We start from the raw sequence: 56294 nt of genomic DNA on the forward strand, positions 1-56294 counted from the left end.
GTATATCCAGCTGCTGATCTGCTACACCGGCATCTACAGCATCGCCGCCGTGCGTGAACAGCCGCTGCTCAATGCGTTCTTCCGCGACGCCATGAACTGCACCATCCTGGCCTTTGCCCTGAACACCTGCGCCTACACCACGGAGATCTTCGCCGGGGCGATCCGCAGCATGAACCACGGCGAAGTCGAAGCGGCCAAGGCCTACGGCTTGCGCGGCTGGAAGCTGTACGCCTACGTGATCATGCCGTCGGCGCTGCGCCGTTCGCTGCCGTTCTACAGCAACGAAGTGATCCTGATGCTGCACTCCACCACCGTAGCCTTCACCGCCACCGTGCCGGACATCCTCAAGGTGGCGCGGGACGCCAACTCGGCGACCTTCCTGACCTTCCAGTCGTTCGGGATCGCCGCACTGATCTACCTGACCATCACCTTCACCCTGGTTGGCCTGTTCCGTCTGGCCGAACGCCGCTGGCTGGCGTTCCTCGGCCCGGCGCACTGAGGCAAGCATGGACCATCGCATTCATGATCTGCTGGCACCGGTGCCCGGCACCGCGCGGCAGATCCACAGCTTTCACTACGGCCCGCAGAACGCTGGCGGCAAGGTCTACATCCAGGCCTCGCTGCACGCCGACGAACTGCCGGGCATGCTGGTGGCCTACCACCTGCGCCAACGGCTCGGCGAGCTGGAAGCGGCCGGCAAGCTCAACAGCGAAATCGTCGTGGTCCCGATCGCCAATCCGGCAGGCCTCGAACAGGTGCTGATGGACACGCCACTGGGCCGCTACGAGCTGGAAAGCGGGCAGAACTTCAACCGTCTGTTCGTCGACCTGAGCGACGAGGTGGCCACCGAAGTCGAGCCACTGCTGGGCCAGGATGCCACTGCCAACGTGCAGATCATCCGCCAGAGCCTTGGCGCGGCGCTGGCCCGCCAGGTGCCGGCAACTCAGCTGCAATCCCAGCGCCTGGTCCTGCAGCGCCTGGCCTGCGATGCCGACATGGTGCTCGACCTGCACTGCGACTTCGAGGCCGTGGAGCACCTGTACACCACCCCCGAGGCCTGGCCCAAGGTCGAGCCGCTGTCGCGCTACCTGGGCTGCCAGGCCAGCCTGCTGGCGACCGACTCGGGCGGGCAGTCGTTCGACGAGTGCTTCACCCTGGTCTGGTGGCACCTGCAGCAGCGCCTGGGCGAGCGCTTCGCCATCCCCATGGGCAGTTTCTCGGTGACCCTCGAGCTGCGCGGCCAAGGCGATGTCAACCACGCGCTGGCCACTCGCGATTCGTTGGCAATTCTCAACTATCTGGTGCAGTACGGCGCCATTGCCGGCGATGCCGAGCCATTGCCGCAGGCGCTGTACCCGGCCACACCGCTGGCCGCCGTGGAACCGGTGGCCACCGCCGTGGGTGGGCTGCTGGTGTTCTGCGCGCTGCCGGGCGAATACCTGGAAGCCCATCAGCTGATCGCCGAAATCATCGACCCGGTGACCTGCCAGGTCACGCCGGTGTTCAACCAGTTCGCGGGCCTGCTTTACGCCCGCTCGTTGCGGCGCATGGCCACCGCCGGCATGGTCATCGCCCATGTGGCCGGCCGTGAAGCCTACCGCAGCGGTTACCTACTTTCGCCTTGAGGACCTTCGCCCCATGTACAAACTGACCATCGACGGCCTGCACAAGAGCTATGGCGACAACCAGGTGCTCAAAGGCGTCTCGCTCAAGGCGAAAACCGGCGACGTGATCAGCCTGATCGGCGCCAGCGGCTCGGGCAAGAGTACCTTCCTGCGCTGCATCAATTTCCTCGAACAACCCAACGACGGCGCCATGAGCCTGGACGGCAAGCAGGTCCGCATGGTGCAGGACGCCGGCGGCATGCGCGTGGCCGACGCCGACGAACTGCAGCGCATCCGCACCCGCCTGGCCATGGTGTTCCAGCATTTCAACCTGTGGAGCCACATGACCGTGCTGGAGAACATCACCATGGCCCCGCGCCGGGTGCTGGGCATCGGCAAGCAGGAAGCCGAGGACCGCGCGCGCCGCTACCTGGACAAGGTCGGGCTGCCGGCGCGGGTCGCCGAGCAGTACCCGGCTTTTCTTTCCGGCGGCCAGCAGCAGCGCGTGGCTATCGCCCGCGCGCTGGCCATGGAGCCTGAGGTGATGCTGTTCGACGAACCGACCTCGGCCCTGGACCCGGAGCTGGTGGGCGAAGTGCTGAAAGTGATCCAGGGCCTGGCCGAGGAAGGCCGCACCATGATCATGGTCACCCACGAAATGAGCTTCGCCCGCCAGGTCAGCAGCCAGGTGATCTTCCTGCACCAGGGCCTGGTGGAAGAAGAAGGCGCCCCGGCCGACGTGCTGGGCAACTGCAAGAGTGAGCGGCTGCGTCAGTTCCTCAGCGGCAACCTGAAGTGAGCGTTGCAGACGGCCTCCCTTAGGCCGTCTCGAACATTGAATTACTACCCGAGGCCCACGGTCTGTGAAAGACCACCTCGGGAAACCTTCCTCACGCATGCCCTCCCCGCCTGACATCGCCAAACCCTGGTTCGCCGCTCGCGGCTGGAAGCCCTTCGCCTTTCAGAAAGAAGTCTGGGCAGCGGTCAAGCGCGGCGAGTCGGGCATGCTCCATGCCAGCACCGGCGCTGGCAAGACTTACGCCGTCTGGTTCGCCGCCTTGCTGAAACTGGCCAAGCCGGGCGCCGCGCCACCGACCACGGGCAAGCGCAAACCGGCCAAGCCGCCGATCACCGTGTTGTGGATCACGCCGATGCGCGCCCTGGCCGCCGACACCCTGCGCGCTCTACAGGCGCCCATCGACGAGCTGCAGGTCGACTGGAGCCTGGGCCTGCGCACCGGCGACACCGGCTCTGCCGAACGCGCCCGGCAGAGCCGGCGCCTGCCCACCACCCTGGTGACCACCCCGGAAAGCCTGACCCTGCTGCTGGCCCGGGAAAACGCCGCGAGCGAGTTGGCCAGCCTGCGCATGGTCGTGGTGGACGAGTGGCACGAGCTGATCGGCAACAAGCGCGGCGTGCAGCTGCAACTGGCCCTGGCGCGGCTGCGCCGTTGGCAACCGCAACTCATGGTCTGGGGCATCTCAGCGACGCTGGGCAACCAGGCCCACGCCCAGGACGTGCTGCTGGGCCAGGGCCAGGGCGTCACGGTGCAAGGGGCCCAGGCCAAGACCATTGAGGTCGACACCCTGCTGCCCGAGTCCATCGACCGCTTTCCCTGGGCCGGGCACATGGGCCTGCGCATGCTCAAGCAAGTCATCGAGCAGATCGACACCAGCGCCAGCTGCCTGGTGTTCACCAATACCCGTTCGCAGGCGGAAATCTGGTACCAGGCGATTCTCGAGGCGCGCCACGACTGGGCCGGGATCATCGCCCTGCATCACAGCTCGCTGTCGCGGGAGGTGCGCGACTGGGTCGAACTGGCGCTCAAGCAAGGCCAGCTCAAGGCCGTGGTCTGCACCTCGAGCCTGGACCTGGGGGTGGATTTTCTACCCGTCGAGCGGGTGCTGCAGATCGGCTCAGCCAAAGGCGTCGCGCGCCTGATGCAGCGTGCGGGGCGCTCGGGCCATGCACCGGGTCGGGCCTCGCGGGTGACCTTGGTGCCCACCCACAGCCTGGAACTGGTAGAGGCCGCCGCCGCCCACGACGCCGTCGCGCAGCGCCGCATCGAACCGCGCGAGTCACCGCACAAGCCCCTCGACGTGCTGGTGCAGCATCTGGTCAGCATGGCCCTGGGGGGCGGGTTCGAGCCAAAGCAGCTGCTCGCCGAGGTGCGCAGCGCCTGGGCCTACCACGACCTCACCGAGGACGAGTGGCGCTGGGCCCTGGCCTTCGTCCGCTACGGCGGCGAATCGCTGACCGCCTACCCGGATTACAGACGGGTCGAGCCGGACGAACACGGCGTGTGGCGGGTGCCGGATGCGCGCATCGCCCGGCGCCACCGCATGAGCATTGGCACTATCGTCAGCGACGCCAGCCTGCAGCTCAAATTCTGGAGCAAGGGCGGCGGCGGTCGCACCCTGGGCAGCGTCGAGGAAGGCTTCATTGCGCGCCTGCGCCCCGGCGATGGCTTTCTGTTCGCCGGGCGCCAGCTGGAGTTGGTGCGCGTGGAAAACATGACCGCCTACGTCAAACGCAGCACCGCAAAAAAAGCTGCGGTGCCGCGCTGGAATGGTGGGCGCATGCCGCTGTCCAGCGAGCTGGCCGATGCTCTGGTCGAGCAACTCGGCGCTGCCGCCCGGGGTGTCTATGCGAGCGCGCCGATGCAGGCGGTCAAGCCGCTGCTGCTGGTGCAGCAGCAATGGTCAGCGCTGCCCACCGAAACCACCCTGCTGGCTGAAACCCTCAAGTCCCGCGAGGGCTGGCACCTGTTTCTCTACCCCTTCGGCGGTCGCCAGGTGCACCTGGGGCTGGCCAGCCTGCTGGCCTCACGAATGAGCCAGCGTGCACCGCTGACGTTTTCCATTGCGGTCAACGACTACGGCTTCGAGCTGCTCAGCGCTACCGCCGTGGATTGGCCGGCGGCGTTGGCGCAATCGCTGCTCAGCCCCGATAACCTGCTGGCCGATGTGCTCGCCTCCCTCAACGCCGGCGAGCTTGCCCTGCGGCGCTTTCGCGAGATTGCGCGCATCTCCGGGCTGGTGTTCGGCGGCTATCCCGGTGCGCAGAAGAGCACCCGCCAGGTGCAGGCCTCCAGTGGGCTGTTCTTCAATGTGTTCAAGCAGTACGACGCCGGCAATCTGCTGCTGACCCAGGCCCAGGAAGAGGTGCTGCGCCAGGAGCTCGACGTCGAGCGCCTGCAGCAGGTCCTGCAGCGCATGGGCGAGCGCCGCCTTGACCTGCATGCGCTCAAGCGCCCTTCGCCACTGGCTTTCCCGCTGTTGGTCGAACGCTTTCGGGAAAGCCTGAGTTCCGAGAAACTGGCTGATCGCATCGCCCGCATGGTGGGCGATCTGGAACAGGCCGCCGGGCCGGAGCCTGCGCCATGAACGCCTATCATGTGGTGTATGTGCAAGGTATCGAACTGTGGCTGCTGGCAGACAAGGCCATCTACTGGCCCGAGCACAAGGCCCTGCTGGTGGCCGACGCGCATTTCGGCAAGGCCGCAGCCTACCGCAAGCTCGGCCAGCCGGTGCCCCATGGCACCACCGCGAGCAACCTGCTGGCGCTAGACCGCATGCTCAGCGGCTACGAAACCGAGTGGCTGATCTTTCTTGGCGACTTCCTGCACGCCCCCGGCTCCCATGCGCCGACCACCCTGGCCGCCTTGCAGGCCTGGCGCGAGCGTTACCCGGCACTGCGCATCACGCTGATCCGCGGCAACCATGACCGCAATGCTGGCGATCCGCCCGAGCAATTGGCCTTCGAGGTGGTCGCCGAACCGCTGCTGCTCGGACCCTTGGCCCTGCAACACGAACCTGACCCTCACCCTACAGCCCATGTGCTGGCTGGCCACGTGCACCCGGTGTTCCACCTTTACGGGCGCGGCCGCCAGCGCCTGCGTCTACCCTGCTTTCACCTGGGCGAACGGGTCAGCCTGCTCCCGGCCTTTGGCGCCTTTACCGGCGGCTATCAGGTTGATGGCAGCCTTGGCGAGCGGATCTACGTGGTGGGCGACGAGCGCGTATGGCCGGTCACTGCCGCGCGGTCGGCCAAGGGTAGTCGAGCCAGCGCTGAAAACGCTGAGTGAAGAGACCGCTGGCAATGTCCTGATGCAACCATTGATCGACATACTGCTTGAGCACAATGTCGCGGGGCAGCAGTGCAGCCTTTTCGGAAAAATCAAAGGGCTGATCCGGGTGCACCGCACAGAGCTCAGGATGCAAGCGCTGCTGCAGCAGAGTCTCGACGGCATCGGTAAGCATCAGGTCGGCTCTGCCCTGGACGATCTGCTCGAAGATGGTGACGTTGTCCGGGTAGACCTCGATCTGCGCCTGCCTGAGGTGCGCACGGGCGAATTTTTCGTTGGTACCGCCGGGGTTGACGATAGCCCGCACGCCGGGTTGATCGATCTGATCCAGGGTTTGATACTTGCCGACGTTGATGCACAAGGCAATCGGCGTCTTGCCATCGCGTTGGTACGGCGCGGAGAAGAACGCACTGCGCTGGCGCTCCATGGTCACCGATATACCGCTCAAGGCGAGGTCGAATCTGTCGGCGTCCAGATCGCTCATCAGGTTTGACCAGGTTGTCGGCACCAGCTGGAGCTTGACGCCCAGGCTTTGGGCCAGGCCCTGCGCCAATTCGATATCCAGGCCGATGAAGCTGGCATCGGAACTTTGTCGATAGCTGAATGGTTTGTAGTCGCCCGTGGTGCCCACGCGCAACACGCCCTGGGTGACGATCCGATCCAGCTGGCTGACGGGTGCGGAGTCGGCAAACGCCGGCTGGGCAAGAGCGAAAGCGCAAAGGACCAGCAGCAGGCGGGCAATTGGCCCGGGTAGAAGATTGACGAGCATGACAGGCCTATGTCGGAGTGATCTGCGAAACGCAGAGATTACCGCCAAGGCCTGCCGCTGCAAATCGGCAAATGGGGAGGTCAGGCTACCGGCGCGGGTGGCGGCTGATCGGGCAGCGTCGGTTCACCGGGCTCGCTGGGCTGCTCGTTGGGGCTGTCGGGGCCGGGCTGTCCAGGGACGCCGCCCACCATGTTGGGGAACGGGTGGGCCATCAATGCCCAGGCGAGCATGCCCACCTGGTTGTGCTCGAACCTGGCCGCGTGCTGGGCCGTGATAGACGGATTGCTTTTCATGATCACTCCAGAGCTTTGTCCGAACCGCGTGACGCGATTCGGAACAGTTCACTCGGTAGAGTGCCAGAGGCCGGTTAAATTCCCGCCGTGTGCATGACGGCTTCGTCATTTGCCCGGCAAAGGGCGGTCAGGTACGGGGCAAAGTCACGCCGCGCTGGCCCTGGTACTTGCCGCCCCGGTCCTTGTACGACACCTCGCACTCTTCGTCGGATTCGAGGAACAGCATCTGTGCCACGCCTTCGTTGGCGTAGATTTTCGCCGGCAAGGTGGTGGTATTGGAGAACTCCAGGGTCACGTGACCTTCCCATTCCGGTTCCAGCGGCGTGACGTTGACGATGATGCCGCAGCGCGCATAGGTGCTCTTGCCCAGGCAGATGGTCAGCACGTTGCGCGGAATGCGGAAGTATTCGACGGTACGGGCCAGGGCAAACGAGTTGGGCGGGATGATGCAGACGTCACTCTTGATGTCGACGAAGCTCTTCTCATCGAAATTTTTCGGGTCGACGGTGGCCGAATTGATGTTGGTGAACACCTTGAATTCGTCGGCGCAACGCACGTCGTAGCCATAGCTGGACACACCGAAGGAGATGACCCGGTCGGCGCCCTCGCCACGCACCTGGCGCTCGACGAAAGGTTCGATCATGCCGTGCTCTTGCGCCATGCGGCGAATCCACTTGTCCGATTTGATGCTCATGGCGGGGTGTCCTGAATAACGAGGTGATTGAATCTGCCCGGCATCTTACCGGCCCGCAGCCTGCTGTTCAAAGGCTGGCGCAAAATGCCCGGCAGCGAGCGACGGACTGAGGCGCCTGATACCTTCGGTCAACAATTCTTGCAAAGCCGACAAAAGACCCATTGGCACCTCTATGAAAAAGGTTTAAGGTGGCGTCACTGTGTTGCTTGTGTCACTGAGAATCTCTACCCGATGTCCAACATCTTCATGAATTTTCCTGCTCTTTGCACTCAGTCTCGGCCAGGGCGTTTCCTGAACCGCAGTTAACTTTGTCCAAGGAGATACACCATGTCCAATCGCCAAACCGGTACCGTCAAGTGGTTCAACGATGAAAAAGGCTTCGGCTTCATCACCCCACAATCCGGTGACGACCTGTTCGTACACTTCAAAGCCATCCAGGCTGACGGCTTCAAAAGCCTGAAAGAAGGCCAGCAGGTCTCTTTCATCGCTACCCGCGGTCAGAAAGGCATGCAAGCTGAAGAAGTTCAAGTCGTTTGATTTGAGCTAACAGCTTCTGAAAAAACCCGCCTTTGCCGGCGGGTTTTTTTGTGCCTGAGACTTGTGAAGGGGGCCGCAATACCCAGGCCTCCAGGATTGATGGGAGGGGCAAAGCCCACTCCCACGGCCGCCTCGGCCCCTCAATCCTCGCTGACAGTAATGGTCGGCATCGCCACTGCCGCAGCTTCCTGCAACACAATCCGCGCGCCGACATGCCGCGCCAGCTCCTGATAGACCATGGCGATCTGGCTTTCCGGCTCGGCGATAGCCGTCGGCTTGCCGCTGTCGGCCTGCTCGCGAATCAGCATCGACAGTGGCAGGGAGGCCAGTAGCTCGACGTCATACTGTGCCGCCAGCTTCTCCCCTCCGCCCTCGCCGAACAAGTGTTCGGCATGCCCGCAGTTGGAACAGATGTGCACTGCCATGTTTTCCACGACGCCGAGCACCGGGATGTTGACCTTGCGGAACATCTCGACGCCCTTGCGCGCGTCCAGCAGGGCCAGATCCTGTGGCGTGGTGACGATCACCGCGCCCGCCACCGGCACCTTCTGCGCCAGGGTCAGCTGGATATCGCCAGTGCCGGGCGGCATGTCGATCACCAGGTAGTCCAGATCATTCCAGGCGGTCTGGGTGATCAACTGCAGCAAGGCCCCGGACACCATTGGCCCGCGCCAGACCATCGGCGTGTTGTCGTCGGTCAGGAAGGCCATGGACATGACCTCGACGCCGTGGGCCTCGATCGGCACGAACCATTTCTGCTCCTTGACCTTGGGCCGCGTGCCCTCGGCAATGCCGAACATCACGCCTTGGCTCGGGCCATAGATATCGGCGTCGAGAATACCGACCCGAGCCCCCTCGCGCGCCAGGGCCAGAGCCAGGTTGGCGGCAGTGGTCGACTTGCCGACACCGCCCTTGCCCGAGGCCACCGCGACGATGTTCTTGACGTTGGCCATGCCGGGGATCTGTGCCTGAGCCTTGTGCGCCGCGATCAGGCAATCGATCTCGACCCTGGCGCCCTCGACGCCTTCCATGCCCTCGATGGCCAGCTGCAGCATCTGCGCCCAGCCATTCTTGAACAGGCCGGCGGCATAACCGAGCTGCAGCTTGACGCGCACCTGGGCACCATCGATCTCGATGCTGCGCACGCAGCCGGCGCTGATCGGATCCTGATCGAGGTAGGGGTCGGTATATTGGCGAAGGACGGCTTCCACCGCTGCGCGATTGACGGCGCTCATGGCTACTCCCGGTTGCATGCTTGAGTGAAACAGGCGGCCATAGTAAGGGCTTTGGGTATGCTGGCGGTATACCCTTACACCCTTTATAGTGTTCGGTCTTCGATTGACTTCAAGTAGCCGAGCCCCAATGTCCGAGCCACGCCAGATCCTTGTTACCAGCGCCCTGCCCTACGCCAACGGTTCGATCCACCTCGGCCACATGGTCGAATACATTCAGACCGACATGTGGGTGCGCTTTCAGAAGCATCGTGGCAACCAGTGCATCTACGTGTGCGCCGACGACGCCCATGGCTCGGCCATCATGCTGCGCGCGGAAAAGGAAGGCATTACCCCGGAGCAGCTGATCGCCAAGGTTCAGGCCGAGCACAGCGGCGACTTCGCCGACTTCCTGGTGGACTTCGACAATTTCCACTCCACCCACGCCGAAGAAAACCGCGAGCTGTCCAGCGCCATTTACCTGAAGCTGCGCGAGGCCGGGCACATTGCCACGCGCTCGATCACCCAGTACTTCGACCCCGACAAGCAGATGTTCCTGGCCGATCGCTTCATCAAGGGCACCTGCCCCAAGTGCGGCACCGCCGACCAGTACGGCGACAACTGCGAGCACTGCGGCGCCACCTATGCGCCCACGGACCTCAAAGACCCGAAATCGGCGATCTCCGGCGCCACGCCAGTGCTCAAGGACTCCCAGCATTTCTTCTTCAAGCTGCCGGACTTCCAGCAGATGCTCGAGCGCTGGACCCGCAGCGGCACCCTGCAGGAGCCGGTGGCCAACAAGATCGCCGAATGGCTCGACGCCGGCCTGCAGGAGTGGGACATCTCGCGCGATGCGCCGTACTTCGGCTTCGAGATTCCCGGTGAGCCGGGCAAGTTTTTCTACGTGTGGCTGGACGCTCCCATCGGCTACATGGCCAGCTTCAAGAACCTCTGCGCGCGGCGCCCGGAACTCGACTTCGACGCCTTCTGGGGCAAGGACTCCACCGCCGAGCTGTATCACTTCATCGGCAAGGACATCGTCAACTTCCATGCGCTGTTCTGGCCCGCCATGCTCGAGGGGGCCGGCTACCGCAAGCCCACCGGCATCAACGTGCACGGCTACCTGACCGTCAACGGCCAGAAGATGTCGAAATCGCGCGGCACCTTCATCAAGGCACGGACCTACCTGGATCACCTGTCGCCGGAATACCTGCGCTACTACTATGCCGCCAAGCTGGGCAAGGGCGTCGACGACCTCGACCTGAACCTGGACGACTTCATCCAGAAGGTCAACTCCGACCTGGTCGGCAAGGTCGTCAATATCGCCAGCCGCTGCGCCGGGTTCATCCACAAGGGCAATGCCGGCGTGCTGGTGGCCGGCGATGCCGCGCCTGAGCTGACTGAAGCTTTCCTCGCCGCCGAGCCAAGCATTGCCGAAGCCTACGAAAACCGCGACTTCGCCCGGGCGATGCGCGAGATCATGGCCCTGGCCGACCGTGCCAATGCCTGGATCGCCGACAAGGCACCCTGGTCGCTGGCCAAGCAGGAAGGCCAGCAGGACCTCGTGCAGCAGGTGTGTGCCGCCGGCATCAACCTGTTCCGCCAGCTGGTGATTTTTCTCAAGCCGGTGCTGCCGCTGCTGGCCGCCGATGCCGAAGCCTTCCTCAACGTCGCACCGCTGCGCTGGGATGACCACCGCACGCTGCTGGCCAACCATCAGCTGAACGCGTTCAAGCCGCTGATGACCCGAATCGACCCGCTCAAGGTGCAGGCGATCACCGACGCCTCGCGTGAAGACCTCGCGGCCACCCAGGCTGCTCCGGCTGCCAGCGGCAACGGTGAACTGCTGAAAGATCCGCTGTCGGCTGAAATCGACTTCGACGCCTTCGCCGCCATCGACCTGCGCGTAGCGTTGATCGTCAAGGCCGAGCACGTGCAGGGTGCCGACAAGCTGTTGCGCCTGACCCTGGACATCGGTGACGAGCAACGCAACGTGTTCTCCGGCATCAAGAGTGCCTACCCGGACCCCGCCGCCCTGGAAGGCCGGCTGACCATGATGATCGCCAACCTCAAGCCGCGCAAAATGCGCTTCGGTGTGTCCGAAGGCATGGTCATGGCCGCCGGCCCTGGCGGCGAAGAGATCTACCTGCTCAGCCCGGACAGCGGCGCCAAGCCCGGCCAGCGTATCAAGTAACCCCTGAGTGACCTGGCGGCGCACCTGATGCCGCCAGGTCATGTGTAACGACATGAACCTGATCCAGCGCATCGACGCCCTCCTGCCCCAGACCCAATGCGGCAAGTGCGGCCACAACGGCTGCCGGCCCTATGCCAGCGCGCTCGCCGCCGGCGGCGAAGCCATCAACAAATGCCCCCCCGGTGGGACCGAGACGCTCGCCGCACTGGCGCAGCTGCTGCACACCCCCGTCATCCCTCTGGACCTCTCACGAGGCCGCGCGCCCGCCGTCGTCGCCTTCATTCGCGAAGCCGAGTGCATTGGCTGTACCAAGTGCATCCAGGCCTGCCCGGTGGACGCCATCGTCGGTGCCGCGCGCCTGATGCACAGCGTGCTGAGCGACGAATGCACCGGCTGCGACCTGTGCGTGGCGCCCTGCCCGGTGGACTGCATCGACCTGATCCCCTGCTCGGCCGAGGCCGTGCCCCTGGTCGGTGGCCTGGCTCAGGACCCGGCCAGCGTGGCCCGCCGGCAGAGCAAACGTGACCGCGCGCGACGTCGTTTCGACCAGCGCAATGACCGTTTGCGCCGAGACGAGCTGCAGCGTCAGGCGTCGCGCGCCGCCCGCGCTGCGTCCGTGCCCCTCCAGGCGCCGACGGCGGTCGCCGCCGCCGTGGCCGTGCCGGCAGACGCCGACAAAGCCCTCAAACAGGCGAAAATCGCTGTGGCCATGAGCCGCGCGCAGTTCAACAAATCGATCCGCGCCTTCGGCTCGCCGCCTACCGCCGAGCAGCACGCGCTGCTAGCCCAACTGCATCAGGAAGTCGAGGCGGCCGAAGCACTGCTGCTCAGCCTGCAACCGCCCGCCGAGGACAACCCAGCATCATGAACGCCGCCAAACGCCTGGAAATGTTTCGTCGCTGGCACGCAGAGAACCCGGAACCGAAGACCGAGCTGGCCTACACCTCACCGTTCGAGCTGCTGGTGGCGGTGATTCTGTCTGCCCAGGCCACTGACGTCGGCGTCAACAAGGCCACTGCGCGCCTGTACCCGGTGGCCAATACGGCGGCGGCGATTCACGCGCTGGGGGTCGAAGGCCTGTCGGCGTACATCAAGACCATCGGCCTGTACAACAGCAAGGCGAAGAACGTCATCGAGACTTGCCGCATCCTGGTCGAGCAGTACGACGGCCAGGTGCCACAGACCCGCGAGGCCCTCGAAGCGCTGCCCGGGGTCGGGCGCAAGACCGCCAATGTAGTGCTCAACACGGCATTCCGTCAGCTGGCGATGGCGGTCGACACGCATATCTTCCGGGTCAGCAACCGTACCGGGCTGGCCCCGGGCAAGAACGTCGTGGAAGTGGAAAAGGCCCTGATGAAATTCGTCCCGCGGCCCTACCTGCTGGATTCGCACCACTGGCTGATCCTGCACGGTCGCTACGTCTGCCAGGCCCGCAAACCGCGCTGCGGCAGCTGCCTGGTCGAAGACCTGTGCGATTACAAGCACAAGACCAGTGACGACTGAGCGACACCGATTGAGGCGCTATTGCCAGGCTATGCTGGCGATTGAAAAAATCTTTTTTACCAGCACCAGGATTGTCGCTATAAGGTCGGCCAACGGCACTGCACGCCTGGAGCTGAATGATGAGCGACGAAACAGAAGAAGTGGAAGGCGAAGTGGATGACGACTTCGTTGCGGTGGATGCCGAGGAAATCGAAGCACCCGTGGAAGTGGCAAAGACCAATCTGAGCAAACGCAGAACCATCGACAACCTGCTGGAGGAGCGGCGGCTGCAGCGCCAGCTGGCCGACTACGACTTCGACCTGTGACCCTCAGGCAAGGCCGTTGCGCTGCGCCAGCTCGATCAGGTCGACCAGCGACCGCGCATTGAGCTTGACCAGCAGACGGGTCTTGTAGGTGCTGACCGTCTTGTTGCTCAGAAACAGGCCATCGGCGATCTCCTTGTTGGTGCGCCCCCTGGCCAGTTGCTGCAACACCATCATTTCTCGCCCCGAGAGGCGCCCGACCAGATCCAGCTCGGTGGCGTTGCCGAGGCTCGAGCGCACCGAATGCAGCGCCTGGTTGGGAAAATAGCTGTAACCGGACAATACCGCCTTGATCGCCCCCAGCAGTTCGCTGCATTCCTGCTCCTTGCACACGTAACCGGCGGCCCCGGCCTGCATGCAGCGCATGGAAAAATGCCCCGGCGCCTGGTCGGTCAGTACCAGCACCTTGACCGGGTCGTTGACCGCCGTCAGGCGGCTGATGACCTCCAGCCCATTGAGCCTGCGAATGCCGATTTCCATGATGAGCAGGTCAGGCTCGTGCTCACGCACCAGCTGCAGGGCCTCCACGCCATTGTCCGCTTCCCCGACCACGTCGTATCCATGCCGCTCCATGAGCAGACGTACGGCCAGGCGCACGACCGGATGATCATCCACGATCAACACTTTATTCATGGCAAATCCAATTGTCCGCTGTTCATTTTCAGGAGGCGCACAATAGCCTAGTCGCTGCTGATTGTGCATTCGACACCGGCGGTTTACTACAGACACAGACCCTGCCTACAGCAAAGTAGGAAATTTCCTACAGCGTACGCTGGCAAATCTGCAGAACTGAACAGCCATCCCCCTACTCCCGACTGCAACTTTATCCCGGAGCATTGCATACACATCCGCACCGAGCAACCATCCCCAAGACTGCGATTCCGGCCAAATATTTCATGCAACATCCAGACATATTATTTTTTCGATGAAGCGACCAGGATCCGATAACAGCGACTTAACTTTCCCGCCATTAAAATATTTAATGCTGTGAACTTGCGGTCACCCTGGCCTACTGTATCGTCGTACTCCGCAAGGCCAGCGCTCGGCAAGGAAGCCACATGAACCTGACAAACATCACCAGCCCCTTGACCATCATTGCGCTGCTGGCCGCCCTTGTGGAGGCTTCAGCGCTGGCATCGCTGCCGTTTCTCGACCCGGCGAGCCAAGGTGTGTACATCTGGTTCCTGGTAGGATTCCCCCCCTTTCTCACAGTGCTGTTCTTCATCACGCTGAATTTCAACGCCAAGGCGTTGTTCTCGCCTTCCAGTGGTGCGTCTTTGCACGTTCAATCAGCCGAAACATCCGCGGCTGATATTACTTCGCCCACGACCACCTCTGAAAACAGTGTCATGCTTATTGGTGACACATTTTTTTGCAAGTTAGCGGAAAGGGAATTTCAGCAGCCACTAGAGTTGCTGGTTAAACGCCATGGCATTCAAGCGCGAATAATCAGTTGTAACACTCACCCTGAGAATCACGTTCAGTTCAGCGATCTGGCTCGGCGACATCGTTGAGCCTCAAAGCCCGATAAAAAAACCCCAGCCAGGCCGGGGTTTATTTATTGCAAACAGGGCGAGGGCAAGCTTAGAAGAGCTTGCGACCCTTGTTGGCAGCGATGCGCATGCGCAAGGCATTGAGCTTGATGAAGCCGGCCGCGTCCGCCTGGTTGTACGCGCCGCCATCTTCCTCGAAGGTAGCGATGTTGGCGTCGAACAGCGAGTCGTCGGACTTGCGACCGGTGACGATGACGTTGCCTTTGTACAGTTTCAGACGGACCACGCCGTTCACGTGGGCCTGGGAGGCGTCGATCATCTGTTGCAGCATCTGCCGCTCAGGGCTCCACCAGTAGCCGGTGTAGATCAGACTGGCGTACTTGGGCATGAGCTCGTCCTTGAGGTGCGCGACTTCGCGGTCAAGGGTGATGGACTCGATGGCGCGGTGTGCGCGCAGCATGATGGTGCCGCCCGGGGTTTCGTAGCAGCCGCGGGACTTCATGCCGACGTAGCGGTTTTCGACGATGTCGAGGCGGCCGATGCCGTTCTCGCCGCCAATGCGGTTGAGGGTCGCCAGTACTGTGGCCGGGGTCATGGTGACGCCGTCGATGGCGACAATGTCACCGTGGCGATAGGTCAGCTCGATGTAGGTCGGCACATTGGGAGCGTTCTCCGGGGAAACCGTCCAGCGCCACATGTCTTCTTCGTGCTCGGTCCAGGTGTCTTCCAGCACGCCACCTTCATAGGAGATGTGCAGCAGGTTGGCGTCCATGGAATAAGGCGACTTCTTCTTGCCGTGGCGCTCGATCGGGATCGCATGCTTTTCGGCGTAGTCCATGAGTTTTTCCCGCGACAGCAGGTCCCACTCGCGCCACGGGGCGATGACCTTGACGCCAGGCTTGAGCGCATAGGCACCCAGCTCGAAACGGACCTGGTCGTTGCCCTTGCCGGTGGCACCATGGGAGATGGCGTCGGCACCGGTCTCATTGGCGATTTCGATCAGGCGCTTGGCGATCAGCGGACGGGCGATGGAAGTGCCCAGCAGGTATTCGCCTTCGTAGACGGTGTTGGCACGGAACATCGGGAACACGAAGTCGCGCACGAATTCTTCGCGCAGGTCGTCGATGTAGATTTCCTTGACGCCCATGGCCTGCGCCTTGGCACGTGCCGGCTCGACCTCTTCGCCTTGGCCGAGGTCAGCGGTGAAGGTCACCACTTCACAGTTGTAAGTATCCTGCAGCCACTTGAGGATCACCGAAGTGTCCAGGCCGCCGGAATACGCCAGAACGACCTTGTTTACGTCCGCCATGCCATCACTCCACGGGGTTCTACGGAAAGCGGTCGATTCTACCGCTCTCCCCCATGGATTTACAGTGGCGCGACAGCGAATGACGGCGATGCGACAACGAAAGTCGACAGGGCGACGCGTTGAATGAGTGTGGAACCTGCCCCTGGCCTCCGGGAGTCTTGCTCCCACCCGCCCTGGCGGGGCGGCAGTCCAGGTGGGGAGGTGCGAAGCGCCCGCGAGGCCGCCAGGCCGGTTTCAGGCTCGACCGCTCAACCGGCCGGCTTGGCGGCAGGCGCGGCGGCCGGGGCCGCAGGCTTGGCCGGTGCCGGTGCCGGTGCGGGTGCCTGCGTCGCGGCTGAGGCCGGAGCAGCAGGAGCAGCAGGAGCAGCAGCGGGCACTACGGGCGCCACCGATGCAGGCGCCACAGGCGCACCGCGCTCGAGCTGCACATTTACCCGGCGGTTCCTGGCCCGATTGGCCGGCGAGGTGTTGGGCACCAGCGGATACTGCTCGCCGTGGAAGCGCACGGTGATCTGTTCTTCGGCAATGCCGTGAGCCTTGAGGTAATCGACCACCGCCAGCGCACGCCGGCGCGACAGGTCGCGGTTGGTCAGGCGGTTGCCGCTGTTGTCGGAATGGCCGTCGAGCTCGACGTGGTTCACCGACGGGTCGGCTTTCATGTAAGCCAGAATGCTGTCGAGCTGGCGCTTGCCTGCGGCGTCCAGGTCGATGCCGCCCCCCGGAAACCCGATCTGGCTCATGCGCACCTGGTCGAAGCTGACCGACAGCAGTTTGGCCGCACAGGCCTGGTAGTCACTGAAAGCCTTGCCGAACTTGACCGGCAGTATGCGCACCTGCGCCGCGCGGCCCGCGTCGCCATTGCCGCGCACCACCGCACTGCGCCCCTCGAGCAGGCCGCTGATCAGCCCGCTCGCCTGGCTCTGGGAACTGGTGAACAGTACCTCGCCACTGCTTAGGTGCACCGTACCCAGGCTGACATCGCCGCGCCCCGGCTGCCAGGGCGCGGCGGCGGCATACAAGGTTGCCGTGCCATTGCCCAGCATGCCGCTGGTGGAGGTCAGACGAAACACGGCTTTCTCGCCGGCCTTGCGCACAAACTCGCCAGCGCCGAAATCACTGATCGGCTGGGCCAGACGGCATTCGAACTGATCGCCGGAAACCGACCACTCGATGTTCTCCAGTCGGGTCTGGAAATTCAGGGCCATGGCCGGAAGGCTGGCAAACAGGCTGAGCAAGGCTAGATAGCGCTGGCGCACGGGAGGCTCCAAAGGTCATTACTGCGTACCTTCGGGGTATCGGACAGGCGTGGCAAAACTTGATAGCGAGTGCTGCCCACCGGGTTTTCCGGTAGCATTCCCCGGAGTTCGAACCGCCTGGAATTCCCAATGTCCGACCGCCTGACCCTGCTGCGCCCCGATGACTGGCACATCCATCTTCGCGACGGCGCCGTCCTGCCCCACACCGTCGCCGATGTGGCCCGCACCTTTGCTCGTGCCATCGTCATGCCCAACCTGGTGCCGCCCGTGCGCAACGCCCAGGAAGCGGGTGCCTACCGCGAGCGCATTCTTGCGGCGCGTCCGGCTGGCAGCGCTTTCGAGCCCCTGATGACGCTATACCTGACCGATCGCACCCAGCCCGAAGACATTCGCGCAGCCAAGGCCAGCGGCTTCGTGCACGCGGCCAAGATGTACCCCGCGGGTGCCACCACCAACTCGGACTCCGGCGTCACCAGCCTGGACAACATCAGCGCTGCACTGGAGGCCATGGCCGAAGTGGGCCTGCCGCTGCTGGTGCACGGCGAGGTGACCCGCGGCGAGGTGGACGTTTTCGACCGCGAGAAGCAGTTCATCGACGAACACATGGTCCGCCTGGTGCAGCGCTACCCGACGCTGAAAATCGTCTTCGAGCACATTACCACCGCCGATGCCGCGCAGTTCGTGACCGAGGCGCCGGCCAACGTCGGCGCCACCATCACTGCCCAGCATCTGTTGTACAACCGCAACCACATGCTGGTAGGCGGCATTCGCCCGCATTTCTACTGCCTGCCGATTCTCAAGCGCAACACCCATCAAGTTGCCCTGCTGGACGCCGCGACCAGCGGCAACGGCAAATTCTTCCTCGGCACCGACTCGGCGCCCCACGCCCAGCACGCCAAGGAAGCAGCCTGTGGCTGCGCCGGCTGCTACACCGCGTATGCGGCTATCGAGCTGTACGCCGAGGCGTTCGAACAGCGCAACGCGCTGGACAAGCTCGAAGGCTTCGCCAGTGTATTCGGCCCGGCCTTCTACGGCCTGCCCGGCAACCGCGACACCATTACCCTGGTTCGTGAAGAATGGACCGCCCCGACCCGCCTGCCGTTTGGCGAGCAGTCAGTCATCCCGCTGCGCGCCGGTGAAAAACTGCGCTGGCGCCTGCTGGAGAAACACGCGTGAGTGAGGATCTTTACGACGACGAACTGGACGCCCCTGCTGGCGGCCACGGCGGCGGTGGTTCGCGCCATCCCATGGCGGCACGCTTTCGCGGCTATTTGCCGGTGGTCATCGACGTCGAGACCGGTGGCTTCAACAGCGCCACCGACGCGCTGCTGGAAATCGCCGCCGTGACTATCGGCATGGACGAACAGGGCTTCGTATTCCCCGAGCACACGCACTTCTTCCGCGTGGAACCGTTCGTGGGCGCCAATATCGAGGCGGCGGCGCTGGAGTTCACCGGCATCAAGCTCGATCACCCGCTGCGCATGGCCGTCAGCGAAGAGACCGCCCTGACCGACATCTTTCGTGGCGTGCGCAAGGCACTCAAGGCCAACGGCTGCAAGCGGGCGATTCTGGTCGGACACAACAGCAGCTTCGACCTGGGTTTTCTCAACGCAGCTGTGGCGCGCACGGACATGAAGCGCAACCCGTTTCACCCGTTCTCCAGCTTCGACACCGCCTCGTTGGCCGGCCTTGCCTATGGCCAGACCGTACTGGCCAAGGCCTGTCAGGCCGCCGGTATCGACTTCGATGGACGCGAGGCGCATTCGGCCCGCTACGACACCGAAAAAACTGCGGAATTGTTCTGTGGCATCGTCAATCGTTGGAAGCAGATGGGTGGCTGGGAAGACTTCGACGAGTGACCCCTGACCACTCATCGGCTGTCACGAATTGCAAAGGAATGTGTTTTGACAAGCATTCTCATTAACATTAAGATCCGTCGCATCAAGTCCTCACCGCGACGGTCTTTCCAATGTATGTCTGCCTCTGCCAAGGTGTCACCGACGGTCAAATCCGCGATGCGATTTACGAAGGCTGCTGCAGTTACAAAGACGTCCGGGAAACCCTTAATGTAGCTTCCCAGTGCGGCAAATGTGCTTGCCTGGCCAAGCAGGTCGTACGTGACACGCTCACCGAATTGCAGACCACCCAGGCATCACTGGGCTATCCGGCCATGGCGTTCAGCGCAGACACCACCACCGCATAATATTGACCGAATATGAACAACCGGACCTCGTGTCCGGTTTTTTTATGCCCGAAAAACAACAAGTTAGCACCGCAACGCGGAACTCAGTCATTCTTATTCCGATTAATTTTCATATATTATTCAATAACTTAGGTTTGACAGACGAAGTTGGGAGCGCCAAACTCCGGCTTATTCGTACATTCCGTACCTTGTATTCATTGCATCGAGGCAGGCAGCCATCATGAAAGGCGACATCAGCGTCATCCAGCATCTCAACAGGATCCTCGGTAACGAGTTGATTGCTATCAACCAGTACTTCCTGCATGCCCGGATGTACGAAGACTGGGGCCTGAACAAGCTGGGCAAGCACGAGTATCACGAGTCCATCGACGAGATGAAGCATGCCGACAAGCTGATCAAGCGCATCCTGTTTCTGGAGGGCCTGCCCAACCTCCAGGAGCTGGGCAAGATCCTGATCGGCGAGCACACCCGCGAAATGCTGGAGTGCGACCTGAAGATCGAACAAAAAGGCCTGATCGACCTCAAGGCTGCCATTGCCCACTGCGAAACCGTCGGCGACTTCGGCAGCCGCGAGCTGCTGGAAGATATCCTTGAATCCGAAGAAGAACACATCGACTGGCTGGAAACCCAGCTGGGCCTGATCGACAAGGTCGGCATCGAGAACTACCTGCAGTCGCAGATGGGCGACGAGGACTGAGTCAGTCCTGCAACAGGGAAATGCATGTGAGAGGTCCCGCCCCGCCTGCGACGCCGCGCTGCGCACCAACCGGGTCGTTGTAGGAGCCGGCGCAGCTGGCGAGCGCGTCACCTCGGTGGCCAGGTGGATATCCGACGGTATCGCCGGCCCTGGTCTCGAGGCCTGGATGCGCGCTCACAAGCGCAACCCCCTACGGCACTGCACCCGGAAATAAAAAAGCCGCCAGCTGATGACCTCAGCTGGCGGCTTTGCTATGCCGCAGAGCAACCCATCAGGCGTTAGCTTTCTCGCTGGCTGCCTTGGCTACGGCATCCTTGACGGTGGTCTGCAGCTCACCGCTGGTGAACAGCTCGGTGATGATGTCGCTGCCGCCAATCAACTCGCCACCGACCCACAGCTGCGGGAAGGTCGGCCAGTTGGCGTACTTGGGCAGGTTGGCGCGGATTTCCGGGTTCTGCAGAATGTCCACGTAGGCGAACTTCTCACCGCAGGCCATCAGGGACTGCGCGGCCTTGGCGGAGAAGCCGCACTGAGGGGCGTTGGGCGAGCCTTTCATGTAAAGCAGAACGGTATTGTTGGCGATCTGCTCTTTAATCGTTTCGATGATATCCATGGGCACCTCGGCTGAACTATCCGACTGGTATGAAGTTTGTCGGCACGGTGACCTATTGTAACGGAAACCCGAGCGCGTTGCTCAACCTCTCCGGGCGAAACTGCGGGCGGGTCACTGCTGCGGGGCACCCTGTCCGGGCGCCTGCAGCTGGATTTCCAGCACGGTCTCGATCTCCTCCTGGGCAAAATGCTCGCCCGTCAGCTCGCCGATCAACCGCCAGTGCTCATCGAGCCCGCTGCTGATGGTGGCCATCCGATCGATCATGCGTCGACCCGCCGCTCGGGTGACTTCGTCCTCGCTACGCAGCAACTCGAACGACATCGAGGTCACCGACGCGGTGAGGTGCGTCAGGGTCCGTGCCGTAGCGCCAAGCAGTTCCATGAGGCACTGTTCTTTAGATTCCATTCTGTAACTCCCTGTTTCGCACAGGATACATATATAACCCAGCCATTCGCAGGATGATAGGCAATCGGTCGAGCCAGCCGATATTTGGCGTCAAAAGCCCGGCCCAGTGAATTTTAGACGAGGTCGCTGCGATGACGTTCGATCTCGGGGCACAAATCATGATCGACGGTAGAAAATTTTATGACGTGACGCCGCTTAGTGGCGGTAATGCCCGGTTACACCTGAGCCTAGGCCAAAAGCACTAATCCTTCGTCACCTATTGGTATCAGGCGACATTTAATTATAGGATGGCGCCTTCCCTAAATTTCGTCGCCCCGTGCGGCTTCCGCCGCAGGTCTCACTCCTATTCTTGTCGATTCGTCAGGAGCGGTCATTGTTGAGTCTCTGCGGTCTGTTGCAAAAGGTAGTTAATGATGAACGCAAGGCACTTTCTCTCCCTGATGGATTACTCGCCGGAACAGCTTTCGAGCTTGCTCCGCCGAGCCGTGGAGCTCAAGGCCTTGCGCGATCGAGGCGTGCTCTTCGAGCCGCTCAAGGCCCGCGTGCTCGGCATGATTTTCGAAAAGTCCTCGACCCGCACCCGCTTGTCGTTCGAGGCCGGCATGATCCAACTCGGTGGCCAGGCCATCTTCCTGTCGCCGCGTGATACACAACTGGGGCGCGGCGAGTCGATCGCCGACTGTGCGCGAGTCATGTCGCGCATGCTCGACGCGGTGATGATCCGCACCTATGCCCACAGCAACCTCACCGAGTTTGCCGCGCATTCGCGGGTGCCGGTGATCAACGGTCTGTCCGATGACCTGCACCCCTGCCAGCTGCTGGCCGACATGCAGACCTTCCTCGAGCACCGCGGCTCGATCAAGGGCAAGACAGTGGCGTGGATCGGTGACGGCAACAACATGTGCAACAGCTATCTGGAAGCGGCCGTGCAGTTCGACTTCAACCTGCGCATCGCCTGCCCCGAGGGTTTCGAACCGAACCCGGCGTTCCTGGCACTGGCCGGGGAGCGTACAAGCATCGTCCGCGACCCGCGGGCCGCAGTTGCCGGTGCCCACCTGGTGAGCACCGACGTATGGACCTCCATGGGCCAGGAAGAAGAAACCGCACGGCGCCTGGCCTTGTTCGCGCCCTATCAGGTGACCCGCGACCTGCTCGACCTGGCCGCGCCCGAGGTACTCTTCATGCACTGCCTGCCAGCCCACCGCGGCGAGGAGATCAGCCTGGACGTGCTTGACGATCCGCGTGCAGTCGCCTGGGATCAGGCAGAGAACCGCCTGCACGCGCAGAAGGCGTTGCTGGAGTTTCTCGTCGCGCCGGCCTACCAGCCGGCCTGAAGCCTGGCGCCACAGCGCTCAGCTGCGGCCGATATCGGCAAAGGTCGCCCGGGTATGCTCGGCGAGCACCCCGGGCGCCAGCTCCACCTCCAGCCCGCGCCGCCCGGCGCTGACGAAAATACTGCCCTGCCCGACCGCCGAGTGATCGATGAAGGTGCGCAGGCGTTTCTTCTGCCCCAGCGGGCTGATGCCGCCCAATAGATAACCAGTTGCCCGCTGGGCCGCCGCTGGGTCGGCCATCTCGCATTTCTTCACGCCGGCCGCATGGGCCAGAGCCTTGAGATCCAGGGTGCCGGCCACCGGCACCACCGCCACCAGCAACTCGGCCTTCTCGCTGGTCGCCAGCAGGGTCTTGAACACCTGCCCCGGCTGCAAGCCGAGCTTCTCGGCTGCCTCCAGCCCGTAGGAGGCGGCTTTCGGGTCATGTTCGTAACTGTGCACTCGATGTTCGGCGTGAACTTTTTTCAACAGATCCAGGGCGGGGGTCATCCAGTACTCCAGACGCATCATTTGCGACAAATCGTTGCCGCGCAGTGTAGGACAATCGGCGTCGTTGCGTCTTCCTGCCGGCGCCGATCGCTGATTTGCGGACGAATTCACAGCCAATGGTCAGATTATGGTCTTCCGTTCACTTTCGACCTTTGACATCATCGTTTCTTGAGTATATTTTTTCGTTTGCGAATATCCCAGATTTTTGGTAAATCAGCAGCAGTGGTAAACGAACAGGGCTCGCACTCCCTGCTCGACATAACAGAACGCGTTCAGCGCGTCTTAAAAACAAGAACAAACGGGAAGACACCTATGACACAGCAACTGCAACAACCGACGCTGTTCGGGCAATGCATATCGGAGTTTTTCGGCACTGCCTTGTTTCTGTTTTTTGGTACCGGATGTGTCGCCGCGCTCAAGGTCGGCGGTGCAGCATTCGGCCAGTGGGAGATCAGCATCATCTGGGGCCTCGCCGTCAGCATGGCGATCTACCTCACGGCCGGCGTGTCCGGCGCCCACCTCAGCCCCGCCGTCAGCATCGCGCTGAGCATCTTCGGCGACTTCGACAAGCGCAAGCTGCCCTTCTACATCATCGCGCAAATGGCCGGAGCCTTCTGCGGCGCCGCCCTGGTCTACACCCTCTACAGCAGCCTGTTTTTCGATTACGAACAAGTGCATCACATGGTGCGTGGGTCGACCGAAAGCCTGGCCCTGGCTGGCGTGTTCTCCACCTACCCGAACGCCATCCTCTCCACCGGCCAGGCCTTCCTCGTCGAACTGGTGATCACTGCCGTGCTGATGGGCACCATCATGGCCCTCACCGATGACAACAACGGCCTGCCACGCGGCCCGCTGGCACCCTTGCTGATCGGCCTGCTGGTGGCCGTCATCGGTGCCTCGATGGGCCCCCTCACCGGCTTCGCCATGAACCCGGCTCGCGATTTCGGGCCCAAGGTGATGACGTTCCTCGCCGGCTGGGGTGATGTCGCCTTTACCGGTGGCCGTGACATCCCCTACTTCATCGTGCCGATCGTCGCGCCGATCCTGGGTGCCTGCCTGGGCGCTGCCCTGTACCGCGGCCTGATCGCCCGTCACCTGCCAGCCCCGATGGTGGCCGTGGTTGCCGTGCTGCCGGAAAAGACCGTCGAGAAGAATGTTTCCGAACAAACCGAAGCCCCCCGGGGAAAAGCCCAGGCTTGAGCCTGGGACTCACCCGTACGGCCCCGTTGAGCCATCTCATTTCATTCGAGCAAGGTCCCCGTCATGACCGATAGTCAGAACAAGAACTACATCATCGCCCTCGACCAGGGCACTACCAGCTCCCGCGCGATCATCTTCGACCGCGACGCCAATGTCGTCTGCGTGTCCCAGCGCGAATTCGTGCAACACTACCCGCAACCGGGCTGGGTCGAACACGACCCGATGGAAATCTTCGCGACCCAGAGCGCGACCATGGTCGAAGCCCTGGCCCAGGCCGGCCTGAGCCACGCCGAGGTGGCCGCCATCGGTATCACCAACCAGCGTGAAACCACTGTGGTCTGGGACAAGGAAAGCGGCCGGCCGATTTACAACGCCATCGTCTGGCAGTGCCGGCGCAGCACCGAGATCTGCCAGCAGCTCAAGCGCGACGGCATGGAACCCTACATCAAGGAAACCACCGGGCTGGTGATCGACCCGTACTTCTCGGGCACCAAGCTCAAGTGGATCCTAGACAACGTCGAAGGCAGCCGCGAGCGCGCACGCCGCGGCGAGCTGCTGTTCGGCACCGTCGATAGCTGGCTGATCTGGAAATTCACCGGCGGCAAGGTGCATGTCACCGACTACACCAACGCCTCGCGCACCATGCTGTTCAACATCCACTCGCTGGAGTGGGATGCCAAGATGCTGGAGACCCTGGACATCCCGCGCGAGATGCTGCCAGAGGTCAAATCGTCGTCGGAAATCTACGGCCACACCAAGAGCGGCATTGCCATTGGCGGTATCGCCGGCGACCAGCAGGCGGCGCTGTTCGGCCAGATGTGCGTGGAACCAGGGCAGGCCAAGAACACCTACGGCACCGGCTGCTTCCTGCTGATGAACACCGGTGACAAGGCTGTGGCGTCCAAGCACGGCATGCTCACCACCATCGCCTGCGGCCCACGCGGCGAAGTGGCCTACGCCCTGGAAGGCGCGGTGTTCAACGGCGGCTCCACCGTGCAGTGGTTGCGTGACGAGCTCAAGCTGGTCAACGATGCCTATGACACCGAGTACTTCGCCAGCAAGGTCAAGGACAGCAACGGCGTCTACCTGGTGCCGGCCTTCACCGGCCTGGGTGCGCCCTATTGGGACCCCTATGCCCGTGGCGCACTGTTCGGCCTGACCCGTGGCGTCAAGGTCGACCACATCATCCGCGCCGCTCTGGAATCGATCGCCTACCAGACCCGCGACGTGCTCGACGCCATGCAGCAGGACTCCGGCGAGCGCCTGAGCTCGCTGCGCGTGGACGGCGGTGCGGTGGCCAACAACTTCCTCATGCAGTTCCAGGCCGACATCCTCGGCACCCAGGTGGAGCGTCCGAAAATGCGCGAAACCACAGCCCTGGGTGCTGCCTATCTGGCAGGCCTGGCCTGCGGCTTCTGGAAGAGCCTGGACGACCTGCGCGGCAAGGCGGTGATCGAGCGCGAATTCGAACCGCAACTTGATGAGGCCGGCAAGGAAAAGCTCTATGCCGGCTGGAAGAAAGCCGTGGAACGCACCCGTGACTGGGAACCGCACGAACAGCATGACTGATCCCATGATCGATTGCTGAGTCACCCCGGGGCCGGCAGGTAACTCTGCCGGCCTCATTGCGACAAATATCCTTCACCGGCATGATGGGTGCATTTGCTCATGGCAGCCTGAAGGAACCCCAATGAATCTGCCTCCCCGTCAGCAGCAGATCCTCGAACTGGTCCGCGAACGCGGCTACGTCAGCATCGAGGAAATGGCTACCCTGTTCGTCGTTACCCCGCAAACCATCCGCCGCGACATCAATCAGCTCGCCGAAGCCAACCTGCTGCGCCGTTATCACGGGGGTGCCGCCTATGACTCGAGTATCGAGAACACCGCCTACGCGATGCGCGCCGACCAGATGCGCGACGAGAAGCAGCGTATCGCCGAAGCCGTGGCCCGGCAGATTCCCGATCACGCGTCGCTGTTCATCAATATCGGCACCACTACCGAATCGATCGCCCGCGCCCTGCTCAACCACAACCACCTGAAAATCATCACCAACAACCTGCACGTCGCGTCGATCCTCAGCGGCAAGGACGATTTCGAAGTCTTGCTGGCGGGTGGCAACGTGCGCCGCGACGGTGGCGTGGTGGGCCAGGGCAGCATCGACTTCATCACCCAGTTCAAGGTCGACTTCGCCCTCGTCGGCATCAGCGGCATCGACGACGACGGCAGCCTGCTGGATTTCGACTATCAGGAAGTGCGCGTTTCCCAGGCGATCATCGCCAACGCGCGGCAGGTCATCCTGGCGGCGGACTCGAGCAAGTTCGGCCGCAACGCCATGGTGCGGCTGGGGCCCATCACCCTGATCGACTGCCTGGTGACCGATCAGGCACCGGTATCCGGCCTGGCGCAATTGCTGGTGCAGAACAAGATCCGACTGGAAGTGGTGTGAGCGCCACGGCCTGACGGCAATGGGAGCTGCGTGCCAGCCTGTGGCCGAACCTGCCGCTCCCTTGCCAGCTTCGCCGCTCCTGCGCGGCCTGGGGTGATCGACGCCCCTTGATAGGAGCCGATTTGATCCCCCCGTTCACACCCATGTTCATTTATTTTCATATCCCCTCAACCGATGCATTTTTTCAATCGGTCATGACTGGTCGTGCGCGCTTTCATGCGCTATTATTTTCGCAAATGAACATACATGTTCGTAATCGACTATAAGATCAGGAGGCCTCCATGGCCCATGCCAACGGTTCCACCCCCCCACTCGCCGAGGTCTATGACGTTGCCGTAATTGGCGGTGGGATCAACGGCGTGGGTATTGCTGCTGATGCGAGTGGTCGCGGCCTCTCGGTGTTCCTTTGCGAAAAGGACGACCTGGCCAGCCATACCTCATCGGCCAGCAGCAAGCTGATCCACGGCGGCCTGCGTTACCTTGAACACAAAGAGTTTCGCCTGGTGCGCGAAGCGCTGGCCGAACGTGAGGTGCTGCTGGCCAAGGCGCCGCACATCGTCAAGCCGATGCGCTTCATCCTTCCACACCGCCCGCACCTGCGCCCGGCGTGGATGATCCGCGCAGGCCTGTTTCTGTACGACCACCTGGGCAAGCGAGAGAAGCTGCCCGGTTCGCGCAGCCTCAAGTTCGGCCCGAACAGCCCACTGAAAAGCGAAATCACCCGCGGCTTCGAATATTCCGACTGCTGGGTCGACGATGCTCGCCTGGTGGTGCTCAACGCCATGGCCGCGCGGGAACACGGCGCTCATATCCACACCCAGACCCGCTGTGTGAATGCCCGCCGAGCCAAGGGCGTGTGGGAGGTGCAGCTGGAGCGCGCCGACGGCACGCTGTTCTCCATCCAGGCCAGGGCGTTGGTCAACGCCGCCGGTCCCTGGGTGGCCAAGTTCATACGTGACGACCTCAAACTGGACTCGCCTTACGGTATCCGCCTGATCCAGGGCAGCCACCTGATCGTACCCAAGCTGTACGACGGTCCAGAGGCGCACATTCTGCAAAACGAAGATCAGCGCATCGTCTTCACCATTCCCTACATGGGCCGCTTCACCATTCTTGGCACCACCGACCGCGAGTACACCGGTGACCCGTCCAAGGTAACCATCACCGACGGCGAGAACGACTATATCCTCAAGGTGGTCAACGCTCACTTCAAGAAACAACTGGGCCGGGAAGACGTCGTGCGCACCTATTCCGGCGTGCGTCCGCTGTGCAACGACGAGTCGGACAACCCCTCGGCGATCACCCGCGACTACACCTTGTCGCTCTCGGGCGGCAAGCAGGAGGCGCCGATACTCTCGGTGTTCGGCGGCAAGCTGACCACCTACCGCAAGCTGGCGGAATCGGCCATGGCGCAGCTGGCGCCGTTCTTCCCGAACATGAAGGACAGCTGGACGGCCAAGGCCACTTTGCCCGGCGGCGAAGATATGAGCACACCGCAAGCCCTCGGCGAAAAACTGCACAGCCGCTGCAACTGGCTGCCCGTTGAAGTCGCCCAGCGCTGGGCCGTCACCTACGGCAGCCGCGCCTGGCGCCTGCTGGAAGGCGCGCGGGGCATCGAGGACCTCGGCGAGCTGATCGGCGCGGGCCTGTACACCCGTGAGGTCGACTACCTGTGTCAGGAAGAATGGGCGCACACCGCCGCCGACATCCTCTGGCGCCGCACCAAGCTCGGCTTGTTCACCACCGAGGCCCAGCAGCAGCGCCTGGAGCAGTACCTGCAGACCACCGAGGCCAAGCGCAGCAAGACCGAAGCCGCCTGATTTGACACGTCCGAGCAACTGACATTTGCCCCCGTCCGCGCAAGCGGCCGGGGGCTTTTTTGTGCAACCCGCCTCGGCATTCGGAATTCCGAACGTTACTTCACCTCAGGGTCGGAAAGCCGTACACCCAACCCCCACCAAACGCCAGCATGAATGCCCGCCGACCAGCAAAATAGGAGCATTCCCTGCATCCAGCCGCCTTGGCACGGGTCATGCTCTGTCAGATCCAGCCAATGAGCATCACCCCGTCGTCGACAACCGGCCCGGTGAAGCCCCAGTGCTCGATAAAAAAAACAATGACGAGGTTATCTTGATGCGCATCGCTCCCCTGCGAAAAAAAGCTGCCCCCCTGCTGGCCCTGGCCGTTACTGCCGCCCTGCTCGGCACCCCGGCGCTGGCCGATGAACTGACCGGCACCCTGAAGAAGATTAAGGATTCCGGGACCATCACCCTCGGCCACCGCGACGCCTCCATTCCGTTTTCCTACATGGCCGATGCCTCCGGTGTGCCGGCAGGCTACTCCCACGACATCCAGCTGCAAATCGTCGAAGCCCTGAAAAAGGACCTCGACCTGCCGGACCTCAAGGTCAAGTACAACCTGGTCACCTCGCAGACCCGCATCCCCCTGGTACAGAACGGCACCGTCGACGTCGAATGCGGCTCCACCACCAATAACACCGAGCGCCAGCAGCAGGTCGACTTCTCGGTCGGCATCTTCGAGATCGGCACCCGGCTGCTGGCCAAGAAGGATTCGCCCTACAAGGACTTCGACGACCTCAAGGGCAGGAACGTGGTGACCACCGCCGGCACCACCTCCGAGCGCCTGCTCAAGTCGATGAACGCCGACAAGCAGATGGGCATGAACGTGATCTCCGCCAAGGACCATGGCGAGTCGTTCCAGATGCTCGAAAGCGGCCGCGCCGTGGCCTTCATGATGGATGACGCCTTGCTTGCCGGGGAAATGGCCAAAGCGAAAAAGCCTGGCGACTGGGCCGTCACCGGCACACCGCAGTCTTATGAAATCTACGGCTGCATGGTGCGCAAGGGCGACGCGCCGTTCAAGAAGGCGGTCGACGACGCCATCAAGGCGACCTTCGCTTCCGGACAGATCAACAACATCTACAACAAGTGGTTCCAGCAACCCATCCCCCCCAAGGGCCTGAACCTGCAATTCCCCATGAGCGACGAGCTCAAGGCACTGATCGCCAACCCTAGCGATCTGCCCGCGCCGGACAAGAAGTCCTGATAAACGCCTGCATCACTCGACCGCCAGGGCGGTCGAGCGACTTCCCCTGTCTGAAAATCATTAATCGAGCGACCCCACGATGAATTACAACTGGGACTGGAGCGTCTTCCTCAAGCCCACCGGCGTCGGCAACGAGATCTACCTGGACTGGTACCTCAGCGGCCTGGGCTGGACCATCGCCATCGCCGTGATCGCCTGGCTGATCGCCCTGGCACTGGGTTCGGTGCTGGGGGTGATGCGCACCCTGCCCAACCGCTGGCTATCGGGCATCGCCAGCGTGTATGTGGAAATCTTCCGCAATGTGCCGCTGCTGGTGCAGCTGTTCATCTGGTACTTCCTGGTGCCTGACCTCCTGCCCGAGGCCGCACAGGACTGGTACAAGCAGGACCTCAACCCGACCACCTCGGCGTTTCTCAGCGTCGTGGTGTGCTTGGGCCTGTTTACCGCCGCCCGGGTCTGCGAGCAGGTGCGTACCGGCATCCAAGCGCTGCCCCGTGGCCAGGAATCGGCCGCCCGGGCAATGGGCTTCGGCATGCGCCAGATCTACTGGAACGTGCTGTTGCCGCAGGCCTACCGCATCATCATCCCGCCACTGACCTCGGAGTTTCTCAACGTCTTCAAGAACTCCTCGGTGGCCTCGCTGATCGGCCTGATGGAGCTGCTGGCGCAGACCAAACAGACCGCCGAGTTCTCTGCCAACCTGTTCGAGGCCTTCACCCTGGCCACGCTCATCTATTTCACCCTCAACATGAGCCTGATGCTGCTGATGCGCCTGATCGAGAAGAAAGTCGCGGTGCCCGGATTGATCAGCGCGGGGGGTAAATAATGGACTTCAGTGGAATCGTTCCTGCGCTGCCTGCCTTGTGGAACGGCATGCTCATGACCCTGCAACTGATGGTGCTGGGGGTACTCGGCGGCCTGGTGCTGGGCACCTTGCTGGCGCTGATGCGCTTGTCATCGAACAAGTGGCTGGCCCGGCTGGCGGGGGCCTACGTCAATTACTTTCGCTCCATCCCGCTGCTGCTGGTAATCACCTGGTTCTACCTGGCGGTGCCGTTCGTGCTGCGCTGGATCACCGGCCAGGACACCCCGATCGGCGCGTTCGCTTCCTGCCTGGTGGCCTTCGTGATGTTCGAGGCGGCGTATTTCTGCGAGATCGTGCGGGCCGGCGTGCAGTCCATCGCCCGTGGCCAGATGGGCGCCGCCCAGGCCCTGGGCATGACCTACCCGCAGGCCATGCGCCTGATCATCCTGCCCCAGGCGTTTCGCAAGATGACCCCGCTGCTGTTGCAGCAAAGCATCATCCTGTTCCAGGACACCTCGCTGGTGTACACCGTCGGCCTGGTCGACTTCCTCAATTCGGCGCGGGCCAACGGCGATATCATCGGCCAGGCCAACGAATTCCTCGTATTCGCCGGCCTCGTCTATTTCGTTATCAGCTTTTCCGCCACGCGGCTGGTCAAGCTCCTGCAAAAAAGGTTTGCCGTATGATTTCCATCAAGAACATCGACAAGTGGTATGGCGACTTCCAGGTGCTGACCGACTGCAGCACCGAGGTCCAGAAAGGAGAAGTGGTGGTGGTGTGCGGGCCGTCGGGCTCTGGCAAATCCACCTTGATCAAATGCGTGAATGCCCTGGAGCCCTTCCAGAAGGGTGACATTGTGGTCGACGGCACGTCCATCGCCGACCCGAAGACCAACCTGCCGCAACTGCGCTCGCGGGTCGGCATGGTGTTCCAGCACTTCGAGCTGTTCCCGCACCTGAGCATCACCGAAAACCTGACCATCGCGCAGATCAAGGTGCTCGGCCGCAGCAAGGCCGAGGCCACCGAGAAGGGCTTGAAACTGCTCGACCGGGTCGGCCTCGCCGCCCACGCCCACAAGCACCCGGGGCAACTGTCCGGCGGCCAGCAGCAGCGCGTGGCCATTGCCCGGGCCCTGGCCATGGACCCGGTGGTGATGCTGTTCGACGAGCCGACCTCGGCGCTGGACCCGGAGATGGTCAACGAAGTGCTCGACGTCATGGTGCAACTGGCTCACGAGGGCATGACCATGATGTGCGTGACCCACGAGATGGGTTTTGCGCGCAAGGTGGCCAACCGAGTGATCTTCATGGACAAGGGCCAGATCGTCGAAGACTGCCCGAAAGAACAGTTCTTTGGCGACGTCACCGCCCGCTCGGAACGGGCCCAGCAGTTCCTGGCGAAAATCCTGCAACATTGAGGGCCCGGCGCACTGTGCCCGTTGGGCGCAGTGCGCTGGCTCGACATAGGCGTCTGTGATGAAATGCGCTTCCGCTCGCCAACGCGCCCCGTCGCCGGCCCTGTACGTGAAACCCCGCCTGATCCGTCACTTCTTCCTGTTGCCGCTGGTGCTACTGGCCATGCTCGGCCTGGGCTACGCCGGCTTCGTCATCAGCCAGCACAACGGCATGCGCGCCCTGGCAGAAACCGGCGAGCGCCAGCTGGAACTGCACGCCCGCGCCGTGGAAAGCGAAATCAACAAGTTCACCTACCTGCCCAGCCTGCTGGAGCTCGAGGACTCGGTAGCGGCATTGCTGGGCGACCCCGACGGCGAGCATCGCCAGGCGGTCAACGACTACCTGGAAGGTCTCAACCGGCGCAGCCACAGCCGCGCCATCTACGTGCTCGACACCAGCGGCCGAGTGCAAGCCAGCAGCAACTGGCGCGACAAGGACAGCTTCATCGGCGAGGACCTGGCGTTTCGCGCCTACTTCCAGGACGCCGTGCGCGGCCTGCCCGGACGCTTCTACGGCATCGGCAGCACCACCGGCGAAGCCGGCTATTACCTGGCCCATGGCCTCGAGGAACATGGCCGCATCATCGGCGTGGCGGTGATCAAGGTACGCCTGGAAGCCATCGAGGAGCGCTGGCAGAAAGCCCGGCTGGAGGCCTTTGTCAGCGACGAGAATGGCATCATCATCCTCTCCAGCGACCCGGCACGGCGCCTCAAGTCGCTCGCTCCGCTGAGCCCCGAAACCAAGGAACGCCTGGCCCGCAGCCTGCAGTATTACTGGTGGCCGCTCGACGAGTTGCAGCCGCTGTCCCGCGAAACGGTAAGCGACGGCGTCGAGAAGATCAGCTTCGCCGGCCACCGCGAAGCGGCGGGCGGCCTGCCCGAAGTCAGCTACCTGCTGCAAAGCCGCGCCCTGCTCGACAGCCCCTGGCATTTCACCCTGCTCACACCCCTGGTGGACCTCTGGCGCGAGTCGCTGATTCAAGGTGTGCTGGTGGCGGTGGCCTTCGCCCTGCTGGCCATCGTGCTCATCGCCTGGAATGAGCGGCGCAAGGTCCTTGCCACCCGCCTGGCCGCACGCGAAGCGCTGGAACTGGCCAACAGCCAATTGGAACGGCGCATCGGCGAACGCACCGCCGACCTGCGCGCCAGCAACGAACGCCTGCGTGGCGAGATTCGCGAACGGCGCCAGGCCGAACAGACCCTGCGCCGGGCCCAGGACGAGCTGGTGCAGGCCGGCAAGCTGGCCGCCATCGGGCAGATGTCCACCAGCGTCGCCCACGAATTGAACCAGCCGTTGGCGGCCCTTCGCACTTTGTCTGGCAACGCCGTACGCTTCATCGAGCGCGGCGCGCTGGACACCGCCAGCGCCAACCTGTCGACCATGAACGAGCTGATCGACCGCATGGGCCGCATTACCGCCAGCCTGCGCTCCTTTGCCCGCCGCGGCGAGGATCGCGGCGAAGCTTCGCTGACCCAGGCGGTGGACGCGACCCTGCAGGTACTCGGGCCACGCCTGACACCATTGATCGAACTGCGAACGCCCACGGCCTCGTTGCGCCTGCCGATCGACCAGACCCGTCTGGAGCAGATTCTCATCAATCTGCTCGGCAACGCCCTGGATGCCACCCTCGGCGTCGCCCGGCCCATGATCGCCATCGAGGCGCAGCAGTCGGCCAGCGGCAGCCAGGTGCGCGTGCGTGACAACGGCCACGGCATCGACGAACAGGCGCGTCTGCAGCTGTTCGAACCTTTCTTCACCACCAAGCCCGGGCAGCAGGGGCTTGGCCTGGGCCTGACGCTGTCGGCCAGCCTGGCCGCAGCGGCCGGCGGCCGGCTGACGGTGGAGCATCCCGAGCCGGGCGGCGCCCTGTTCATCCTCAGCCTGCCACCCTTTCATTCCCCAGCACCTAGCGAGGCCCCATGACTACCGATGCCCTGACCGTGCTGATCGTCGAGGACGACCCCCATGTATTGCTCGGCTGCCAGCAGGCGCTGGCGCTGGAAGACATTGCCAGCGAAGGCGTGGCCAGCGCCGAGCAGGCCCTGCTGCGCGTGGGCAACGACTTCGCCGGCATCGTCGTCAGCGACATTCGCCTGCCGGGCATGGATGGCTTGCAGCTGCTGACCCAGCTCAAGGCCAGCGACCCGGCGCTGCCGGTGGTGCTGATCACCGGGCATGGCGACATCTCCATGGCGGTGGGGGCCATGCGCAACGGTGCCTACGACTTCATGGAAAAACCCTTCGCCCCCGAGCGTCTGGTGGAGGTGGTCCGTCGCGCCCTCGAGCAGCGCGCGCTGGCCCGCGAGGTCAGCGACCTGCGCCGCCAGCTGGCGGGCAGGCAGTCGCTGGAAAGCCGCCTGATCGGCCGCTCGCCGGCCATGCAACAGCTGCGCGAGCTGATCGCCAACGTCGCCGACACTTCTGCCAATGTGCTGATCGAAGGCGAGACCGGCACCGGCAAGGAGCTGGTTGCGCGCTGCCTGCACGACTTCAGCCGGCGTCAGCCGCAGCCGTTCGTGGCGCTCAACTGCGGTGGCCTGCCGGAGAGCCTGTTCGAGAGCGAGATCTTTGGCCATGAGGCCAACGCCTTCACCGGCGCCGGCAAGCGGCGCATCGGCAAGATCGAGCACGCCGACGGCGGCACCTTGTTCCTCGATGAAGTGGAGAGCATGCCCCTGGCGCTGCAGATCAAGCTGTTGCGCGTGCTGCAGGAGCGCACCCTGGAACGCCTGGGTTCCAACCACAGCGTGACGGTGGATTGCCGGGTGATCGCCGCGACCAAGGCCGACCTGCAACAGGCCAGCGGCAGCGGCCAGTTTCGCAGTGATCTGTACTACCGCCTCAACGTCGTGACCCTGGAACTGCCACCGCTGCGCGAGCGCCGCGAGGACATCCGCCAGCTGTTCGAGCACTTCCTGCAAATGGCGGCCCTGCGTTTCGACCGTGAGGTGCCAGCGCTGGACGCGTTGACCCTGTCACGGCTGATGAGCCATGACTGGCCAGGCAACGTGCGCGAACTGCGCAACGTCGCCGAGCGCCATGCGCTGGGACTGCCGGCGTTCAAGCAGAGCGGCGCCGCAGCCACGCCTGGCCTGGGTTTCGCCGAAGCGGTGGAAGCCTTCGAACGTAGCCTGCTGAGCGACGCCTTGGCGCGCAGCGGCGGCAACCTCAGCCAGGCCAGCCTGGAGCTGGGCATGGCCAAGACCACCTTGTTCGACAAGGTGAAGAAGTATGGGTTGGGGTGAAAGCGGCTGGCCCGCATGGCTTGAGAGCATGGAGCAAGGCAGGCAGGTCTTCGACAGCCCGCCCGGTTTGATCTGGGGCATGGCAAGGAATATGCGCCGTCCTCCTCGCCAGCTTCGCCGGCTCCTACATCTGCCCCCGCGTCCAACCCCATTGGGCGTAGGAGCCGGCGAAGCTGGCGACCACCATCCTGGGCACAAAGCCCCAAGAGGCCGTCAGGCCGGGGTAATCTGTGGCGCGACAAGTGAAAATGCGCCGCCCTCCTCGCCAGCTTCGCCGGCTCCTACATCTGCCTCCGCGTCCAACCCCATTGGGCGTAGGAGCCGGCGAAGCTGGCGACCACCATCCTGGGCACAAAGCCCCAAGAGCCGTCAGGCCGGGGTGATCTGTGGCGCGACAAGTGAAAATGCGCCGTCCTCCTCGCCAGCTTCGCCGGCTCCTACATCTGCCCCCGCGTCCAACCCAATTGGGCGTAGGAGCCGGCGAAGCTGGCGACCACCATCCTGGGCACAAAGCCCCAAGAGGCCGTCAGGCCGGGGTGATCTGTGGCGCGACAAGTGAAAATGCGCCGTCCTCCTCGCCAGCTTCGCCGGCTCCTACATCTGCCCCCCGCGTCCAACCCAATTGGGCGTAGGAGCCGGCGAAGCTGGCGACCACCATCCTGGGCACAAAGCCCCAAGAGGCCGTCAGGCCGGGGTGATCTGTGGCGCGACAAGTGAAAATGCGCCGTCCTCCTCGCCAGCTTCGCCGGCTCCTACATCTGCCCCCGCGTCCAACCCAATTGGGCGTAGGAGCCGGCGAAGCTGGCAAGCTTCATTGCGCATCAGAGCCCGGCCACCGGCGCCTGGTCCAGGCGATGGGCTTGCAGGTAGGGCAGCACTGCCGCCAGCAGCGGCGCCTTGAATGCCTCTTGAAAGCGATGCGCCAACCCCGGGATCAGGCGCAGCTCGCTGCCGCGGATATGCGCGGCCAGGTGCACCCCGTGCATCACCGGCAGTAACGGATCCGCCGTGCCGTGCACCACCAGGGTCGGCACGCGCAGGCGATCGAGCAATGGCACCCGACTGGGCTCGGCGAGGATGGCAAGGATCTGCCGCTTGCCGCCCTCCGGTTTCCAGGCGCGGTCATAGGCCTGCGCCGCCTGCTCCAGCAACAGTTGGCGATCATCCTTGACCACCGGGCTGCCCAGGGCAGTCAACAGGTCGGCCTGTTGCTGCAGTGCCGTGGCGCGATCGGGGGCACCACGCCGCGCCAGCAATTGCAGCAAGGCCGGGGTCGGCATCGGCAAACCCGGCGCTCCGGAACTGGACATGATCAAGGTCAGGCTCTCGACTCGCTGCGGCGCGAGGTCGGCAATGTGCTGGGCGATCATCCCGCCCATGCTCGCGCCCAGTAAATGGAAATGGCGAATGTGCAGGGCGTCCATCAGCTGCAGAGAATCGTCAGCCATGTCGCTCAAGCTATAGGTTGAGTTGACCTCCAGACCGAGCTTGTAGCGCAGCACCTCGAATGCCAGGTTGGCGTCGTCGGGCGTTTGCCGCCACGTGGTCAGGCCGGCATCGCGATTGTCGAAGCGGATCACCCGAAACCCATCGTTGCACAGCGCCTGCAGCACCTCGTCCGGCCAGTTGATCAATTGGCCGCCCAAGCCCATCACTAGCAGCAACGTTGGGTCGGTCGGGTTGCCGATGCTTTGGTAAGCCATGTCGACATGCGTTAACTGCACATGCTCGACCGGCCCGTCAACCGCACAGCGCTCGGCTGCGGAGCACCCCAGGGCCGCGCAGAACGCGACCAGAAAAATAAACCCACGCATGCAATACACCAACACCGCTCCCCCAATCGAGGCGCGAGTCTGCTCACTTGGGCGTCAACGCGCTGCCACAATTGCATGACAGTTTGATGATCGCCGCCCAACGTTCCTGTGACCCGGGCCCGGCGGTCGTCGACAGACGATACAACATGAGGCAGACTCACCAAGATCTTGAACCACTCAAAGTATTTTCACCTTCGCCATTGGCTCAGGTTCTGGGGAACCCTCTTTGCTGGAAATTCGTCATCTCAAGACCCTCAACGCCTTGCGCGAAGCCGACAGCCTGGTCGAGGCGGCCGAGCGCCTGCACCTGACCCAGTCGGCGCTGTCCCACCAGTTCAAGGAACTGGAGGAGCGCCTGGGCATGCCGTTGTTCATGCGCAAGACCAAGCCGATCCGTTTCACCAGCGCCGGCCTGCGCCTGCTGCAGCTGGCCGATGCGACCCTGCCGCTGTTGCGCGCCGCCGAGCGCGACATCGGCCGCCTGGCCGGTGGCACCGCCGGGCGCCTGCACATGGCGATCGAGTGCCACAGCTGCTTCCAGTGGCTGATGCCAACCATCGACCAGTTCCGCGACGCCTGGCCGGAGGTCGAGCTGGACCTGGCCTCGGGCTTCTCATTCGCGCCGCTGCCTGCGCTGGCCCGCGGCGACCTGGACCTGGTGGTGACCTCCGACCCCCTGGAGCTGGCCGGCATCACCTACGTGCCGCTGTTCACCTATGAGGCCATGTTGGCGGTGGCCAATCAGCATGCCCTGGCGAACAAGCCCTACGTGGTCCCCGAAGACCTGGTCAGGGAAACCTTGATTACCTACCCGGTGGAACGTGATCGCCTGGACATCTTTACGCGCTTTCTCGAACCGGCCGACATCGAACCTGCGCAGGTGCGCACGTCGGAATTGACGGTGATGATGATGCAACTGGTGGCCAGCGGCCGCGGGGTATGCGGCATGCCGCACTGGGCCTTGCACGAGTACAGCGCGCGGGGCTACGTGAAGGGCAAGCGGCTGGGAGAGAAAGGTCTGTTTGCCACGTTGTACGCGGCGGTGCGCAGCGACATGCTGGATGCGCCCTATATGCGCGACTTCCTGCTGACCGCGAAAGACACGTCGTTTTCGACGCTGGACGGGGTGAGTGCGGTGCGTTGAGCGCCGCTCAGGCGCAGACCGTCTTGGGCCCTCACGGGGCGCTGCTCCTCTCAGGTTGCAGAGTGGAGCAGAGCCGGCAAGGGACTCAGGCGAGCTTAATCTCTGAGGTCTGACTCATGGATCGGCTGATCGCGATGGGTCGCCCGCTGGTATTGCGCCGGCCAGGTGGCCAGGCGCCCGCCCAGGTCTTCGTCGGCGCGCAATGGCCAGTAGGGGTCGCGCAGCAGTTCGCGAGCCAGCAGGATCACGTCGGCCTGGCCGGTGCGCAGGATGTGCTCGGCCTGCGCCGGGTCGGTGATCATGCCCACGGTAGCAGTGGCCATCTGCGCCTCCTGGCGCACGCGCTCGGCAAAGCGCGTCTGGTAGCCCGGCCCCACCGGAATCTCGGCGCTGGCTGCGGTACCGCCGGAAGACACATCGACCAGGTCGACGCCGATGGCTTTCAGGCGCCGGGCCAGCTCCACGGTCTCATCCGGGTTCCAGCCGTCTTCCACCCAGTCGGTGGCCGAAACCCGGACGAACACCGGCAGCTCCTGCGGCCAGACCGTGCGGATGGCTTCGGTGACCTGCAAGGTCAGGCGAATGCGATTCTCGAACGAGCCGCCGTACTGATCCTGGCGCTGGTTGCTCAGCGGCGACAGAAACTGATGCAGCAGGTAGCCGTGGGCCGCGTGCACCTCCACCACCTTGAAGTTGGCACGCAGGGCGCGGCGGGCCGCTTCGACGAACGCCAGGATGACTTCCTGGATCTGCCCCTCATCCAGCTCGGTAGGGGTGGTGTATTGCGGGTCGAAGGCGATTTTCGACGGACCCACCGGTACCCAGCCGCCTTCGCTGACGGGGATGCTGCCATGCTTGCCCAGCCACGGCCGCCAGGTGCTGGCCTTGCGCCCGGCATGCGCCAGCTGGATGGCCGGCACCGCGCCCTGGGCGGTAATGAAGCGGGTGATGCGTTGCAGCGGCTCGATCTGTTCGTCGTTCCACAGCCCAAGGTCCTGCGGGGTGATGCGGCCGTCGGCGGTCACGGCCGCCGCCTCGGTGAACACCAGGCCGGCACCGCCGACCGCGCGGCTGCCCAGGTGGACCAGATGCCAATCGTTGGCCAGGCCATCGGCGCAGGAGTACTGGCACATCGGCGAAACGCCGATGCGATTGCGCAATGTCAACTGACGCAGTGTGTAGGGTTCGAGCAACAGACTCATGGGGCACCTCAGGCAGATTTCGATAATGCGTAGAGCCTAGTCGACATCGGCGTGGCAAGGCACGTTCCTTGCGCCTCGAAAAGCTTCATCAAGTTCAACGCGCCTCGATGTGGGCGATCATCAACTGCACGGTTTCCTGGCCACGAAACTCGTTGAGATCCAGCTTGTAGGCCAACTGCACCCAGCGCACGCTCGGGTTGGGCCAGACGTCGCGGTCAATGCCGAAAGCGATGCCGTCGAGCTTGAGCGAACCGCACTCGCTTTTGAGCACCACCTTCAGGTGACGCTCGCCCACCACGCGCTGTTCCACCAGCTGAAACACCCCGTGGAACAACGGCTCGGGAAAGTGTTGCCCCCAGGGCCCGGCATGGCGCAAGGCTCGGGCCAGCTCCAAATGAAACTCCTCGACGGCCAGGGTGCCGTCCGACAACAGCCGGCCCGTCAGATCATCTTCGCGCAGCTGGCGCCGTACTTCGGCATCGAAGGCTTCGGCGAACGCCGCAAAATTGGCCTCGGGCAGCGACAGCCCGGCGGCCATGGCATGTCCGCCGAACTTGCTGATCAGCAACGGGTGGCGCGCGGCCACGGCATCCAGGGCGTCACGGATATGAAAGCCCGGGACCGAACGTGCCGAGCCTTTGAGCATGCCCTCGCCCGCATCGGCGAAGGCAATGGTCGGACGGTGATAACGCTCTTTCATGCGCGACGCGAGAATGCCGATCACCCCTTGATGCCAATCGGCCTCGAACAGGCACAGGCCGAACGGCATCGATTCCAGCGGCAGGTCCTTGAGTTGCGCCAGGGCTTCGCGCTGCATGCCCTGCTCGATGGACTTGCGGTCCTGGTTGAGGCCGTCCAGTTGCGTGGCCATGTCCCGGGCCAGGTCGGCGTCGGTGCACAGCAGACACTCGATCCCCAGGCTCATGTCATCCAGGCGCCCGGCGGCGTTGAGCCGTGGGCCGACAATGAAGCCCAGGTCGGTGGAGGTGACTTTCGCCGCCTCGCGCTTGGCCACTTCGAGGATGGCGCGGATACCCGGACGGGCACGACCGGCGCGAATGCGTTCCAGACCCTGATGCACCAGAATGCGGTTGTTGGCATCCAGGGGCACCACGTCGGCGACGCTACCCAGCGCCACCAGGTCAAGCAGTTCGCCGATGTTGGGCTGCGGCGCAACCTCATAGCGGCCCAATGCACGCAGCCGCGCACGCAGGGCCATCAGTACATAGAAGATCACCCCGACCCCGGCCAGCGCCTTGCTGGGAAACTCGCAGCCTGGCTGGTTGGGATTGACGATGGCATCGGCAGCCGGCAGTTCATGACCGGGCAAGTGGTGATCGGTGACCAGCACGCGCAGCCCCGCAGCCTTGGCGGCCGCCACGCCTTCCACACTGGAAATGCCGTTATCCACGGTCATCAGCAACTGCGGTTCGCGCTGCAGGGCGACTGCAACGATTTCCGGGGTCAGCCCATAACCGTACTCGAAGCGATTGGGGACTAGGTAATCAACATGAGCGGCACCCAGCAGACGCAGGCCGAGCACGCCAACGGTGCTGGCGGTGGCGCCGTCGGCGTCGAAGTCACCGACGATAAGGATGCGCTGGCGTTGGTCGATCGCCTGCACCAGCAGGTCGACGGCCTGATCGATGCCCTTGAGCTGCTGATAAGGCAGCAAACGCGCCAGGCTCTTGTCCAACTCGGCGGCACTGGCCACGCCGCGGGCGGCGTACAGCCGGGTCAGCAAGGGTGGCAAATCGCCGAGAAACGGCAGGGTGTCGGGCAGTTGACGGGGTTCGATACGCATGAGGCGGGGCAAGGCTCCTGAAGAAGAATCAGTGATGGACGGGGGCTCAGCCGCGCTCGCCCAGCAACCATTCAAGCTGCACTTCGTGCTGGCCGCGGTCGTCGGTGACGAAGATGGTGCCCTCGCTGATCATGACGTCCCACTTGATGACCCGCGGCATGTCCTTGGCCAGGGTTTCCAGAACTTCCTGGGGCACTGCGGCGATGTTGACGTTTTTCAGGTTCTTCACCGCGTCCACCACCTTGCCCTGCCATACGCGCAGGCTGCCGTAGGCCAGGAGGCTGGTGCGCTCGGTGCGGCGCGAGCACCAGGTCAGACGGTCGGCGTCCGGCTGACCGACTTCGATCCAGTGCAGCACGCGGTCGTCCAGGCTCTTTTCCCACAGCGCGGGCTCGTCGACATCCGACAAGCCGCGGCCGAACGACAGGTGCTCGTTGTACCAGAAGGCATAGGCCAACAGGCGCACGGTCATGCGCTCTTCGGTTTCCGAGGGGTGACGGGCGATGGTCTGCTTGACGCTCTCGTACACCCCGCAGTCCAGATCGGTCAGGTTCAGTTCGAATTTATAGGTGGTCGACGGCTGGGCCATGTACGGGCTTCTTGCAACGAGGGAAGGCGCGCATTCTAGCATGGCTGAGCACAGCGCCGCCGCGTTGACGCCCGCCGGGCCACATCGGGCAGCCTGCGCGACGGGCGAGAAACGACGGGTAAAAGAAACCCCGAGCAGTGGGGAGGCTACTCGGGGTTAAACAGATCCAATCTGGATCCGCACGGCAGGCTACCGGCACCGGAGCACAATGCAGGAGCACTGCCATTACTCAATAGGATCGTCGCCGCAGGGGAAGGTTCCGCTTTTCAGCGCAAAGCGGCTGAAAAGCCGGCACCTGCCGCAGCGCTTTTCAGGGCAGCGATCATGCAGGGCTCCAGGCGGCCTTCGGCAACGCGCAGATCACGATGCAACCCGTCGACAACGTCGACCAGCGCGCGCGGGTTGGCGAACTGACTGTGGTGAAAATCCCGGGCCAGCACCGGGCTGCCGCTGGCGCTGCTGAGGGTGACCCGGCATTTGCCGTTGCTCGCGCAAGGGGCGACATGGACTTGATAAGGCGTCAAAGCTTCGCTGAGCAACTGGCTGATACTTTCCATCATGATCACCATTCCGTTGTTCGAATTCAAAGGTGCCTAACAATGACCGTTGGCCATCGCCAAAAGTTCTAATACCCAGCCCTGCTCCGTGCAGCAAGCCTTGGGCTGCCAAACCGCTTTATCGCTTCAGCGGTGCCTGCGTCCTACACGACGCGGCGCCGTTTCCGATGGCGATGGGCTCAAGGAATGGCTAAAAATAGTCGACCGCCCACCGCCACCGAGCCTAAGTTGACTCCTGACCCCCATCCTCTACGAATTTTGCTGGCCGACGATCACCCGGTGCTGCGCATGGGATTGCGTACCCTGGTCGAGCGCGAACCGGAGCTGGCGGTGGCCGGCGAAGTCGGCTCGCCGCTTGAGCTCACCGAATGGCTGCACGCCCATCCCTGCGACCTGCTGATCACCGACTATTCGATGCCGATGCAGGCCCAGCAGGATGGCTTGCGCATGCTCGAATACGTCCGCCAACACTGGCCGCAGCTACCGGTGCTGGTGATTACCTCGCTGGTCAACGCCGGGGTGTTTCGCGCCATCCTCAATACCGGGGTCAGGGGTCTGATCGGCAAGGGCAGCCTGCTCGAAGAGTTGCCCCAGGCCATCGCCCACCTGCGCCGGCGCAAGCTGTACATCGCCCGCGCCGTGAGCCGGGAGCTGTTACAGGCCGGGGAAAACCGTCAGGACCGCCCTTTCGTGCAGGAAACCCTGTCTCCGCGAGAACTGGAGGTGACGCGCCTGTTCGGCGCCGGGCTGTCGGTCAGCGAGATCGCTCTGGCGGTCAACCGCAGCAAGCAGACCGTCAGCGCGCAGAAGGTGTCGGCCATGCGCAAGCTGGGCGTGCCCAGCGACGCGGCGCTGTTCATTTACCTGCAGCAGTATGTCGAGTCGTAGGCGACCTTGGGAATCACAGGCATGGCTGCGGCAGCGATGGCGCTCAGGCAGGAACGCGGAATCTGGAGGAGAACATGCAGGGCTAAGCACCCTGCCGTGCGGGAGAAGGCCATTGCGCGGTGTCCTGCAACTCCTCCACCTCGACCTTGGGCAGCGACTCGCGGGGCAGGCAGGCGGTATCCAGGTAGGCTTGCAGCAGGCAATGCAGGACACTGGCCGATGCCGGCTTCTGCAGCGACGCCAGCACCGGCAGGCCTTGCTGGCGGGCACAGTGGGCGGCCGCGTCAAGCCTACGCCGTTCGGTGCAGCTGAGGATGATCACCGCGTGGGCCAGGCGCTCGCGCGCCAGGTAGCGGACCATGTCCATGCCATCGCCTTGCTCCAGGGCGAGGTCACAGATGGCGATGTCCACCGTGCCGCGCTTGTCCAGCGAGGCATGGGCGTTTTCCAGGCTGTCGGCGGCCAGCACGTCAAAAACGCCGCAGGCGTTGAGCATCTGGTGAATGGCCATCAACTGGAATGGATTGTCTTCGAGCACGAGCACCTTGAGTGAGTGCATGGCGGATATCTCCTGGCGAACTGGGCAGCGTTGCGCGCGTCATCGCGCACAAGGCAATAGCGGCCAATGTAGGCAACCCTTCCAGTCACGGATATAGGAAATTTCCCAAAGATTTTGCTGAACATGTCAGCGGCGTTGACAACTGAGGCCCGTCAACGAAAAAGCACCCGGGCGGGTGCTTTTCGAGGCTGTTGCAGCGGCTGGCTCAGAGCGGCTTGCCGCGGTTGCCGTGCTGCGCGACGTAGGCCTGCATGGCGCCCAGATCGTTGGCCAGGACCGTGCATTGCTCTTCACGCTGCAGCAGGTCGGTGAGATGCGGGGGCAGGTCAAGCGCCTTGCCGACGCCGGCCTTGACCACCGCATCGGGGAATTTCACCGGGTGCGCGGTGCCCAGGATGACCATCGGGATGTCCAGGCTGCGTCGGCATTCGCGGGCAGCGTGCACGCCAATGGCGGTGTGCGGGTCGAGCACTTCGCCAGTCTGCTGATAGACAGCTGCGATGGTCTGGCAGGTCTGCTCGTCGTCGACGGCCAACGAGTCGAACAGCTTGCGTGCTTCGGTCCAGCGCTCCTGCTCGACACTGAAGCCGCCGCCACGCTTGAAGTCAGCCATCAGCCCGGCGATCGCCGCACCGTTGCGACCGTGCAGGTCGAACAGCAGGCGCTCGAAGTTCGACGAGACCATGATATCCATGGAGGGCGAGAGCGTAGCGTGCAGGGTTTGCTTGACATACTGGTTGCCGCTCATGAAGCGGTGCAGGATGTCGTTGCGGTTGGTGGCAACGATCAACTGGTTGATCGGCAGGCCCATGTTGCGCGCCAGGTAGCCGGCAAAGATGTCGCCGAAATTGCCAGTCGGCACCGAGAACGCTACCGAACGCGCCGGGCCACCCAGCTGCAGCGCTGCATGGAAGTAGTAGACGATCTGGGCCATGATCCGCGCCCAGTTGATCGAGTTCACGGCTACCAAAGGCGTGCCCTTGAGGAAGGACTGGTCGGCAAAGCTGTTCTTGACCATTTCCTGGCAGTCGTCGAAGTTGCCTTCGATGGCCAGGTTGTGCACGTTGGCACCTGATACGGTGGTCATCTGCCGACGCTGTACTTCCGACACGCGCTGGTGCGGGTGCAGGATGAAGATGTCGACGTTTTCGCAGTGCTTGCAACCTTCGATGGCCGCCGAACCGGTGTCGCCGCTGGTGGCACCGATGATCACCACGCGCTGCTTGCGCTTGGCCAGCACGTAGTCGAGCAGGCGTCCGAGCAGTTGCAGGGCGAAGTCCTTGAAGGCCAACGTCGGGCCGTGGAACAGCTCCAGCACCCACTCGTTGCCGCCCAGCTGGCGCAGCGGGGCAATCGAGGCGTGGGCGAAGACGCCGTAGGTTTCTTCAAGGATTTTCTTGAAGTCGGCGTCGGGAATACTGCCGGTGACGAACGGCCGCATGACCCGGAATGCCAGCTCGTGATACGGCAGGCCGGCCCAGGAAGCGATCTCTTCCTGGGTGAAGCGTGGCAGATTCTCCGGCACATAGAGGCCGCCGTCGCTGGCCAGGCCGGCGAGCAGTACTTCTTCGAAGTTGAGGGCCGGTGCCTGGCCGCGAGTACTGATATAACGCATTACGAATTCCTCTGGCTCGGGCCGATCAGTTCAGTTGCTCGACGCGGATGCGCACGACGCTTCCGGCCACGCCCTCGAGCGCTTCCAGGGCGCTGATGGCGTCGTTGATACGTTGCTCGATGACGCGGTGGGTCAGGAGGATCAGCGGCACCAGGCCGTCCTGCTCCTCGACTTCCTTCTGCATGATCGACTCTATGTTGATGCCGCGCTCGGAGAGGATGCTCGCTACCTGGGCCAGCACGCCTGGATGGTCCTTGGCCTGGATGCGCAGGTAGTAGGCGCTTTCGCACTGCTCGATCGGCAGGATCGGGTGCGCCGACAGCGAGTCGGGCTGGAACGCCAGGTGCGGCACACGGTTCTCGGGGTCCGAGGTCATGGCCCGTACAACGTCGACGAGGTCGGCCACCACCGAGGAAGCGGTCGGCTCCTGGCCGGCGCCGGCACCGTAGAACAGGGTCGAACCGGCGGCGTCACCGTTGACCATGACCGCGTTCATCACGCCGTTGACGTTGGCGATCAGGCGGCCTGCGGGGATCAGGGTTGGATGCACGCGCAGTTCGATGCCATTGGCCGTGCTGCGGGCCACGCCCAAATGCTTGATGCGGTAGCCCAGCGCTTCGGCGTAGTTGACGTCGGCGGTGGTCAGTTGGGTGATGCCTTCGGTGTAGGCCTTGTCGAACTGCAACGGGATACCGAAGGCGATGGACGCGAGGATGGTCAGCTTGTGCGCGGCGTCGATGCCTTCGACGTCGAACGTAGGGTCGGCTTCGGCATAGCCCAGCGCCTGGGCTTCGGCCAACACGTCCTGGAAAGCCCGGCCTTTTTCGCGCATCTCGGTGAGGATGAAATTGCCGGTGCCATTGATGATCCCGGCGACCCAGTTGATGCGGTTGGCCGACAGCCCTTCGCGGATGGCCTTGATCACCGGGATGCCACCGGCCACCGCCGCTTCGAAGGCGACGATGACGCCCTTCTCGCGAGCCTTGGCAAAGATCTCGTTGCCGTGCACGGCGATCAGCGCCTTGTTGGCGGTGACCACGTGCTTGCCATGCTCGATGGCCTTGAGCACCAGCTCGCGGGCGACGGTGTAGCCGCCCATCAGCTCGATGACGATCTCGATTTCGGGGTTGCTGGCCACCGCGAAGACATCGTTGGTAATGCTGATACCGGTCGTTTCAAACTGAGGCTTTGGCGTGCGCACGGCGATCTGCGCCACTTCGATTCCACGCCCGGCACGGCGGGCGATCTCCTCGGCGTTGCGCTGCAGAACGTTGAAGGTGCCACCACCGACGGTACCTAACCCACAGATGCCTACTTTGACCGGTTTCACTCTGAACTCCCCATGAAACGGCCGACGTGAAGTCGGCCGTGAAAAAAGCCGCAATTGAGCTTGCGGCTTCGTTTTGACGGCAGGCGCCTGGCCTACCCGGCAATACTAACTGGCTATGACTGAGCTGCGAGTGCCAGTTTCGCAATTTGTGGCGCCGGCTGGTAGCCCGGAATCATCTGGCCGTCCTGCAGGATGATCGCCGGGGTGCCACTGACACCGATCGACTGGCCCATCTCGAACTGCTTGTTGACCGGGTTATCACACTTGGCTGCGGTGATTTCCTTGCCGGACATCATCTTCTCCAGTGTGCCCTTGCGGTCCTTGGAGCACCACACGGCCTGCAGCTGCTGGTCGCCCGGCGATTCCAGGCCCTGGCGCGGAAACGCCATGTAGCGTACTTCGATGCCCATGCGGTTGAGCTGGGCGACTTCGCCGTGCAGCTTCTGGCAGTACGGGCAGGTGGTGTCGGTGAACACGGTGATGTGCGACTTGGTCTCACCCACGGCCGGGAAAACCACCATCTGGTTGGCTGGCACGGCGTTGATGGTCGCGGCCACGGCCTGGCGCTCGACCTTCTCGGTCAGGTTGACCGGCTTGCCGTCCTTGACCTGAAACAGGTAGCCCTGCATGACGAACTGGCCATCGGGGCTGGCGTAGAGCACGCGGCCACCCTTGAGCTTGACCTGGTAGAGGCCGTTGAGCTCGCTGCTGGAGATGCTTTCGACCGGCACCTCCAGTTGCAGTGTGTCCAACGTCTTGCGGATCGCCTGCTCGGCGGCGTCGTCGGCGATGGCAAAGGTACTGGCCAACGCGAGGGCGGCGGCGGCGATGATTCGGGTCACGCGCATGGGAACTCCTGAGGTGACGAACTGCTGGGGTGACGAACTGAACAAACCGGGCAAGCCTACCACATTGGCCCGCCGCAGCCGACTGCGCAGCGCCCGGAAGCGTTGCACCAATTGTCCGTTTTCATGGGCACGGTCAGCCGCGCGGGTGGTGCCGGGCGTGCAGCTCCTGCAGGCGGGCGCGGGCCACGTGGGTGTAGATCTGGGTGGTGGAGAGGTCGCTGTGGCCCAGCAGCATCTGCACCACACGCAGGTCGGCGCCGTGGTTGAGCAGGTGGGTGGCGAAGGCATGGCGCAGGGTGTGCGGCGACAGCGACTTGTCGATGCCGGCCACTTGCGCCTGATGCTTGATGCGGTGCCAGAAGGTCTGCCGGGTCATCTGTTCACCGCGCTGGCTGGGAAACAGCACGTCGCTGGGACGCTCACCGAGCAGCACGGCGCGGCCATCGCGCAGGAACCGCTCGACCCAGACGATGGCCTCCTCGCCCATCGGCACCAGGCGCTCCTTGCTGCCCTTGCCCATCACCCGCAGCACACCCTGACGCAGGTTGACCTGGTCCAGGGTCAGGCTGACCAGCTCGGTCACCCGCAGCCCGCAGGCGTACAGCACTTCGAGCATGGCGCGGTCGCGCTGGCCGATCGGCTCGCCGAGGTCCGGCGCGGCCAGCAGGGCCTCGACGTCGGCTTCGGAGAGCGACTTTGGCAGCGGTTTGCCCAGTTGCGGCATTTCCACCTGCAGGGTCGGGTCGACCGTGATCAGCCGCTCGCGCAGCAGGTAGCGGTAGAAACCCCGCGCGCCGGAGAGAAACCGCGCGGTGGAACGTGCTTTGTAACCCTGTTCGACGCGCCAGGCCAGGTGGTCGAGGATGGCTTCCCGAGACGCCCCTGGCAACTCGCCGCCGCGCTCGCCCAGCCAGCCGTTGAACAGTTCCAGGTCACTGCGGTAAGACTCGCGGCTGTTGTCGGCCAGGCCTTTTTCCAGCCACAGCGCGTCGAGGAATTGGTCGATCAGGGGGTGGGGTATGGCGGGCATGGAGCACAGTCCTCGGGATGGGATGGTTGTGGGAGGGGGCAACGCCCCCGAGCGGCCGCAAGGCCGGTTCGACCTTGAGAAACATCAAGAGCTCGCGGGCTTCGCCCACTCCCACGCAGGTATCCACGATGGTGATTCTGAAACGAAAAAAGCAGCCCGAAGGCTGCTTTCTTATCACGCATGGCGACCCCGTGATCGCCGGTCAAACTAGCCTCAGGCCAGTTTTTCCTTGATGCGCGCGGCCTTGCCGGACAGGTCACGCAGGTAGTACAGCTTGGCTTTGCGCACGTCACCACGACGTTTCACGGCCAGGCTGTCGATCTGCGGGCTGTAGGTCTGGAAGGTACGCTCTACGCCAACACCGTTGGAGATCTTGCGAACAGTGAAAGCACTGTTGATCCCGCGGTTGCGCTTGGCGATGACAACGCCTTCGAAAGCCTGCAGACGGCTACGATCGCCTTCCTTCACTTTCACCTGAACGACAATGGTGTCGCCCGGGGCAAAGGTCGGGATCTCTTTGGTCATCTGCTCGGCTTCGAGTTGCAGAATGATTTTGTTGGTCATGCTGTGCTCCTAAGGTAAATCGTCTGATCTACCATCGATACGTTAACTATCGTCCCGCTCGCGAAGGTAGTCCGCGAGCAGCTTTTTCTCTTCTCCAGAAAGCGAGCGGCTTTCCAGAAGATCAGCGCGTCGTTCGTAGGTCCGCCCAAGGGACTGCTGCAAACGCCAGCGCCGGATGTGTGCGTGATTGCCACTTAGCAACACGTCGGGAACACGCTGATCCGCATATACCTCCGGTCGAGTGTAATGCGGGCAATCCAGCAGCCCATCCGTGAAGGAATCTTCCTCCGCGGAGTCCGCATGCCCTAGCGCTCCGGGCAGCAGTCGTGTAACCGCATCGATCAGGACCATCGCCGGCAGCTCGCCACCGGAGAGTACATAGTCGCCTATCGACCACTCTTCATCGACATGAGCCTGAATGAACCGCTCGTCAACGCCTTCATAGCGCCCGGCAATCAGAATCAACGACTCTTCTTTGGCCAGTTGCTGTACCGCCTGCTGACTCAGCTGGCGGCCTTGTGGCGACAGGTAGATCACCTTCGCCGCCTCCCCTGCTGCTTGCCTGGCCTGGACCAGGGCGTCTTCCAGGGGCTTGATCTTCATCACCATGCCCGGGCCTCCACCAAACGGCCGGTCGTCCACCGTGTGGTGGCGATCGCTGGTGTAGTCCCGCGGGTTCCAGCAGGTCAGTTGCAACAACCCCTGTTTCACCGCGCGGCTGGTAATGCCGTACTCGCTGATGGCCGAAAACATCTCGGGGAACAAGGTGATCACGTCTACGCGAAGGCTGGCCATCGCTTAGAAGTCCGCGTCCCAATCCACCCTCATCTCACCGGCTGCAAGGTCGACCTTCAACACGCACTGCCCGGTATAGGGCAACAGGCGTTCACGGTCATCCAGGCTGCCCGCGCAGGGCTTCACCACCATTACATCGTTGGCGCCGGTCTCCAACAGGTGATCGACGATCCCGAGCAGTTGCTCGTTCTGGTCGATGACCTTCAGACCTTGAAGCTGGTACCAGTAGTACTCGTCTTCGGTCAGGTCGGGCAAAAGGCTCCTGGAGATGCAAATCTCCAGACCGGCGAGAAGACGTGCTTCGTCGCGATCATCGAGGCCCTTGAGCTTGGCAACCAGATCCTTTTGCGTGGACCGGCCGCTGACCAGCTCGACCTGCTTGACTACCACACCGTCACGCTTGAGCGTCCAGGTCTTGTAGCTCAACAGGTTTTCAATCGGATCGGTAAAGGAAAAGACCTTCACCTCGCCGCGAACGCCGTGTACCGAGAAAATCTTGCCCATGACGATCAAGTCATCGGCGGAATCTGGCGTCGCGTTCATATTGCTCAGGCCGCGGCCTTGGCAGCTTCCTTCAACAACTGAGCAACGCGCTCAGAAGGTTGTGCACCCACGCTCAACCAGTGGTTGACGCGTTCGTGGTTCACGGACAGGCGGATTTCCTGACCACGAGCGACAGGGTTGAAGAAACCAACCTGCTCTTTGTGCGAGCCGTCACGCGGGTTGCGCGAGTCGGTCACGGTCAGTTGGTAGAATGGGCGCTTTTTGGAGCCGCCACGGGCAAGACGGATGGTTAGCATTGAACATCGTTCCTGTAGTCGGTGCTGCAAATCATAATGCACAGCGGGCACACGGGTGCCCGAAAGGCCGCATATTCTCAAGGAATACACGGACATTTGCAAAGTGTTTTTACAGGCAGCGGGGAATGGCCGGATGGCCGGAGGGGGCGCGCGAAACCGAGGCGACCCGGTCTCGCGGCAAAACAACAGCTTACATCTTCGGCATGCCACCGCCGCCAGGCATCATGCTGCCCATGCCGCGCATCATCTTGGCCATGCCGCCCTTGGTGGAAAACTTCTTCATCATCTTCTGCATCTGCTTGTGCTGCTTGATCAAGCGGCCAATGTCCTGCACCTGGGTGCCCGAACCCATGGCGATGCGGCGCTTGCGCGAACCGCTGATCAGGTCAGGGTCGCGGCGCTCGGCCGGAGTCATGGAGTTGATGATCGCTTCCATCTGCTTGAACTGCTTTTCGGCGACGTTCTGCGCGTTGCCCATCTGCGACAGGTTGACCCCGCCGATGTTCGGCAGCTTGTCCATGAGCCCGCCCAGGCCGCCCATGTTCTTCATTTGTTGCAGCTGGTCGCGGAAGTCTTCGAGGTCGAAGCCCTTGCCCTTCTTCAGCTTCTTGGCCAATTTGTCGGCCTTGTCCTTGTCCATCGCCTGCTCGGCCTGTTCGATCAGGCTGAGGACGTCACCCATGCCGAGGATGCGCGAGGCGATCCGCTCGGGGTGGAAGGGCTCGAGCGCTTCGCTCTTCTCGCCCATGCCGATGAACTTGATCGGCTTGCCGGTGATGGCGCGCACCGACAGCGCGGCACCGCCACGGGCGTCACCGTCGACCTTGGTGAGGATCACGCCGGTCAGCGGCAGCGCCTCGCCAAAGGCCTTGGCGGTGTTGGCGGCATCCTGACCGGTCATGGCGTCGACCACGAACAGCGTCTCGGCCGGCTTGACCGCAGCGTGCAATGCCTGGATCTCGCCCATCATCTCGGCGTCGATGTGCAGACGGCCGGCGGTGTCGAGGATGACCACGTCGATGAACTTGAGCTTGGCTTCGCGGATCGCCGCTTCGGCGATGGCCACTGGCTTCTGGCTGATATCGGACGGGAAGAAGGTCACGCCGATGTCGTTGGCCAGGGTCTCGAGCTGCTTGATCGCCGCCGGACGGTAGACGTCGGCCGAGACCACCATCACGGTCTTCTTCTTGCGCTCCTTGAGGAAGCGCGCCAGCTTGCCGGCAGTGGTGGTCTTGCCCGCGCCCTGCAGGCCGGCCATGAGGATGACTGCCGGCGGGGCGACGTTGAGCACCAGCTCTTCGTTGGCCGCGCCCATCATCTCTTCGAGTTCGGCCTGGACGATTTTCACGAACGCCTGGCCCGGGGTCAGGCTGCGCGACACCTCGGTGCCGACGGCGCGGTCGCGCACCTTGTTGACGAAGTCCTTGACCACGGGCAAGGCCACGTCGGCCTCGAGCAACGCCATGCGCACTTCGCGCAGCGTGTCTTTGATGTTGTCCTCGGTCAGCTTGGCCTTGCCAGTGACATGGCGCAGCGTCTGCGAGAGGCGGTCTGTCAGGTTTTCAAACATGCGCGATCCTTTCAGGCTTTATATAGCCGACATTTGTAGCGGCCCGGCCCACGACGGATCGGCGAGCCTGCGGCAAGGGCAGGCCGGCGATTATAGCGAAGCCTGTGCGCCAGCACTATCACGAGTGATGTCAGTGCCCCGTGCAGTCTTTCGTGCGGCAGCCTTTATATGCCAAACTCAGCCCCTTCAAGCCTCGCTCCACAGGACCTATGCTCGCTTTGTCACCCAGTCTGCTACCCAGCCTCGCCGCCGCCGTGCTGTATGCCGCTGCGACCCTTTACCAGGCCAGCCGTGTCAAGCAGGGCAGCAGGGCCGACAAGCGCCTGTTGTATCTGCTGGGCAGCCTGGCGGTCATCGCCCATGGCGCCGCGCTGTATTCACAGCTGGTCACGCCGCTGGGCCTGAGCCTGGACTTCATCAGCGCCGCCAGCCTGATCGCCGCCGCCGTGATCGTGGTGACCCTGATCGCCTGCACCCGGATCCCGGTGGAGAACCTGCTGCTATTGCTGTTCCCGCTCGGCCTGGTAACGGTGCTGGTGGCCCAGTTCGTGCCGTCGGGCACCAGCCCGCTGGTGGACGAAGAGCCGGGCATCCTCTCCCACGTGCTGCTGTCGATCCTCGCCTACGGCATGTTCACCATCGCCATGGTCCAGTCGTTGCTGCTGTTGCTGCAGAACCATCAGCTCAAGCACAAGCACCCGATGGGCCTGATCAAGAACTTCCCACCCCTGCAGACCATGGAAAGCCTGCTGTTCGGCTTTCTCTGGGCCGGCTGGGTGCTGCTGTCGATGTCGCTGATCTCCGGCTGGCTGTTCGTCGAGAATCTGTTCGCCCAGCACCTGGTGCACAAGACCTCGCTGGCGTGCCTGGCGTGGATCGTCTTCAGCGTACTGCTGTGGGGCCGCAACCGCCTCGGCTGGCGCGGGCACAAGGCGATCCGCTGGACCCTGGCCGGCTTCTGCCTGCTGATGCTGGCGTACTTTGGCAGCAAGCTGGTCCGCGAATACATCCTGCACATCTGATGCGCCGTCCCCGCACCCCCTGAGAGGCACCGCACCACCCATGGAGACTCTGCCCCTCGGCACCTTGCTTGGCACCCTGGCCCTGGCCATCGTCTGGACCGCTCTGTTCGGCGCCCTGCGCGCCGCCCAGGAAACTCTCGCCAGCCAGCGTTCCGGCAAACGCAAGAACGAGCGCCCTGGCCTGGCCTTTGCGTTGCCGACCTTGCTGTTCTGCCAGGCCCTGGGCCAGGTGGTGGTCACCGCCTGCGCGGTCGAGCTCGGCGCCTGGCGCACGGGCGCCGGCGGTGCCTGGGGCGGCGCGCTGGTAGCGCTGATCCTGCTGTTGGTGATCACCGAATATCTCCCGCGCCGCGCAGCCAGCCGCCAACCCCAGGCATTCGTGGCATTGGGCAATACCCTGTTGCCGAGCATCATGCGCGCCCTGCACCCACTGGCCTGGGTCCTGGACCAGGGCGCACGCCTGCTGCTCAAGCCGTTTGCAGTCAAGCAGGAGAGCCTCAGCGAGCCCAGCGAAGAGCCGGCCCAGCGCAACAACAACCTGCTCGAAGACCTCGCCCAGGACGCCCGGGCCAACAAGCCGCAGGTCATTCGCGGCATCCAGGCGCTGGACAGCATCACCGTCAACGACATTTTGGTGCCGCGCAATGAAGTCGACGGCATCGACCTGGACGACCCGATCGAGCGGATCACCGAGCAGCTGATCATCAGCCGGCACACCCGCCTGCCGGTGTACAACAACGATATCAACCAGGTCGAACGAGTCCTCAACACCAAGCTGATCAGCCACCTGCTGCCACGCGCCGAGCTGACCAAGGAAGCGCTGCTGGCGGCCTGCTACGAAGCCTATTTCATTCCCGAAAGCACCCCACTGCAGATGCAGCTGCTCAATTTCCACAAGCAGCAGCGGCGCCTGGGCATGGTGGTGGACGAATATGGCGAAGTGCTGGGACTGGTGACACTGGAAGACATCCTCGAGGAGATCGTCGGCGAGTTCGAGGACGAACAGCTCATCGACAACCCGCACATCCACCCTCAACCGGATGGCCGCTATGTGGTCGAGGGCGCTGCCTCGATCCGCGACCTCAACCGCAGCCTGACCTGGCATCTGCCCAGCGACGGCCCCAAGACCCTCAACGGCCTGGTCACCGAGGCGCTGGAGAGCATTCCCGACTGCGCGGTGTGCCTGAAAATCGGCCGTTACCGCCTGGAAATCCTCGAAACCGAAGACAACCGCGCCAGCCGGGTGCTGATCTGGTACGTGGCGCCGGTGCCGCGGGCACTGTAGGTTCCATGCAACCCCCCGCTTCCACCGAGGCACCTTGGCTCTGCGCCAGTCAGCGACAGGCTGCGACGGTCTTCACCCTTGTCGGCCACTGCCCTGCTCCCTAGAATCACCCGGACCATAACAATCGGCTCGCGTCCCATGACCGCAGAGCCTACAAAGGATCCGTCATGAGCAGCCACACCCTGGACGCCAGCGCCGCCGGCACGCCGCCCGTCAACTCCACCGCCCGAGTCGCCACTGCCAGTTTCATCGGCACCGCCATCGAATTCTACGATTTCTACGTCTACGCCACCGCTGCGGCACTGGTGATCGGCCCGGTGTTCTTCCCGCAAAGTTCGGGCACCGCGCAGATGCTCTCGGCCTTCCTGACCTTCGGCATCGCCTTCATGGCCCGCCCGCTGGGCTCGGCCCTGTTCGGCCACTTCGGTGATCGCATCGGGCGCAAGTCGACGCTGGTCGCCTCGCTGCTGCTCATGGGCCTGTGCACCACGCTGATCGGCGTGCTGCCCGGTTATGACCGCATCGGCGCCTGGGCGCCCGTGTTGCTGTGCGTGCTGCGCTTCGGCCAGGGCCTGGGGCTGGGCGGCGAATGGGGTGGCGCGGCGCTGCTGGCCACCGAAAACGCGCCCCCAGGCAAGCGCGCCTGGTTCGGCATGTTTCCGCAGTTAGGCCCGTCCATCGGTTTTCTCTGCGCCAACGGCCTGTTTCTAGGCCTGGCCATGGGCCTGTCCGACGAGCAGTTTCGCAGTTGGGGGTGGCGCTTGCCGTTTCTGCTCAGCGCCCTGCTGGTGATCGTCGGCCTCTATGTGCGGCTGAAACTGGAAGAAACGCCGATCTTCGCCAACGCCATCGCCCGCCACGAGCGGGTCAAGCTGCCCATCGCCGAGCTGTTCGGCCAATACTGGCAGCCCATGCTGCTGGGCGCCGCGTCCATGGTGGTGTGCTACGCGCTGTTCTACATCTCCACGGTGTTTTCCCTGAGCTACGGGGTCAGCACCCTGGGCTACAGCCGGGAAACCTTCCTCGGCCTGCTGTGCTTTGCCGTGCTCTTCATGGCCGCCGCCACGCCGCTGTCCGCCTGGGCCAGCGACCGCTTCGGGCGCAAGCCGGTGCTGCTGCTCGGTGGCGTGCTGGCGATCCTCTCCGGCTTCACCATGCAACCGCTGCTGAGCCAAGGCTCGACCAGCGCGGTGGCGCTGTTCCTGTGTATCGAGTTGTTCCTCATGGGCTTCACCTTCGGGCCCATGGGCGCCCTGCTGCCCGAGCTGTTCCCCACCCGCGTGCGCTACACCGGCGCCTCGGCCGCCTACAACCTGGGCGGCATCGTCGGCGCCTCGGCCGCGCCCTTCTTCGCCCAGAAGCTGGTGGCCATGGGCGGCCTGAGCTGGGTCGGTGGCTACGTCTCGGCCGCCGCCCTGCTCAGCCTGATCGCCGTGCTGTGCCTCAAGGAAACTCGCGACGAGGACCTCAACCGTATCGCCTGATGTCCTATAGTCTGTAACGGGCCCCTGGACGGGGCCGTCGGCTCACGTACTGGACATGCCATGCCGCTTCGCACCTTGCTGGTTTCCCAGCGCTATCTGATCTTCATCGCGGTGACGCTGCTCAGCGCCGGGTTTCTTGCCACCTCGCTGCTGAGCTACTACGCCTCGCGTGCGTCGATCCGCGA

General features: G+C 63.4%; 56 protein-coding genes and 1 pseudogene (2 of these 57 running past the window's edge). 32 read left to right on the forward strand and 25 right to left on the reverse strand.

The features are described 5' to 3' along the window. The 5 genes from SFA35_RS20805 to pdeM all read left to right on the forward strand — a co-directional run. A protein-coding gene (locus SFA35_RS20805) for an ABC transporter permease (RefSeq protein WP_320572398.1) crosses the window boundary here: on the forward strand, window positions 1–499 show its 3' portion. It extends 212 nt beyond the left edge of the window; 499 of the gene's 711 nt are visible here — the last part of the coding sequence; its start codon lies off the left edge, out of view; it ends in the stop codon at window positions 497–499. Between the two features lie 7 nt (window positions 500–506). Continuing rightward, entirely contained in the window at window positions 507–1625 is a 1119-nt protein-coding gene (locus tag SFA35_RS20810) for a succinylglutamate desuccinylase/aspartoacylase family protein (protein ID WP_320572399.1), read from the forward strand. Between the two features lie 13 nt (window positions 1626–1638). Then, window positions 1639–2403 carry an ABC transporter ATP-binding protein gene (locus SFA35_RS20815; protein ID WP_320572400.1) on the forward strand — a complete coding sequence of 255 codons (765 nt, stop codon included), beginning with the start codon at window positions 1639–1641 and terminating at the stop codon, window positions 2401–2403. Between the two features lie 97 nt (window positions 2404–2500). Then, entirely contained in the window at window positions 2501–4990 is a 2490-nt protein-coding gene (locus tag SFA35_RS20820) for a ligase-associated DNA damage response DEXH box helicase (RefSeq protein ID WP_320572401.1), read from the forward strand. Next, window positions 4987–5691 carry a ligase-associated DNA damage response endonuclease PdeM gene (gene pdeM, locus SFA35_RS20825; protein WP_320572402.1) on the forward strand — a complete coding sequence of 235 codons (705 nt, stop codon included), beginning with the start codon at window positions 4987–4989 and terminating at the stop codon, window positions 5689–5691. Before SFA35_RS20820 ends, pdeM begins: the two co-directional genes overlap by 4 nt. On the opposite strand, the gene SFA35_RS20830 is transcribed toward pdeM, so the two are convergent. The 3 genes from SFA35_RS20830 to dcd all read right to left on the reverse strand — a co-directional run bounded on the left by SFA35_RS20830 (window position 5636) and on the right by dcd (window position 7447). After that, window positions 5636–6460, reverse strand: a complete 825-nt coding sequence (locus SFA35_RS20830; RefSeq protein ID WP_320572403.1) for a transporter substrate-binding domain-containing protein — start codon at window positions 6458–6460, stop codon at window positions 5636–5638. The genes pdeM and SFA35_RS20830 overlap by 56 nt on opposite strands. A gap of 80 nt (window positions 6461–6540) precedes the next feature. Next, window positions 6541–6753, reverse strand: coding sequence for a hypothetical protein (locus tag SFA35_RS20835; RefSeq protein WP_320572404.1), 213 nt, complete (start codon window positions 6751–6753; stop codon window positions 6541–6543). Between the two features lie 127 nt (window positions 6754–6880). Next, window positions 6881–7447 (reverse strand): dCTP deaminase, encoded by a 567-nt coding sequence (dcd, locus tag SFA35_RS20840; protein WP_002554836.1) that lies wholly within the window; start codon window positions 7445–7447, stop codon window positions 6881–6883. A gap of 327 nt (window positions 7448–7774) precedes the next feature. On the opposite strand from dcd, the gene SFA35_RS20845 reads away from it, so the two are divergent. Beyond that, entirely contained in the window at window positions 7775–7984 is a 210-nt protein-coding gene (locus SFA35_RS20845) for a cold-shock protein (protein ID WP_049862192.1), read from the forward strand. A 140-nt stretch (window positions 7985–8124) separates the two neighbouring features. On the opposite strand, the gene apbC is transcribed toward SFA35_RS20845, so the two are convergent. Then, the gene (gene apbC, locus SFA35_RS20850) at window positions 8125–9219 is read right to left on the reverse strand and encodes an iron-sulfur cluster carrier protein ApbC (RefSeq protein ID WP_320572405.1); all 1095 of its coding nucleotides are present in this window, start codon (window positions 9217–9219) and stop codon (window positions 8125–8127) included. Window positions 9220–9346: 127 nt separating this feature from the next. Here apbC and metG point away from each other — a divergent pair, with 127 nt between their 5' ends. The 4 genes and pseudogenes from metG (at window position 9347) to SFA35_RS20870 (ending at window position 13197) form a co-directional block, all read left to right on the forward strand. Continuing rightward, window positions 9347–11389 carry a methionine--tRNA ligase gene (gene metG, locus SFA35_RS20855; RefSeq protein WP_320572406.1) on the forward strand — a complete coding sequence of 681 codons (2043 nt, stop codon included), beginning with the start codon at window positions 9347–9349 and terminating at the stop codon, window positions 11387–11389. Window positions 11390–11441: 52 nt separating this feature from the next. Beyond that, window positions 11442–12236 (forward strand): annotated as a pseudogene (locus SFA35_RS20860) (RnfABCDGE type electron transport complex subunit B); the annotation flags it as partial. Between the two features lie 17 nt (window positions 12237–12253). After that, window positions 12254–12892: an endonuclease III gene (gene nth / locus SFA35_RS20865; protein ID WP_320572407.1), complete on the forward strand. Its 639-nt coding sequence runs from the start codon at window positions 12254–12256 to the stop codon at window positions 12890–12892. Window positions 12893–13011: 119 nt separating this feature from the next. Then, entirely contained in the window at window positions 13012–13197 is a 186-nt protein-coding gene (locus SFA35_RS20870; protein WP_320572408.1) for a PA3496 family putative envelope integrity protein, read from the forward strand. A gap of 3 nt (window positions 13198–13200) precedes the next feature. On the opposite strand, the gene SFA35_RS20875 is transcribed toward SFA35_RS20870, so the two are convergent. Further along, entirely contained in the window at window positions 13201–13827 is a 627-nt protein-coding gene (locus SFA35_RS20875) for a response regulator transcription factor (RefSeq protein WP_320572409.1), read from the reverse strand. 425 nt (window positions 13828–14252) lie between these two features. Here SFA35_RS20875 and SFA35_RS20880 point away from each other — a divergent pair, with 425 nt between their 5' ends. Continuing rightward, complete coding sequence (locus SFA35_RS20880) at window positions 14253–14708, forward strand: hypothetical protein (RefSeq protein WP_320572410.1); 456 nt, start codon at window positions 14253–14255, stop codon at window positions 14706–14708. 70 nt (window positions 14709–14778) lie between these two features. Here SFA35_RS20880 and SFA35_RS20885 read toward each other — a convergent pair whose 3' ends face one another. Together SFA35_RS20885 and SFA35_RS20890 are read right to left on the reverse strand one after the other, a co-directional pair. Beyond that, on the reverse strand, window positions 14779–15996 hold the full coding sequence (locus tag SFA35_RS20885; RefSeq protein WP_320572411.1) for an argininosuccinate synthase: 1218 nt from the start codon (window positions 15994–15996) through the stop codon (window positions 14779–14781). 248 nt (window positions 15997–16244) lie between these two features. Further along, complete coding sequence (locus SFA35_RS20890; protein WP_320572412.1) at window positions 16245–17252, reverse strand: flagellar protein MotY; 1008 nt, start codon at window positions 17250–17252, stop codon at window positions 16245–16247. 129 nt (window positions 17253–17381) lie between these two features. Here SFA35_RS20890 and pyrC point away from each other — a divergent pair, with 129 nt between their 5' ends. From pyrC to bfr, 4 genes are all read left to right on the forward strand, one after another. Next, window positions 17382–18428 (forward strand): dihydroorotase, encoded by a 1047-nt coding sequence (pyrC, locus tag SFA35_RS20895; protein WP_320572413.1) that lies wholly within the window; start codon window positions 17382–17384, stop codon window positions 18426–18428. Then, window positions 18425–19111 carry a ribonuclease T gene (gene rnt / locus SFA35_RS20900; protein ID WP_320572414.1) on the forward strand — a complete coding sequence of 229 codons (687 nt, stop codon included), beginning with the start codon at window positions 18425–18427 and terminating at the stop codon, window positions 19109–19111. The genes pyrC and rnt overlap by 4 nt, the downstream gene beginning before the upstream one ends. A 110-nt stretch (window positions 19112–19221) precedes the next feature. Beyond that, entirely contained in the window at window positions 19222–19455 is a 234-nt protein-coding gene (locus SFA35_RS20905) for a bacterioferritin-associated ferredoxin (RefSeq protein ID WP_320572415.1), read from the forward strand. Between the two features lie 220 nt (window positions 19456–19675). Then, on the forward strand, window positions 19676–20152 hold the full coding sequence (gene bfr, locus SFA35_RS20910; protein WP_320572416.1) for a bacterioferritin: 477 nt from the start codon (window positions 19676–19678) through the stop codon (window positions 20150–20152). A 271-nt stretch (window positions 20153–20423) separates the two neighbouring features. Here bfr and grxD read toward each other — a convergent pair whose 3' ends face one another. Continuing rightward, a complete protein-coding gene (gene grxD / locus SFA35_RS20915) occupies window positions 20424–20765 on the reverse strand; it encodes a Grx4 family monothiol glutaredoxin (protein WP_320572417.1) in 342 nt (113 codons plus the stop codon). A gap of 111 nt (window positions 20766–20876) precedes the next feature. Continuing rightward, window positions 20877–21170, reverse strand: a complete 294-nt coding sequence (locus tag SFA35_RS20920; RefSeq protein WP_320572418.1) for a hypothetical protein — start codon at window positions 21168–21170, stop codon at window positions 20877–20879. Between the two features lie 413 nt (window positions 21171–21583). On the opposite strand from SFA35_RS20920, the gene argF reads away from it, so the two are divergent. Further along, complete coding sequence (gene argF, locus SFA35_RS20925; protein ID WP_320572419.1) at window positions 21584–22504, forward strand: ornithine carbamoyltransferase; 921 nt, start codon at window positions 21584–21586, stop codon at window positions 22502–22504. An 18-nt stretch (window positions 22505–22522) separates the two neighbouring features. Here argF and ybaK read toward each other — a convergent pair whose 3' ends face one another. Beyond that, on the reverse strand, window positions 22523–22993 hold the full coding sequence (gene ybaK, locus SFA35_RS20930; protein WP_320572420.1) for a Cys-tRNA(Pro) deacylase: 471 nt from the start codon (window positions 22991–22993) through the stop codon (window positions 22523–22525). 312 nt (window positions 22994–23305) lie between these two features. Here ybaK and SFA35_RS20935 point away from each other — a divergent pair, with 312 nt between their 5' ends. The 10 genes from SFA35_RS20935 to SFA35_RS20980 all read left to right on the forward strand — a co-directional run bounded on the left by SFA35_RS20935 (window position 23306) and on the right by SFA35_RS20980 (window position 35209). Beyond that, window positions 23306–24193 (forward strand): MIP/aquaporin family protein, encoded by an 888-nt coding sequence (locus tag SFA35_RS20935; RefSeq protein ID WP_320572421.1) that lies wholly within the window; start codon window positions 23306–23308, stop codon window positions 24191–24193. 63 nt (window positions 24194–24256) lie between these two features. Further along, window positions 24257–25762 (forward strand): glycerol kinase GlpK, encoded by a 1506-nt coding sequence (gene glpK / locus SFA35_RS20940; protein ID WP_320572422.1) that lies wholly within the window; start codon window positions 24257–24259, stop codon window positions 25760–25762. Window positions 25763–25883: 121 nt separating this feature from the next. Continuing rightward, window positions 25884–26639 (forward strand): DeoR family transcriptional regulator, encoded by a 756-nt coding sequence (locus SFA35_RS20945; protein ID WP_320572423.1) that lies wholly within the window; start codon window positions 25884–25886, stop codon window positions 26637–26639. A 281-nt stretch (window positions 26640–26920) separates the two neighbouring features. Further along, window positions 26921–28459 (forward strand): glycerol-3-phosphate dehydrogenase, encoded by a 1539-nt coding sequence (gene glpD / locus SFA35_RS20950; protein WP_320572424.1) that lies wholly within the window; start codon window positions 26921–26923, stop codon window positions 28457–28459. A gap of 313 nt (window positions 28460–28772) precedes the next feature. Further along, on the forward strand, window positions 28773–29705 hold the full coding sequence (locus tag SFA35_RS20955) for a glutamate/aspartate ABC transporter substrate-binding protein (RefSeq protein ID WP_320572425.1): 933 nt from the start codon (window positions 28773–28775) through the stop codon (window positions 29703–29705). 79 nt (window positions 29706–29784) lie between these two features. After that, window positions 29785–30531, forward strand: coding sequence for an amino acid ABC transporter permease (locus SFA35_RS20960; RefSeq protein ID WP_320572426.1), 747 nt, complete (start codon window positions 29785–29787; stop codon window positions 30529–30531). After that, window positions 30528–31196 carry an ABC transporter permease subunit gene (locus tag SFA35_RS20965; protein ID WP_320579160.1) on the forward strand — a complete coding sequence of 223 codons (669 nt, stop codon included), beginning with the start codon at window positions 30528–30530 and terminating at the stop codon, window positions 31194–31196. Before SFA35_RS20960 ends, SFA35_RS20965 begins: the two co-directional genes overlap by 4 nt. Further along, complete coding sequence (locus tag SFA35_RS20970) at window positions 31193–31927, forward strand: amino acid ABC transporter ATP-binding protein (protein WP_320572427.1); 735 nt, start codon at window positions 31193–31195, stop codon at window positions 31925–31927. Before SFA35_RS20965 ends, SFA35_RS20970 begins: the two co-directional genes overlap by 4 nt. Before the next feature lie 58 nt (window positions 31928–31985). Beyond that, complete coding sequence (locus SFA35_RS20975) at window positions 31986–33887, forward strand: sensor histidine kinase (protein WP_320572428.1); 1902 nt, start codon at window positions 31986–31988, stop codon at window positions 33885–33887. A gap of 47 nt (window positions 33888–33934) precedes the next feature. Then, window positions 33935–35209: a sigma-54 dependent transcriptional regulator gene (locus SFA35_RS20980; RefSeq protein ID WP_320579162.1), complete on the forward strand. Its 1275-nt coding sequence runs from the start codon at window positions 33935–33937 to the stop codon at window positions 35207–35209. Between the two features lie 821 nt (window positions 35210–36030). On the opposite strand, the gene SFA35_RS20985 is transcribed toward SFA35_RS20980, so the two are convergent. Beyond that, entirely contained in the window at window positions 36031–37023 is a 993-nt protein-coding gene (locus SFA35_RS20985) for an alpha/beta hydrolase (protein WP_320572429.1), read from the reverse strand. Between the two features lie 226 nt (window positions 37024–37249). Here SFA35_RS20985 and metR point away from each other — a divergent pair, with 226 nt between their 5' ends. Next, entirely contained in the window at window positions 37250–38167 is a 918-nt protein-coding gene (metR, locus tag SFA35_RS20990) for a transcriptional regulator MetR (RefSeq protein ID WP_320572430.1), read from the forward strand. Between the two features lie 95 nt (window positions 38168–38262). Here the strand turns inward: metR and SFA35_RS20995 are convergent, their stop codons facing one another. The 4 genes from SFA35_RS20995 to SFA35_RS21010 form a co-directional block, all read right to left on the reverse strand. Continuing rightward, window positions 38263–39369, reverse strand: a complete 1107-nt coding sequence (locus tag SFA35_RS20995) for an NADH:flavin oxidoreductase/NADH oxidase (RefSeq protein WP_320572431.1) — start codon at window positions 39367–39369, stop codon at window positions 38263–38265. Window positions 39370–39463: 94 nt separating this feature from the next. Continuing rightward, window positions 39464–41173, reverse strand: coding sequence for a single-stranded-DNA-specific exonuclease RecJ (recJ, locus tag SFA35_RS21000; protein ID WP_320572432.1), 1710 nt, complete (start codon window positions 41171–41173; stop codon window positions 39464–39466). A gap of 46 nt (window positions 41174–41219) precedes the next feature. Beyond that, window positions 41220–41762, reverse strand: coding sequence for a YaeQ family protein (locus tag SFA35_RS21005; protein ID WP_320572433.1), 543 nt, complete (start codon window positions 41760–41762; stop codon window positions 41220–41222). 266 nt (window positions 41763–42028) lie between these two features. After that, window positions 42029–42319 carry a DUF3509 domain-containing protein gene (locus SFA35_RS21010; protein ID WP_320579164.1) on the reverse strand — a complete coding sequence of 97 codons (291 nt, stop codon included), beginning with the start codon at window positions 42317–42319 and terminating at the stop codon, window positions 42029–42031. A 288-nt stretch (window positions 42320–42607) separates the two neighbouring features. Between SFA35_RS21010 and SFA35_RS21015 the strand changes: the two genes are divergently transcribed. Beyond that, a complete protein-coding gene (locus tag SFA35_RS21015) occupies window positions 42608–43207 on the forward strand; it encodes a response regulator transcription factor (protein WP_320572434.1) in 600 nt (199 codons plus the stop codon). A gap of 82 nt (window positions 43208–43289) precedes the next feature. Here the strand turns inward: SFA35_RS21015 and SFA35_RS21020 are convergent, their stop codons facing one another. The 10 genes from SFA35_RS21020 to ffh all read right to left on the reverse strand — a co-directional run bounded on the left by SFA35_RS21020 (window position 43290) and on the right by ffh (window position 52318). Beyond that, window positions 43290–43766: a response regulator gene (locus SFA35_RS21020; protein WP_414058428.1), complete on the reverse strand. Its 477-nt coding sequence runs from the start codon at window positions 43764–43766 to the stop codon at window positions 43290–43292. A 205-nt stretch (window positions 43767–43971) separates the two neighbouring features. Further along, window positions 43972–45381, reverse strand: coding sequence for a threonine synthase (gene thrC / locus SFA35_RS21025; protein ID WP_320572435.1), 1410 nt, complete (start codon window positions 45379–45381; stop codon window positions 43972–43974). Between the two features lie 25 nt (window positions 45382–45406). Then, window positions 45407–46711: a homoserine dehydrogenase gene (locus tag SFA35_RS21030; RefSeq protein ID WP_320572436.1), complete on the reverse strand. Its 1305-nt coding sequence runs from the start codon at window positions 46709–46711 to the stop codon at window positions 45407–45409. Window positions 46712–46824: 113 nt separating this feature from the next. Beyond that, on the reverse strand, window positions 46825–47559 hold the full coding sequence (gene dsbC, locus SFA35_RS21035; RefSeq protein ID WP_320572437.1) for a bifunctional protein-disulfide isomerase/oxidoreductase DsbC: 735 nt from the start codon (window positions 47557–47559) through the stop codon (window positions 46825–46827). Window positions 47560–47692: 133 nt separating this feature from the next. Continuing rightward, window positions 47693–48589, reverse strand: a complete 897-nt coding sequence (gene xerD / locus SFA35_RS21040) for a site-specific tyrosine recombinase XerD (protein ID WP_320572438.1) — start codon at window positions 48587–48589, stop codon at window positions 47693–47695. A 213-nt stretch (window positions 48590–48802) separates the two neighbouring features. Then, window positions 48803–49153: a 50S ribosomal protein L19 gene (gene rplS / locus SFA35_RS21045; protein WP_166568940.1), complete on the reverse strand. Its 351-nt coding sequence runs from the start codon at window positions 49151–49153 to the stop codon at window positions 48803–48805. 42 nt (window positions 49154–49195) lie between these two features. Then, entirely contained in the window at window positions 49196–49948 is a 753-nt protein-coding gene (trmD, locus tag SFA35_RS21050; protein ID WP_320572439.1) for a tRNA (guanosine(37)-N1)-methyltransferase TrmD, read from the reverse strand. 3 nt (window positions 49949–49951) lie between these two features. Beyond that, a complete protein-coding gene (gene rimM / locus SFA35_RS21055) occupies window positions 49952–50491 on the reverse strand; it encodes a ribosome maturation factor RimM (protein ID WP_320572440.1) in 540 nt (179 codons plus the stop codon). A 5-nt stretch (window positions 50492–50496) separates the two neighbouring features. Next, on the reverse strand, window positions 50497–50748 hold the full coding sequence (gene rpsP / locus SFA35_RS21060) for a 30S ribosomal protein S16 (RefSeq protein WP_213875090.1): 252 nt from the start codon (window positions 50746–50748) through the stop codon (window positions 50497–50499). A 190-nt stretch (window positions 50749–50938) separates the two neighbouring features. After that, entirely contained in the window at window positions 50939–52318 is a 1380-nt protein-coding gene (gene ffh, locus SFA35_RS21065) for a signal recognition particle protein (protein ID WP_320572441.1), read from the reverse strand. A gap of 209 nt (window positions 52319–52527) precedes the next feature. Here ffh and SFA35_RS21070 point away from each other — a divergent pair, with 209 nt between their 5' ends. The 4 genes from SFA35_RS21070 to SFA35_RS21085 all read left to right on the forward strand — a co-directional run. Then, window positions 52528–53340 (forward strand): inner membrane protein YpjD, encoded by an 813-nt coding sequence (locus SFA35_RS21070; RefSeq protein ID WP_320572442.1) that lies wholly within the window; start codon window positions 52528–52530, stop codon window positions 53338–53340. Between the two features lie 40 nt (window positions 53341–53380). Beyond that, window positions 53381–54625, forward strand: a complete 1245-nt coding sequence (locus SFA35_RS21075) for a transporter associated domain-containing protein (protein ID WP_320572443.1) — start codon at window positions 53381–53383, stop codon at window positions 54623–54625. Window positions 54626–54792: 167 nt separating this feature from the next. Further along, a complete protein-coding gene (locus SFA35_RS21080; protein ID WP_320572444.1) occupies window positions 54793–56109 on the forward strand; it encodes an MFS transporter in 1317 nt (438 codons plus the stop codon). A 60-nt stretch (window positions 56110–56169) separates the two neighbouring features. After that, on the forward strand, window positions 56170–56294 hold the 5' end (the start) of the coding sequence (locus tag SFA35_RS21085) for a sensor domain-containing diguanylate cyclase (RefSeq protein WP_320572445.1). It continues 1366 nt past the right edge of the window; the window shows 125 of its 1491 coding nt (coding positions 1–125); its start codon is at window positions 56170–56172; its stop codon lies off the right edge, out of view.

Origin of the sequence: Pseudomonas sp. HR96 (genome assembly GCF_034059295.1) — a bacterium.
Lineage (GTDB): Bacteria > Pseudomonadota > Gammaproteobacteria > Pseudomonadales > Pseudomonadaceae > Aquipseudomonas.

Coding starts and splice junctions, on each gene's coding strand:
- SFA35_RS20810 (WP_320572399.1), top strand. CDS start 507: ATGGACCATCGCATTCATGATCTGCTGGCACCGGTGCCCGGCACCGCG.
- SFA35_RS20815 (WP_320572400.1), top strand. CDS start 1,639: ATGTACAAACTGACCATCGACGGCCTGCACAAGAGCTATGGCGACAAC.
- SFA35_RS20820 (WP_320572401.1), top strand. CDS start 2,501: ATGCCCTCCCCGCCTGACATCGCCAAACCCTGGTTCGCCGCTCGCGGC.
- pdeM (WP_320572402.1), top strand. CDS start 4,987: ATGAACGCCTATCATGTGGTGTATGTGCAAGGTATCGAACTGTGGCTG.
- SFA35_RS20830 (WP_320572403.1), bottom strand. CDS start 6,460: ATGCTCGTCAATCTTCTACCCGGGCCAATTGCCCGCCTGCTGCTGGTC.
- SFA35_RS20835 (WP_320572404.1), bottom strand. CDS start 6,753: ATGAAAAGCAATCCGTCTATCACGGCCCAGCACGCGGCCAGGTTCGAG.
- dcd (WP_002554836.1), bottom strand. CDS start 7,447: ATGAGCATCAAATCGGACAAGTGGATTCGCCGCATGGCGCAAGAGCAC.
- SFA35_RS20845 (WP_049862192.1), top strand. CDS start 7,775: ATGTCCAATCGCCAAACCGGTACCGTCAAGTGGTTCAACGATGAAAAA.
- apbC (WP_320572405.1), bottom strand. CDS start 9,219: ATGAGCGCCGTCAATCGCGCAGCGGTGGAAGCCGTCCTTCGCCAATAT.
- metG (WP_320572406.1), top strand. CDS start 9,347: ATGTCCGAGCCACGCCAGATCCTTGTTACCAGCGCCCTGCCCTACGCC.
- nth (WP_320572407.1), top strand. CDS start 12,254: ATGAACGCCGCCAAACGCCTGGAAATGTTTCGTCGCTGGCACGCAGAG.
- SFA35_RS20870 (WP_320572408.1), top strand. CDS start 13,012: ATGAGCGACGAAACAGAAGAAGTGGAAGGCGAAGTGGATGACGACTTC.
- SFA35_RS20875 (WP_320572409.1), bottom strand. CDS start 13,827: ATGAATAAAGTGTTGATCGTGGATGATCATCCGGTCGTGCGCCTGGCC.
- SFA35_RS20880 (WP_320572410.1), top strand. CDS start 14,253: ATGAACCTGACAAACATCACCAGCCCCTTGACCATCATTGCGCTGCTG.
- SFA35_RS20885 (WP_320572411.1), bottom strand. CDS start 15,996: ATGGCGGACGTAAACAAGGTCGTTCTGGCGTATTCCGGCGGCCTGGAC.
- pyrC (WP_320572413.1), top strand. CDS start 17,382: ATGTCCGACCGCCTGACCCTGCTGCGCCCCGATGACTGGCACATCCAT.
- SFA35_RS20905 (WP_320572415.1), top strand. CDS start 19,222: ATGTATGTCTGCCTCTGCCAAGGTGTCACCGACGGTCAAATCCGCGAT.
- bfr (WP_320572416.1), top strand. CDS start 19,676: ATGAAAGGCGACATCAGCGTCATCCAGCATCTCAACAGGATCCTCGGT.
- grxD (WP_320572417.1), bottom strand. CDS start 20,765: ATGGATATCATCGAAACGATTAAAGAGCAGATCGCCAACAATACCGTT.
- SFA35_RS20920 (WP_320572418.1), bottom strand. CDS start 21,170: ATGGAATCTAAAGAACAGTGCCTCATGGAACTGCTTGGCGCTACGGCA.
- argF (WP_320572419.1), top strand. CDS start 21,584: ATGAACGCAAGGCACTTTCTCTCCCTGATGGATTACTCGCCGGAACAG.
- ybaK (WP_320572420.1), bottom strand. CDS start 22,993: ATGACCCCCGCCCTGGATCTGTTGAAAAAAGTTCACGCCGAACATCGA.
- SFA35_RS20935 (WP_320572421.1), top strand. CDS start 23,306: ATGACACAGCAACTGCAACAACCGACGCTGTTCGGGCAATGCATATCG.
- glpK (WP_320572422.1), top strand. CDS start 24,257: ATGACCGATAGTCAGAACAAGAACTACATCATCGCCCTCGACCAGGGC.
- SFA35_RS20945 (WP_320572423.1), top strand. CDS start 25,884: ATGAATCTGCCTCCCCGTCAGCAGCAGATCCTCGAACTGGTCCGCGAA.
- glpD (WP_320572424.1), top strand. CDS start 26,921: ATGGCCCATGCCAACGGTTCCACCCCCCCACTCGCCGAGGTCTATGAC.
- SFA35_RS20955 (WP_320572425.1), top strand. CDS start 28,773: ATGCGCATCGCTCCCCTGCGAAAAAAAGCTGCCCCCCTGCTGGCCCTG.
- SFA35_RS20960 (WP_320572426.1), top strand. CDS start 29,785: ATGAATTACAACTGGGACTGGAGCGTCTTCCTCAAGCCCACCGGCGTC.
- SFA35_RS20970 (WP_320572427.1), top strand. CDS start 31,193: ATGATTTCCATCAAGAACATCGACAAGTGGTATGGCGACTTCCAGGTG.
- SFA35_RS20975 (WP_320572428.1), top strand. CDS start 31,986: ATGAAATGCGCTTCCGCTCGCCAACGCGCCCCGTCGCCGGCCCTGTAC.
- SFA35_RS20985 (WP_320572429.1), bottom strand. CDS start 37,023: ATGCGTGGGTTTATTTTTCTGGTCGCGTTCTGCGCGGCCCTGGGGTGC.
- SFA35_RS20995 (WP_320572431.1), bottom strand. CDS start 39,369: ATGAGTCTGTTGCTCGAACCCTACACACTGCGTCAGTTGACATTGCGC.
- recJ (WP_320572432.1), bottom strand. CDS start 41,173: ATGCGTATCGAACCCCGTCAACTGCCCGACACCCTGCCGTTTCTCGGC.
- SFA35_RS21005 (WP_320572433.1), bottom strand. CDS start 41,762: ATGGCCCAGCCGTCGACCACCTATAAATTCGAACTGAACCTGACCGAT.
- SFA35_RS21010 (WP_320579164.1), bottom strand. CDS start 42,319: ATGGAAAGTATCAGCCAGTTGCTCAGCGAAGCTTTGACGCCTTATCAA.
- SFA35_RS21015 (WP_320572434.1), top strand. CDS start 42,608: ATGGGATTGCGTACCCTGGTCGAGCGCGAACCGGAGCTGGCGGTGGCC.
- SFA35_RS21020 (WP_414058428.1), bottom strand. CDS start 43,766: ATGCACTCACTCAAGGTGCTCGTGCTCGAAGACAATCCATTCCAGTTG.
- thrC (WP_320572435.1), bottom strand. CDS start 45,381: ATGCGTTATATCAGTACTCGCGGCCAGGCACCGGCCCTCAACTTCGAA.
- dsbC (WP_320572437.1), bottom strand. CDS start 47,559: ATGCGCGTGACCCGAATCATCGCCGCCGCCGCCCTCGCGTTGGCCAGT.
- xerD (WP_320572438.1), bottom strand. CDS start 48,589: ATGCCCGCCATACCCCACCCCCTGATCGACCAATTCCTCGACGCGCTG.
- rplS (WP_166568940.1), bottom strand. CDS start 49,153: ATGACCAACAAAATCATTCTGCAACTCGAAGCCGAGCAGATGACCAAA.
- trmD (WP_320572439.1), bottom strand. CDS start 49,948: ATGGCCAGCCTTCGCGTAGACGTGATCACCTTGTTCCCCGAGATGTTT.
- rimM (WP_320572440.1), bottom strand. CDS start 50,491: ATGAACGCGACGCCAGATTCCGCCGATGACTTGATCGTCATGGGCAAG.
- rpsP (WP_213875090.1), bottom strand. CDS start 50,748: ATGCTAACCATCCGTCTTGCCCGTGGCGGCTCCAAAAAGCGCCCATTC.
- ffh (WP_320572441.1), bottom strand. CDS start 52,318: ATGTTTGAAAACCTGACAGACCGCCTCTCGCAGACGCTGCGCCATGTC.
- SFA35_RS21070 (WP_320572442.1), top strand. CDS start 52,528: ATGCTCGCTTTGTCACCCAGTCTGCTACCCAGCCTCGCCGCCGCCGTG.
- SFA35_RS21075 (WP_320572443.1), top strand. CDS start 53,381: ATGGAGACTCTGCCCCTCGGCACCTTGCTTGGCACCCTGGCCCTGGCC.
- SFA35_RS21080 (WP_320572444.1), top strand. CDS start 54,793: ATGAGCAGCCACACCCTGGACGCCAGCGCCGCCGGCACGCCGCCCGTC.